This window comes from Sphingobacterium pedocola, assembly GCF_015209965.1.
GTDB lineage: Bacteria > Bacteroidota > Bacteroidia > Sphingobacteriales > Sphingobacteriaceae > Sphingobacterium > Sphingobacterium pedocola.
Genome location: NZ_MU158691.1, coordinates 363,166 through 420,836, shown reverse-complemented (window position 1 = coordinate 420,836; position 57,671 = coordinate 363,166). Strand labels below are relative to the sequence as shown.

52 protein-coding genes and 2 tRNA genes (1 of these 54 running past the window's edge) are annotated in these 57,671 nt (G+C 40.1%); 20 read left to right on the top strand and 34 right to left on the bottom strand.

From position 1 onward, the window contains the following. Together C4F40_RS17720 and C4F40_RS17715 are read right to left on the bottom strand one after the other, a co-directional pair. Nucleotides 1–716: the 5' portion of a putative sugar nucleotidyl transferase gene (locus C4F40_RS17720; protein WP_231390128.1), read on the bottom strand. 502 nt of this gene lie to the left of the window's left edge; only the first 716 of its 1,218 coding nucleotides appear in the window; its start codon is at nt 714–716; the stop codon falls past the left edge of the window. A 73-nt stretch (nt 717–789) separates the two neighbouring features. Next, on the bottom strand, nt 790–1,038 hold the full coding sequence (locus C4F40_RS17715; RefSeq protein ID WP_136821761.1) for a type B 50S ribosomal protein L31: 249 nt from the start codon (nt 1,036–1,038) through the stop codon (nt 790–792). Between the two features lie 246 nt (nt 1,039–1,284). On the opposite strand from C4F40_RS17715, the gene lysS reads away from it, so the two are divergent. Beyond that, on the top strand, nt 1,285–3,003 hold the full coding sequence (gene lysS, locus C4F40_RS17710; RefSeq protein ID WP_196940745.1) for a lysine--tRNA ligase: 1,719 nt from the start codon (nt 1,285–1,287) through the stop codon (nt 3,001–3,003). A 55-nt stretch (nt 3,004–3,058) separates the two neighbouring features. On the opposite strand, the gene C4F40_RS17705 is transcribed toward lysS, so the two are convergent. Beyond that, nucleotides 3,059–3,559: a lipocalin-like domain-containing protein gene (locus tag C4F40_RS17705; protein ID WP_196940744.1), complete on the bottom strand. Its 501-nt coding sequence runs from the start codon at nt 3,557–3,559 to the stop codon at nt 3,059–3,061. Nucleotides 3,560–3,676: 117 nt separating this feature from the next. Here C4F40_RS17705 and C4F40_RS17700 point away from each other — a divergent pair, with 117 nt between their 5' ends. Both C4F40_RS17700 and C4F40_RS17695 read left to right on the top strand, forming a co-directional pair. Beyond that, nucleotides 3,677–4,567, top strand: a complete 891-nt coding sequence (locus C4F40_RS17700) for a cupin-like domain-containing protein (protein WP_196940743.1) — start codon at nt 3,677–3,679, stop codon at nt 4,565–4,567. A gap of 1 nt (nt 4,568) precedes the next feature. Continuing rightward, nucleotides 4,569–4,940 carry a YchJ family protein gene (locus tag C4F40_RS17695; RefSeq protein ID WP_231390117.1) on the top strand — a complete coding sequence of 124 codons (372 nt, stop codon included), beginning with the start codon at nt 4,569–4,571 and terminating at the stop codon, nt 4,938–4,940. 296 nt (nt 4,941–5,236) lie between these two features. Here C4F40_RS17695 and C4F40_RS17690 read toward each other — a convergent pair whose 3' ends face one another. The 3 genes from C4F40_RS17690 to C4F40_RS17680 form a co-directional block, all read right to left on the bottom strand. Continuing rightward, nucleotides 5,237–7,147: an amidophosphoribosyltransferase gene (locus C4F40_RS17690; protein ID WP_196940742.1), complete on the bottom strand. Its 1,911-nt coding sequence runs from the start codon at nt 7,145–7,147 to the stop codon at nt 5,237–5,239. A 157-nt stretch (nt 7,148–7,304) separates the two neighbouring features. Beyond that, nucleotides 7,305–8,624, bottom strand: a complete 1,320-nt coding sequence (locus C4F40_RS17685; protein WP_196940741.1) for an ammonium transporter — start codon at nt 8,622–8,624, stop codon at nt 7,305–7,307. Nucleotides 8,625–8,873: 249 nt separating this feature from the next. Then, the gene (locus C4F40_RS17680; RefSeq protein ID WP_196940740.1) at nt 8,874–9,206 is read right to left on the bottom strand and encodes a Rieske (2Fe-2S) protein; all 333 of its coding nucleotides are present in this window, start codon (nt 9,204–9,206) and stop codon (nt 8,874–8,876) included. A gap of 355 nt (nt 9,207–9,561) precedes the next feature. Between C4F40_RS17680 and C4F40_RS17675 the strand changes: the two genes are divergently transcribed. Further along, nucleotides 9,562–10,527, top strand: a complete 966-nt coding sequence (locus C4F40_RS17675) for a helix-turn-helix transcriptional regulator (protein WP_196940739.1) — start codon at nt 9,562–9,564, stop codon at nt 10,525–10,527. 98 nt (nt 10,528–10,625) lie between these two features. Beyond that, nucleotides 10,626–11,183, top strand: coding sequence for a GNAT family N-acetyltransferase (locus tag C4F40_RS17670; RefSeq protein WP_196940738.1), 558 nt, complete (start codon nt 10,626–10,628; stop codon nt 11,181–11,183). A gap of 26 nt (nt 11,184–11,209) precedes the next feature. On the opposite strand, the gene C4F40_RS17665 is transcribed toward C4F40_RS17670, so the two are convergent. From C4F40_RS17665 to rpe, 3 genes are all read right to left on the bottom strand, one after another. Next, on the bottom strand, nt 11,210–11,677 hold the full coding sequence (locus C4F40_RS17665; RefSeq protein ID WP_196940737.1) for a DinB family protein: 468 nt from the start codon (nt 11,675–11,677) through the stop codon (nt 11,210–11,212). Between the two features lie 157 nt (nt 11,678–11,834). Continuing rightward, nucleotides 11,835–14,102 (bottom strand): aconitate hydratase, encoded by a 2,268-nt coding sequence (locus C4F40_RS17660; protein ID WP_196940736.1) that lies wholly within the window; start codon nt 14,100–14,102, stop codon nt 11,835–11,837. A gap of 273 nt (nt 14,103–14,375) precedes the next feature. After that, nucleotides 14,376–15,056 carry a ribulose-phosphate 3-epimerase gene (rpe, locus tag C4F40_RS17655; protein ID WP_196940735.1) on the bottom strand — a complete coding sequence of 227 codons (681 nt, stop codon included), beginning with the start codon at nt 15,054–15,056 and terminating at the stop codon, nt 14,376–14,378. Nucleotides 15,057–15,711: 655 nt separating this feature from the next. On the opposite strand from rpe, the gene C4F40_RS17650 reads away from it, so the two are divergent. Beyond that, nucleotides 15,712–17,847 (top strand): HD family phosphohydrolase, encoded by a 2,136-nt coding sequence (locus C4F40_RS17650; protein WP_196940734.1) that lies wholly within the window; start codon nt 15,712–15,714, stop codon nt 17,845–17,847. Between the two features lie 111 nt (nt 17,848–17,958). Further along, nucleotides 17,959–18,048 (top strand) — tRNA-Ser (locus tag C4F40_RS17645). 176 nt (nt 18,049–18,224) lie between these two features. Here C4F40_RS17645 and C4F40_RS17640 read toward each other — a convergent pair. From C4F40_RS17640 to C4F40_RS17600, 9 genes are all read right to left on the bottom strand, one after another. Then, nucleotides 18,225–19,208, bottom strand: a complete 984-nt coding sequence (locus C4F40_RS17640; protein ID WP_196937955.1) for an ISAon1 family transposase — start codon at nt 19,206–19,208, stop codon at nt 18,225–18,227. Further along, the gene (locus C4F40_RS17635) at nt 19,201–19,554 is read right to left on the bottom strand and encodes an ISAon1 family transposase N-terminal region protein (RefSeq protein WP_196937956.1); all 354 of its coding nucleotides are present in this window, start codon (nt 19,552–19,554) and stop codon (nt 19,201–19,203) included. Before C4F40_RS17635 ends, C4F40_RS17640 begins: the two co-directional genes overlap by 8 nt. 275 nt (nt 19,555–19,829) lie before the next feature. Then, entirely contained in the window at nt 19,830–20,705 is an 876-nt protein-coding gene (locus C4F40_RS17630) for a lysophospholipid acyltransferase family protein (RefSeq protein ID WP_196940733.1), read from the bottom strand. Between the two features lie 160 nt (nt 20,706–20,865). Then, the gene (locus tag C4F40_RS17625) at nt 20,866–21,786 is read right to left on the bottom strand and encodes a DUF6268 family outer membrane beta-barrel protein (RefSeq protein ID WP_196940732.1); all 921 of its coding nucleotides are present in this window, start codon (nt 21,784–21,786) and stop codon (nt 20,866–20,868) included. Between the two features lie 221 nt (nt 21,787–22,007). Continuing rightward, entirely contained in the window at nt 22,008–22,628 is a 621-nt protein-coding gene (locus C4F40_RS17620) for a porin family protein (RefSeq protein WP_196940731.1), read from the bottom strand. A 137-nt stretch (nt 22,629–22,765) separates the two neighbouring features. Beyond that, nucleotides 22,766–23,521 (bottom strand): LytR/AlgR family response regulator transcription factor, encoded by a 756-nt coding sequence (locus tag C4F40_RS17615; protein WP_196940730.1) that lies wholly within the window; start codon nt 23,519–23,521, stop codon nt 22,766–22,768. Between the two features lie 77 nt (nt 23,522–23,598). Continuing rightward, nucleotides 23,599–24,606: a sensor histidine kinase gene (locus C4F40_RS17610; protein ID WP_231390115.1), complete on the bottom strand. Its 1,008-nt coding sequence runs from the start codon at nt 24,604–24,606 to the stop codon at nt 23,599–23,601. 193 nt (nt 24,607–24,799) lie between these two features. After that, entirely contained in the window at nt 24,800–25,582 is a 783-nt protein-coding gene (locus tag C4F40_RS17605; protein WP_231390114.1) for a TIGR03915 family putative DNA repair protein, read from the bottom strand. A 1-nt stretch (nt 25,583) separates the two neighbouring features. After that, on the bottom strand, nt 25,584–26,837 hold the full coding sequence (locus C4F40_RS17600) for a putative DNA modification/repair radical SAM protein (RefSeq protein ID WP_196940729.1): 1,254 nt from the start codon (nt 26,835–26,837) through the stop codon (nt 25,584–25,586). A 140-nt stretch (nt 26,838–26,977) separates the two neighbouring features. Between C4F40_RS17600 and ku the strand changes: the two genes are divergently transcribed. Further along, the gene (gene ku, locus C4F40_RS17595) at nt 26,978–27,736 is read left to right on the top strand and encodes a non-homologous end joining protein Ku (protein ID WP_196940728.1); all 759 of its coding nucleotides are present in this window, start codon (nt 26,978–26,980) and stop codon (nt 27,734–27,736) included. Here the strand turns inward: ku and ligD are convergent. Continuing rightward, a complete protein-coding gene (gene ligD, locus C4F40_RS17590) occupies nt 27,733–30,231 on the bottom strand; it encodes a DNA ligase D (protein ID WP_196940727.1) in 2,499 nt (832 codons plus the stop codon). The two genes, ku and ligD, sit on opposite strands and share 4 nt — an antisense overlap. Nucleotides 30,232–30,257: 26 nt before the next feature. Beyond that, nucleotides 30,258–32,384: a catalase gene (locus C4F40_RS17585; protein ID WP_196940726.1), complete on the bottom strand. Its 2,127-nt coding sequence runs from the start codon at nt 32,382–32,384 to the stop codon at nt 30,258–30,260. Between the two features lie 376 nt (nt 32,385–32,760). On the opposite strand from C4F40_RS17585, the gene rpsF reads away from it, so the two are divergent. The 6 genes from rpsF to C4F40_RS17555 all read left to right on the top strand — a co-directional run bounded on the left by rpsF (nt 32,761) and on the right by C4F40_RS17555 (nt 35,516). Further along, the gene (gene rpsF / locus C4F40_RS17580) at nt 32,761–33,129 is read left to right on the top strand and encodes a 30S ribosomal protein S6 (RefSeq protein ID WP_196940725.1); all 369 of its coding nucleotides are present in this window, start codon (nt 32,761–32,763) and stop codon (nt 33,127–33,129) included. Next, nucleotides 33,129–33,392 carry a 30S ribosomal protein S18 gene (gene rpsR, locus C4F40_RS17575; RefSeq protein WP_093096199.1) on the top strand — a complete coding sequence of 88 codons (264 nt, stop codon included), beginning with the start codon at nt 33,129–33,131 and terminating at the stop codon, nt 33,390–33,392. The genes rpsF and rpsR overlap by 1 nt, the downstream gene beginning before the upstream one ends. A 13-nt stretch (nt 33,393–33,405) precedes the next feature. Then, a complete protein-coding gene (gene rplI, locus C4F40_RS17570; protein ID WP_196940724.1) occupies nt 33,406–33,849 on the top strand; it encodes a 50S ribosomal protein L9 in 444 nt (147 codons plus the stop codon). A 163-nt stretch (nt 33,850–34,012) separates the two neighbouring features. After that, nucleotides 34,013–34,321: a hypothetical protein gene (locus C4F40_RS17565; protein ID WP_196940723.1), complete on the top strand. Its 309-nt coding sequence runs from the start codon at nt 34,013–34,015 to the stop codon at nt 34,319–34,321. 398 nt (nt 34,322–34,719) lie between these two features. Continuing rightward, a tRNA-Lys gene (locus tag C4F40_RS17560) sits at nt 34,720–34,792 on the top strand. A 157-nt stretch (nt 34,793–34,949) separates the two neighbouring features. Further along, on the top strand, nt 34,950–35,516 hold the full coding sequence (locus tag C4F40_RS17555) for a porin family protein (RefSeq protein WP_196940722.1): 567 nt from the start codon (nt 34,950–34,952) through the stop codon (nt 35,514–35,516). Nucleotides 35,517–35,554: 38 nt separating this feature from the next. Here C4F40_RS17555 and C4F40_RS17550 read toward each other — a convergent pair whose 3' ends face one another. Next, complete coding sequence (locus C4F40_RS17550) at nt 35,555–36,058, bottom strand: DinB family protein (RefSeq protein WP_196940721.1); 504 nt, start codon at nt 36,056–36,058, stop codon at nt 35,555–35,557. Between the two features lie 231 nt (nt 36,059–36,289). Between C4F40_RS17550 and C4F40_RS17545 the strand changes: the two genes are divergently transcribed. After that, nucleotides 36,290–36,760, top strand: a complete 471-nt coding sequence (locus C4F40_RS17545; RefSeq protein ID WP_196940720.1) for a response regulator — start codon at nt 36,290–36,292, stop codon at nt 36,758–36,760. 20 nt (nt 36,761–36,780) lie between these two features. Here C4F40_RS17545 and C4F40_RS17540 read toward each other — a convergent pair whose 3' ends face one another. From C4F40_RS17540 to C4F40_RS17525, 4 genes are all read right to left on the bottom strand, one after another. Beyond that, on the bottom strand, nt 36,781–37,854 hold the full coding sequence (locus C4F40_RS17540) for an ATP-binding response regulator (protein WP_231390113.1): 1,074 nt from the start codon (nt 37,852–37,854) through the stop codon (nt 36,781–36,783). A 91-nt stretch (nt 37,855–37,945) separates the two neighbouring features. Beyond that, nucleotides 37,946–40,096 carry a sensor histidine kinase gene (locus tag C4F40_RS17535; RefSeq protein ID WP_196940718.1) on the bottom strand — a complete coding sequence of 717 codons (2,151 nt, stop codon included), beginning with the start codon at nt 40,094–40,096 and terminating at the stop codon, nt 37,946–37,948. 10 nt (nt 40,097–40,106) lie between these two features. Further along, nucleotides 40,107–40,874 carry a methyltransferase domain-containing protein gene (locus C4F40_RS17530; RefSeq protein ID WP_196940717.1) on the bottom strand — a complete coding sequence of 256 codons (768 nt, stop codon included), beginning with the start codon at nt 40,872–40,874 and terminating at the stop codon, nt 40,107–40,109. Next, nucleotides 40,871–41,683: a hypothetical protein gene (locus C4F40_RS17525; protein ID WP_196940716.1), complete on the bottom strand. Its 813-nt coding sequence runs from the start codon at nt 41,681–41,683 to the stop codon at nt 40,871–40,873. The genes C4F40_RS17530 and C4F40_RS17525 overlap by 4 nt, the downstream gene beginning before the upstream one ends. Before the next feature lie 259 nt (nt 41,684–41,942). Here C4F40_RS17525 and C4F40_RS17520 point away from each other — a divergent pair, with 259 nt between their 5' ends. The 4 genes from C4F40_RS17520 (at nt 41,943) to C4F40_RS17505 (ending at nt 45,690) form a co-directional block, all read left to right on the top strand. Then, nucleotides 41,943–43,049, top strand: a complete 1,107-nt coding sequence (locus tag C4F40_RS17520; protein WP_196940715.1) for a glycoside hydrolase family 88/105 protein — start codon at nt 41,943–41,945, stop codon at nt 43,047–43,049. Between the two features lie 171 nt (nt 43,050–43,220). Then, nucleotides 43,221–43,736, top strand: coding sequence for a DUF421 domain-containing protein (locus C4F40_RS17515; RefSeq protein ID WP_196940714.1), 516 nt, complete (start codon nt 43,221–43,223; stop codon nt 43,734–43,736). Nucleotides 43,737–43,759: 23 nt separating this feature from the next. Continuing rightward, the gene (locus C4F40_RS17510; RefSeq protein WP_196940713.1) at nt 43,760–44,077 is read left to right on the top strand and encodes a hypothetical protein; all 318 of its coding nucleotides are present in this window, start codon (nt 43,760–43,762) and stop codon (nt 44,075–44,077) included. Nucleotides 44,078–44,373: 296 nt separating this feature from the next. After that, nucleotides 44,374–45,690, top strand: coding sequence for a S41 family peptidase (locus tag C4F40_RS17505; RefSeq protein WP_231390112.1), 1,317 nt, complete (start codon nt 44,374–44,376; stop codon nt 45,688–45,690). A gap of 69 nt (nt 45,691–45,759) precedes the next feature. Here the strand turns inward: C4F40_RS17505 and C4F40_RS17500 are convergent, their stop codons facing one another. The 9 genes from C4F40_RS17500 to C4F40_RS17460 all read right to left on the bottom strand — a co-directional run bounded on the left by C4F40_RS17500 (nt 45,760) and on the right by C4F40_RS17460 (nt 56,654). Further along, nucleotides 45,760–46,059 carry a hypothetical protein gene (locus C4F40_RS17500; RefSeq protein ID WP_136821131.1) on the bottom strand — a complete coding sequence of 100 codons (300 nt, stop codon included), beginning with the start codon at nt 46,057–46,059 and terminating at the stop codon, nt 45,760–45,762. 65 nt (nt 46,060–46,124) lie between these two features. Then, on the bottom strand, nt 46,125–46,886 hold the full coding sequence (locus tag C4F40_RS17495) for a hypothetical protein (protein WP_196940711.1): 762 nt from the start codon (nt 46,884–46,886) through the stop codon (nt 46,125–46,127). 128 nt (nt 46,887–47,014) lie between these two features. Then, entirely contained in the window at nt 47,015–48,391 is a 1,377-nt protein-coding gene (locus C4F40_RS17490; RefSeq protein ID WP_196940710.1) for a hypothetical protein, read from the bottom strand. A 206-nt stretch (nt 48,392–48,597) separates the two neighbouring features. Then, a complete protein-coding gene (locus C4F40_RS17485) occupies nt 48,598–51,900 on the bottom strand; it encodes a TonB-dependent receptor domain-containing protein (protein ID WP_231390111.1) in 3,303 nt (1,100 codons plus the stop codon). A gap of 174 nt (nt 51,901–52,074) precedes the next feature. Next, entirely contained in the window at nt 52,075–53,046 is a 972-nt protein-coding gene (locus C4F40_RS17480; protein WP_196940708.1) for a FecR family protein, read from the bottom strand. 136 nt (nt 53,047–53,182) lie between these two features. Further along, nucleotides 53,183–53,800: an RNA polymerase sigma factor gene (locus C4F40_RS17475; protein WP_196940707.1), complete on the bottom strand. Its 618-nt coding sequence runs from the start codon at nt 53,798–53,800 to the stop codon at nt 53,183–53,185. Nucleotides 53,801–53,908: 108 nt separating this feature from the next. Next, nucleotides 53,909–54,655, bottom strand: a complete 747-nt coding sequence (locus tag C4F40_RS17470; protein WP_196940706.1) for a hypothetical protein — start codon at nt 54,653–54,655, stop codon at nt 53,909–53,911. Then, nucleotides 54,648–55,514 carry a ZIP family metal transporter gene (locus tag C4F40_RS17465; RefSeq protein WP_196940705.1) on the bottom strand — a complete coding sequence of 289 codons (867 nt, stop codon included), beginning with the start codon at nt 55,512–55,514 and terminating at the stop codon, nt 54,648–54,650. Before C4F40_RS17465 ends, C4F40_RS17470 begins: the two co-directional genes overlap by 8 nt. A 429-nt stretch (nt 55,515–55,943) precedes the next feature. After that, entirely contained in the window at nt 55,944–56,654 is a 711-nt protein-coding gene (locus C4F40_RS17460) for a hypothetical protein (RefSeq protein ID WP_196940704.1), read from the bottom strand. 416 nt (nt 56,655–57,070) lie between these two features. Here C4F40_RS17460 and C4F40_RS17455 point away from each other — a divergent pair, with 416 nt between their 5' ends. Continuing rightward, the gene (locus C4F40_RS17455) at nt 57,071–57,661 is read left to right on the top strand and encodes an RNA polymerase sigma factor (protein ID WP_196940703.1); all 591 of its coding nucleotides are present in this window, start codon (nt 57,071–57,073) and stop codon (nt 57,659–57,661) included. The last annotated feature ends 10 nt before the right edge of the window (nt 57,662–57,671 follow it).

The window sequence follows — 57,671 nt, the reverse complement described above, 5'->3', positions numbered from 1 at the left end:
ACTGTACTATTGTCTCCAATTGTAACATTCGGATATATTCTTGCACCAGATTTAACCCTGCTATTTCGACAGATTGCCACTGGGCCTTTAATGGTAACGTTACTTTCCACTACCACACCAGCAGCAATATAAATGGGCCCAGAAGACGAATCTAAGTACGCATGCTGTACATCCGCCCCTTTTTCAATATAGAGCTGGTCACCAACAATTTGATTCCAACCGCCTTCAGTCTCGAATTTTTCCGAGATCCTAATATACTCCAGATCAAAAACAATCTGATTCGCGTTAAATATAAATACATCTTCCGGATAGAGAAGTCTTTCTAATTTTTTATCAAAAGAAACCACACTTCCCCGGCTTCCTCGCAAATCAACAAATTGCGTAAACTCCTGCACATACGTTGCTATCCATTCATCGTTTTGATCCAATAAAGATTCGCCGATTTTCAGGTCAAGTAGCGCATCTATAAGATCTGCATTCGGCAATATATTAGCACTCAATACCAGAACCTCAGCCGGAGCAGTAATTTCCAAAGGAAATTTTTCCATTAAGGAATCTATAGTCCAATGACTTACCGAACAGTTCAAAATAACCCTCCACTTATCTTCCAATGTATGAATTCCAACCCGCAAATTACCAACCGGTCGAGTGGCTACCAACGGAAGTAAATGCCGTCTACTATCTATACGGTCGAATAAAACGAGTTGAGAAAACATATCCATAAAAATACAAAAAATCCCGATAAGAGACTTATCGGGACTTTGATATACTGAAATATAATCTAAGTGATTATTTTTTGTTGTAACGTGTACGGAACTTATCGATACGTCCAGCTGTATCTACTAACTTCATTTTACCTGTATAAAACGGGTGTGAAGTATGAGAAATCTCTAATTTCACCAATGGATATTCATTACCATCTTCCCAAGTAATTGATTCTTTTGTGTCTACACAAGATTTAGTTACGAAAGCATAGTCATTCGACATATCTTTAAAAACAACTAATCTGTAGTTTGATGGATGCAAATCTTTTTTCATTTTATCTTATGATTACTATATATTCAACAATTGAGGTGCAAAGATAATCAATTGTAAATACAAAAGCAAAATAATATTTAACTTATTACTTTTTAACTATCAAAATTTTAACACCTATTTTTCAAGCAACATTACTTCTCAAAGATAAGCAGAATTTCAGAATTAAAGTAGCATTGAAGAATAAAAATACCTCAATTGTCACTAGTTTTTTCTACTTTTGCCTGATTATTCGAAAAATACAAAATCATGAGTATTGCATTATCCGAACAGGAACAACAACGCAGACAAAACCTTCAAGGCATCATCGATTTAGGGATCAACCCTTTTCCGGCTGATGAATTTGAAATAAATGCTACTGCCGAAGATATATTAGAAAACTACGAAAGAGACAAACTTAACTATAAGAGCATACGAATTGCGGGTCGAATTATGAGCCGTCGCATTATGGGAAGTGCTTCTTTCATGGAGCTTCAGGATGCTACGGGCCGAGTCCAAGCCTATGTTAAGCGCGACGACATTTGTCCGGAAGAAGATAAAACTTTCTACAACACAGTGTTCAAAAAATTATTGGACATCGGAGACATTGTTGGTGTGGAAGGATTTGTATTTACCACACAAACAGGCGAAATCTCTATTCACGTAAACAAGTTAAGTATCCTGACCAAATCGTTACGCCCCTTACCCATTGTCAAAGAAGCAGAAGGCAAAACATTTGATGCATTCACCGACCCAGAGCAACGTTATCGTATGCGGTATGTTGACTTTATCGTAAACCCACAAAATCGCGATATTTTTGTAAAACGCACGAGATTATTCAACGCCATGCGTGAATTCTTTAATAGTGCAGGCTACATGGAAGTAGAAACACCCGTTCTACAATCTATCCCTGGCGGTGCTGCTGCCCGCCCGTTTAGCACGCACCATAACGCACTAGACATTCCGCTATATTTACGTATAGCTAATGAACTGTACCTAAAACGTCTTATTGTCGGTGGATTCGAAGGTGTGTATGAGTTCTCAAAAAACTTCCGCAATGAAGGCATGGACAGAACCCATAATCCCGAGTTTACAGTAATGGAAATCTACGTAGCCTACAAAGATTATAACTGGATGATGAACTTCACAGAGCGCCTCCTAGAGCATTGTGCGCTTGCTGTAAACGGAACGACCAAGGCCAAGTTTGGAGACCACGATATTGACTTCAAAGCTCCCTATAGAAGAGTCACAATGGCGCAGTCTATTCAAGAGTTTACCGGTTTTGACATCATCGGTAAGTCGGAAGATGAAATCCGTGAAGCGGCAAAAAACATGGGCATCGCAGTAAACGACACCATGGGCAAAGGAAAATTGATCGACGAGATTTTTGGCGAGAAATGTGAAGGCAACTACATCCAGCCCACCTACATTACAGATTACCCTATCGAGATGTCTCCACTTACGAAGAAACATCGCGATAATCCAGAACTTACAGAACGCTTCGAACTGATGATATGTGGCAAGGAAGTTGCAAACGCCTATTCTGAATTAAATGACCCCATAGATCAACGGGAGCGTTTTGAAGATCAATTACGCCTATCCGAAAAAGGAGATGACGAAGCGATGTTTATTGATCAAGACTTTTTACGGGCGCTTGAATATGGTATGCCCCCTACTTCGGGTTTAGGAATCGGTATGGACCGGCTGATTATGTTCTTAACAAATAATCCATCCATCCAAGAAGTATTATTCTTCCCACAAATGCGACCGGAAAAAACAGTCAAAGTGGCTTCTAATGAAGATTACATCAGTCAGGGAATTCCCCAACAATGGATTCCAGTACTTCAGAAAATGGGTTTTACAACCATTGAACTATTGAAGGAAGCCAATCCGAATAAAGTCTTTAACGATTTGGGCGGAATGCGCAAGAAGATGAAACTTGACCTTCAGATGCCAACTAAGGATGAAGTTATCCAGTGGTTTAACTAAACTAAAAAGGTTCGAAAATTATTCGAACCTTTTTAGTTTAATATCCACAAATACTTTATGCAGAAATAGATATGTCCTCGACGTCTTTCAGCACCTCTTCTGCCACCTCTTTTTCTACTTTCTGCCAAGTAATATATGAATGTACCAGTCGACCATCCGACAAAATAGGATCCAATGATTTCTGATATAAAATATCTCCTTCAAAATCAATTTTCCGCAATTGTTTTCCGCCTTCCCAATTTGGGAACAACGAAGTCTGAATGGTATACAAAACGCTTGCTGTTTTATTATCGACAGTATATTTACCACTAAAAGCAATATAGCCACGCATTCTTTTTTGTAACTCGGTTTCTGTTGCATGCATACGATCTCCAGAAACATATTTTTGCTCTTGAGTGCCAGAAATCTGAACAGACATATGACCATCCGGCGCATAAATCAATAAGCCCTTTGGAGATTTCCCCATTGGAAAACCCGAATCTCCACCATCTAAAGGGAGTTCTATATAAGATAATAAACGCCACGTCCCTACAAGTTCATTTTTTAGTGATGCCATATGCTATTATTTTTATTGATAACGCTAAAATAGACCAATTAGTTTGTCACAAAATCGTGGTATTGTCATTTTTCTTTATTAAAAATTTAGTATCTTTAGAAAAAGGCTGTGACTGTTATGATTTTATCACCTATAGATACTATATCGCATATTTCCAAAGAAAGTTTTATTGAAAACTATTTCAAACCTCAAAAACCAGTTTTGATTAAGGGACTTGCAAAACAGTGGAAAGACTTTGATAAATGGAATCTCGATTACATTTATCAAAAAGTAGGCGACCAAGAAGTAGGATTGTACAACAATAAACCAGCAGATCCAAATAAGGCTACAGACGAACCGGTTATCAAGATGAAGTTCAAGGATTACATCAACCTTATTCGGTCAACACCTTCCGACCTTCGGATATTCTTTTATATCATAACAGATCATCTCCCTGAACTATTAAAAAATTTCACGTACCCCGATTTAGGTTTCAAATATTTCAAACGTATTCCTACTCTTTTTTTTGGCGGTAGCGAAGCACGCGTATTGATGCACTATGACATTGATTTAGGCGATCTCTTACATTTTCAATTTGAAGGCAGGAAACGGGTGGTACTTTTTGCACCCGATCAAGCCCCTTTCTTATACAAAGTCCCTCTTTCAGTACACACCGTATATAATATTGACTATGAAAACCCAGATTACGAAAAATTTCCAGCACTTCAATATGCCGAAGGCTACGAAATTTTCATGGAACACGGAGACGCGTTATTTATGCCAAGCGGATATTGGCATTTCAACCGCTATTTAGAAGCTGGATTTTCTATATCGTTACGGTCTTTTCCCACGCACCCATCTCGTTTACTAAATATGCTTAATGAGGTTTTTGTTATTCGCTATACTGATAAAATCATGCGTAAGCTTTTTAAAAAGAAATGGGTAGATCATAAACAACGTAAAGCATTTAGGAGAAGTCAAAAAGCACTTCAAAACCGCCTTAGTACACTTTCAACGTCTAATAATTAATATGAAATGCCCTTGCGGAAACGAGCAGGATTTCAAATCATGCTGTGAACTAATACACCGCGACATTTCCAAAGCTGAAACCGCTGAAAAATTGATGCGCGCTCGATACGCGGCTTTTGCAGTAGGCAACATTGATTTTCTCTACGATACCTTTCATCCTACAACACGGCGGTTACAGCATAAAAAAGAAATTGAATCCTGGGCAAAGCAAAACAAGTGGATGCAGCTTGAGATTCTAAATTCGACGCGCAGTTCTGTCGAATTTAAAGCCCATTACTTAGACCAAAACCTCGATGCACAAGTGCATCATGAAAAATCAAAATTTAAACAAATCCAACATATCTGGTATTACGTAGGTATGTTAATAAATTAACTGTTAACATAAACTTAATTTTATATTCACGCATACCTAATAGGAGACACGTACATTTGAATAAACAAAAAACATCATGTTATGATAAAAGATTTAGAATTAACATCATTAGAAATCTTCTTAGAGAAGGCCGAATTGCTTTACGATGGAGATGATTACGTCGTATTAGAGGACTAAAACGACCACTTACTTAAACACACTTGTTTAAGTAATTAAATTTGAAACAATTATAATTCATACATATAAAAAAGGCTAACCTTATCTAAGGTTAGCCTTTTCTTATAGAAATATATTAGTTAACTGCTAAAATACGCACGTACGTTTTTACCTTCCATCCAGTTCATAAAAGCTTTGTTAACCACCTTATTACCTCCAGGAGTTGGGTAATCACCAGAAAAATACCAATCACCTTTATGGTTAGGACAAGCGATATGTAGATTATCCAAAGTCTGGAAAATAACTTCTAATTCTGCTTTCAGATCGTGCGGTCTTACAATAGCAGCGATTTCTTTAGAAATTTCTTCATCCGTAAACGGTTCATAAATCGCCTTAACATAATTTTCCACTTCATCTTTCGGTTTGGTAATAGACGCCAAACATTTTTGGTACACCTCCTCAATAATATGAGGCATCCCTTTTTGTTTCAATAAAGATATTGCCGCTTCAAACGCTACAAACTCTCCCATACGAGACATATCAATACCATAACAATCTGGATACCGTATTTGCGGAGCAGAAGAAACAACAACTATTTTTTTCGGATTAAGACGATCTAAGATCGTCAAGATCGATTGCTTTAAAGTTGTCCCCCTAACGATCGAGTCGTCTATAGCTACAATTGTATCTTCATGATCCTTAACGATTCCATAGGTGGTGTCATACACATGCTGAACCATATCTTGCCGGTCTGCATCTTGTGTAATGAATGTACGTAACTTTGCATCTTTTACATTTAGTTTTTCAAAACGAGGATGTAAATTTAAAATCTCTTCCAGTTCTTGATCAGAAATTTTATCGTCACGTTTTAAGAGTGCATTTTTTTGAAAATCGCGGACATATTGGTTTATTCCCTCCATCATTCCATAATACGATACTTCTGCTGTATTTGGGATGAAAGAAAAAACAGTATTGTTTATATTTTTATCAATAGCATCCAAGACTTGTGGACACAGTAAATGTCCCAATGCTTTCCGCTCCTTGTAAATATCCGCATCTGAACCGCGAGAAAAATAAATGCGTTCAAAAGAACAGGATTTTTGCTCTGCGGGTTGTCTAAACATCTCCTCTGTTACGGTGCCATCCTTTTTCGCGATTAGCGCGTGCCCCGGCTTGATCTCTTTAACCGCATGAAGAGGAATATTAAGAGCAGTCTGAATGACTGGTCTTTCCGAAGCCACGACTAAAATTTCATCATCTTGATAATAAAAAGCCGGACGAATACCCGCCGGATCGCGCATTACAAATGCATCCCCATGACCAAATATTCCCGCAATTGTATACCCGCCGTCCCATGTCTTTGCAGAACGGGTTAGTATTTTGGCGACATCCAGATTCTTCCCGATCTGCGCACTGATCTCTATATTAGAATATCCCTCTTCTTTAAACTGATCAAAAAGCTCTTGATTCTCGTCATCTAGAAAATGGCCGATTTTTTCCAATACGGTGATGGTGTCCGCTTGTTCTTTCGGATGCTGTCCCAGGTCGTATAGTTGTTGCAGAAGCTCATCAACATTCGTCATATTAAAATTGCCCGCCACTACTAGGTTACGCGTCATCCAATTATTTTGACGTAAAAAAGGATGGCAGCTTTCGATGCTATTCTTACCGTGGGTGCCATAGCGTAAATGCCCCAGCAAAACTTCCCCCGTGAAACTAACATTATCTTTTAACCATTGAGTATCCTTTGATTCCTCTGGATAAGCTTTATTTACAGCAGCAAATTTTTTCTGAACGTATTCAAAGATATCCGCCACCGCAGTTGATCCCATTGCCCTATATCTACTGATATAGCGATGGCCCGGTTTTACGTCAAACTTAATGGTTGCGATTCCCGCTCCGTCCTGACCACGATTATGTTGTTTCTCCATAAGAAGATACAATTTATTAATTCCGTAATAGGGCGTACCATATTTTTCTTGATAATAAGACAGGGGCTTTAATAGTCGAATAAGTGCAATACCACACTCGTGTTTTATAGCGTCGCTCATAGCTTGAATTGATGCTGCAAAGGTAATAATATTTTAAAGATTATCCACACAGGAAAAAGTATCTATTTACGAGATATGACATTCCGTACATAAAAAACAAAACCACGGTTTCAGGAGAAACCGTGGTAATAATTCAGGTAAAAATTGAGGGAATATTTTAAAGTTTTTCTCCGTGTTGCGACAAATCTAAACCAATTTCTTCTTCTTCATCTGTAACACGTAACGGTGTAACCGTATCCGTAAGCTTCAATAAGATAAAGGCCATTACTAATGTAAAAACAGTAGCTCCAATTAAACCAATTACGTGCGCTACAAATAACGACGTTTCCCCAAAAAACAGACCGTTTGACTCAACAGCTGAATTTATCGATTGATGCGCAAAAACTCCTGTAAGCAACATACCTACCATACCTCCTACACCGTGGCTTGGAAACACGTCCAGTGTATCATCCAATTTCGATTTTGTTCTCCAATCGATCACCAAACGGCTAACAATTGCCGCTACCGCCCCGATGACCAACGAGTGCGGCACCGTAACAAACCCTGCTGCCGGTGTAATAGCGACCAAACCTACTACAACTCCTATACACACTCCCATCGCCGACGGCTTAACTCCTCTTGCCGCATCAAAAAAGATATACGTGAGGGCTGCTGCTCCCGAGGCGGTAGACGTAGTTGCCAATGCAGTAGCAGCCAACTGTGAAGCTCCAAATGCAGACCCTGCATTGAAACCAAACCAGCCGAACCATAGCATACCGGTACCCAATAATACATATGTTATACGTGCAGGCGTATGTTCTTTAAAATCTTTACCTTGTTTGAGGTATATCGCCGAGGCCAATGCGGTAAGACCTGCCGACATATGCACTACCGTACCGCCTGCAAAATCCAATACACCCATTTTAAATAGGATACCATCAGGATGCCATGTAGCATGTGCTAACGGCGCGTAAATAAACACAAAAAACAATCCGATAAATAAAACATACGAAGTAAACTTAATACGTTCCGCAAATGCCCCAGTAATTAAAGCCGGCGTGATAATTGCAAACTTTAGCTGATACATCGCAAACAACGTAAACGGAATGGTAGGCGCTCCCCCCCAGGGTTGCCCATCTAAAACTCCGTTAAACATAAAATAGGTTGTCGGATCTCCAATAATCCCCCCCACCGAACTTCCAAAAACCAATGAGAATCCAAATACTACCCAAATTACGGCTACTACAGCCATGCATATAAAACTTTGCAACATGGTTGAAATAACGTTTTTCTTCTTGACCATACCTCCATAGAAGTAGGCTAAACCTGGCGTCATTATCAAAACTAAAGCCGTTGAAGCTAACATCCAAGCCACATCAGCACCATTATATTCATATTCTGTTCCGTCGCTAGGCAAAGAAGGATTAAAAAAAGCCAAAACAACAATAAAAAACATCAATAAAATTGGTAAAAATGATTTTTTCCCTGATAAACTCATAACATATTATAATTATTTGAAGCAAAAATACATTTTTATTGATAAAATAAAACAAAACACCTAGTTTTTTTTTGATTATTTTAAAAAAAATAATCAGTACTTAATAAAATACTAGAAGCACAAATCACAATATTAAAAAGTTACCCTCAAAACACACCTCTCAACCAGAGTACATCATTATTACCCCTTTAGTTACACGTAAACTTTGAAAAGAACGAAAAATAAATACAACCAACATCAAATAAACCTTCATCCAAAAATTCTAGACCATATATTTTCCTTCAGACCGACATAAAGTATATCATCAACTTCTTTGAGTGGATAAATTTGAATATAATTACCCTGTCCTATTGCTCCCCTTCCGTCTATCAAATTAAATCGGTGTCTATGATAAGGGCAAACCACTTCTTTTCCTTCACACCAACCATTTTCCAGACTCGCTCCTGCATGTGGGCATTTTTTTGAGAATGCAACCCACTGGTCTTCATTCCAAACCAAACAAAACGACTTCTCGGGCAACTCGACAAGCCGGATTTCAGATGTTTTCGAAAGATAGTGACGGGGTATTTCAATCCATTTCATATGTAAATAGTATGTTTGTCAGTTCCTCTACAGCGAGATAAATATTTCATTGGAAACCATTTCGATAAAAATTTATCATGCCAGTAACAATTAAATATTATCTTTAAACTTAGATAATATACGTTGCATCCACAAACCGAACATCATGAGTTCATTCATACCGACAAAGACAGACAACAGTACAAAGACAGATACAAATTACTGATCACAACAGCTTTAACATGCATAAACAGTGCTATTTTCAGTATAGCGGGATACAAATTTAAAAGACGATGAGCTCCGGGCCCACCTGCCGGCACACATTTAACCAGTGGATTAGGATTATTAAGAATAAAACATACAAAACAACTAGAAAGTGTCTAAAGATTTAAAAAAAAGGTTTGACAGAATAGTAGAAATCCTCATACAATTACAATCCAAGCGTATCGTTAAAGCGAAAGAGCTTTCAGATCGGTTTGAAGTGAGTCTCCGCACGATATACCGAGATATAAAAAGTCTGGAGCAGGCGGGGGTACCCATTATTGGCGAAGCAGGTACGGGTTACAGCCTAGTTGAAGGATACAGACTTCCTCCCGTAATATTTACCAAAGAAGAAGCAATGAGTTTCGTTGCTGCTGAAAAACTGACGCAAAAATTTTTGGATAAATCCATTAGTGACCATTTTATTGCGGCTATGTACAAGGTAAAAGCGGTATTAAAAATTAATGACAAAGATATCGTAGCCGCGATAGAGAATCAGATTGTCATGAATAAGAGCAATTATGATATTTTCAATCATGAAGTCCCTCATGCATTTACCACCTTTTTCGAAAGTATCGCAGACCGGAAACAAATCAAATTATGCTACAGGGGCGTCTCCGATGATCTACCACAAACCCGCATTATTGAACCTATAGGCCTGTTTCATGAAAGCGGTTTTTGGTATATCGCTGCTTATTGTTTAAAACGAGAAGCCTATCGCCAATTTAGAGCCGACCGCATACATGCAATAACGCTAACTTCCGTGAATTACTCCAAAGAACATATCTCCATCGGAGATTTTTTAGCGGGCCGAACCGAATATATTCAGCGAACACATGTTCGAATTGCAGTAGACAAAGACATTTCCGGGTATCTACAATGGGAACGTAGCTTTTACGGGTTCATATCTCAAGAAGACAGAACCACGCACGTAGAAATGACATTTGAAACCCGAAATATCGACGTGTTTGCAAGATGGTATATGATGTTTGCAGATAAAGCCATCATTATAGAACCAGATATATTAAAAGAAACTGTACGTACACTTATCAGCAAGAGTTTAAAAAAAATTAATACCTAGCAACAAACACCTGGCAGAAACGTTGATATGTTGGATAGTTGATCTTTCTATCATCGTAAAATCCATAATTAACATATACATCAACTAATTCATAGCATATGATCATTATTGATGAAAACATTCATTTAATACCAAGCAGTGTATCACATGCCAAAGCTTTGTTTGAAGCAGTACATTGTAGTAGAGTACATTTATCCAGCTTTTTGCCTTGGGCACAAAACATGAAAGATATTGGCGACCTGTCAAACTACCTAGCAAAATGCAATATGCTTATCGAAGAAGGAACAGAAATTAGCTATGAAATCATCCTCAGCAACCAAATTGTAGGAAGAATAGGCCTCCATCATATCGACAGACACAATCAACATGCCTCTATAGGTTATTGGCTTACAGAGTCAGCACAGGGCCGAGGAATAATCATTCGAGCCTGTAGACATTTGATCGACTATGCATTTAACACGCTCCATTTAAATCGAATAGAAATATTAGCTGCAAGAGAAAATTTTAAAAGTCAAGCTGTCCCACAAAAGCTGGGCTTTTTCAAAGAAGGGGTATTACGACAGGTCGAAAAAGTAAACAACAAGCTGCTTGACCTGGTGGTATACGCTGTATTAAAAGAAGATTGGGATAAAATGAATAACCAAAAACACCGCTAAGTAATTTAGCGGTGTTTTTTTGATTATTACCTATCCCAGAAAAAGGGAGGTTCGATATTTAAAGCTCTCAGATAGACAAATCCCTGTGCCCGGTGATGAATCTCATTATCAATAAAATATTGGATATTTTGAATAACGGGAAATGCATATTCACCAAATAAATTAAAATTTTCGTGAAAACGCTCTTCCGATATCTGACTGTACAATTCGTTAATCCGAGGAGTCTCCAAATCCCATTTCGCCAACAATTCTTCCTTTGCATTTAAGGGAAGATTATGGTTGTAACCGTCGGTCGAATTATTTACGATCCCCTCAAGTCCCGGCCCCGCTATAGATAATAGCTCTTTTACCAATTCGGAAAATGTACGCATTCCTCCTATGGAAAAAGAAAATAATTCCTGTTCCGGAAACTTCTCAATAGTCTTGCGAGTTAGCGTACGATGGCCTTGCCAATGATTTAACAACTCTTCTTTTGAAATGATTGCTTTGTTCATATTCTTTTATAATTTAATTGTATCGTTATTGATAGATCAAAGGTACAGCCTGTATTGACAGCCTCTTGTCAGTAGCGATTTCATTATCAAAAAATAAGCACAAAAAATCCCCATCTTTTCAGAATGGGGATTCATTTTAATTTTATAAACCTAACGTTTAATTAGCTTGGTTTCTACGAATGATGTTTAATGCACCGCCAGCTTTAAACCATTCAATTTGCTGCGCATTATATGTATGATTTACTAAAATTTCTTCTGACGAACCATCAGCATGATGCAATACAATCGTTAAAGGTTTGTTTGGTGTAAATTCTGTCAAACCAACGATATCGACCGTGTCATTTTCCTGAATTTTATCATAATCATCTTTGTTCACGAAAGTCAATCCCAACATACCTTGTTTTTTCAAGTTTGTTTCGTGGATACGTGCAAAAGATTTTACCAACACCGCACGAACACCTAGATGACGTGGTTCCATTGCAGCGTGCTCACGTGAAGACCCCTCACCATAATTTTCGTCACCTACTACGATTGAACCGATATCAGCCGCTTTATAAGCGCGCTGAGTAGCAGGTACAGGACCGTACTCACCTGTTAGTTGGTTTTTAACAAAATCTGTTTTATCGTTGTAATAGTTTACTGCACCGATCAACATGTTGTTGGATATATTATCCAAATGTCCACGATATTTCAACCAAGGACCGGCCATAGAGATATGGTCTGTAGTACATTTACCTTTCGCTTTGATCAATAATTTCAAACCTTTTAAATCCGTGCCTTCCCAAGCAGCAAATGGCTCTAACAATTGAAGGCGATCAGAGGTAGGAGATACATCAACAGTTACCGATACACCATCAGCAGCCGGAGCTTGGTATCCTGCATCTTCCACAGCGAATCCTTTTGCTGGCAATTCATCACCAGTAGGTGGATCCAATTTAACCTGTTCGCCATTTTTATTCGTCAATGTATCCGTTACAGGATTAAATCCTAGATCACCTGAGATGGCAATAGCAGCAACCATTTCGGGCGAAGTTACGAAAGCATATGTATTTGGGTTGCCATCAGCACGTTTTGCAAAGTTACGGTTGAAAGAGTGAACGATTGTGTTCTTCTCTTGTTTATCCGCACCTGCGCGATCCCACATACCGATACATGGGCCACAAGCATTTGTAAAGATTGTAGCATTTAGATCTTCGAACGTTTTTAATAAACCATCACGATCTGCTGTATAGCGCACTTGTTCAGAACCCGGGTTAATACCGAATTCAGCTTGTGTTACCAACCCTTTTTCAATGGCTTGTTTAGCAATTGAAGCCGCGCGAGACAAATCTTCGTAAGAAGAATTAGTACACGAACCAATAAGCCCCCATTCCACTTTTGTAGGCCATCCATTTTTAGAAGCCTCCTCACGCATACGTGAAATTGGTGTATATAAATCCGGTGTGAATGGACCGTTCAAAGAAGGTTCTAATTCTGATAAATTAATTTCGATTACTTGATCAAAATATGTTTCTGGATCGGCATACACCGCTGCGTCAGCAGTTAGGTGTTGCTTGATCGCATTGGCTGCATCAGCTACATCGGCGCGATCTGTAGAACGCAGGTAGCGCTCCATAGATTCATCGTAACCGAATGTTGACGTTGTAGCTCCGATCTCAGCGCCCATGTTACATATCGTACCTTTACCCGTACAAGATAACGATTCCGCACCCTCTCCAAAGTACTCAACGATGCATCCGGTGCCACCTTTTACGGTAAGTAAACCAGCCACCCTTAAAATCACATCTTTAGGAGCAGCCCAACCGCTCAATTTACCGGTAAGTTTTACGCCTATTAATTTTGGAAATTTAAGTTCCCAAGGCAATCCCGCCATCACATCGCATGCATCTGCACCACCCACTCCGATAGCGAGCATACCTAAACCCCCAGCATTCACTGTATGTGAGTCTGTACCGATCATCAAGCCACCCGGAAACGCATAGTTTTCCAACACAACTTGATGGATAATACCGGCTCCCGGTTTCCAGAAACCAATACCATATTTATTTGATACCGAACTTAAAAAGTTGAATACTTCCGAACTCTCTTGTTTAGCCCGCGTTAAATCCTGCTCTGCGCCATCACGAGCTTGAATCAAGTGATCACAGTGAACAGTTGACGGAACAGCCGCTTGCGGACGTCCCGCTTGCATAAACTGCAGTAAAGCCATTTGAGCCGTCGCATCCTGCATCGCTACGCGATCCGGAGCAAAATCCACATAGGATTTACCACGCTCATAAGCTTCAGAAGCATTACCATTCCAAAGGTGGGCATACAAAATTTTCTCCGAAAGTGTCAATGGTTTACCTACAATCTCACGAGCTGTATTGATGCGCTCATCGTATTGAGAATAAACCTTTTTGATCATGTCTATATCAAAAGCCATTTATATAAAATTTTTAATTTACTAAGTTTAACGACTTACTGAATAAGCCATCGATTTAATCTTCACACAAAAGTACAAAAAATCAAAGTTTTAACGCAATTAAATACCGTTTTGACTCAATTTGGAAAAATTCTAAACAAGACATTGGGTAAACTATAAAATACTAAAATTCAAATACTTAATAACAACTAAATTAAAGCAAATATGCCTTGTTAAAGCGAAGTTATAGAAAACAGATGTCTAAAAACCTCATTAGCGTAACATGTGCATCAACTAAATAAGTTGCAGATTCGCATCGATCGCTTTGAGTTCTTTTATGGTATCTAATGGGGCACTCGAATTAAATACAAAGGAGCCAGCTACCAGTACATCAGCACCAGCGCGGATTAATTTCGCCGCATTCGCTATCGTCACCCCACCATCTATTTCGATCCGCAGGTTATCATTAACTCCGGCAGCCAACGTACGCAGTTCCCTAATTTTTGTATACGTATTTTCTATAAACTTCTGCCCGCCAAATCCAGGATTAACAGACATCAAACACACCAAATCAATATCCCCGATTACATCTTTCAATAGCTGCACGGACGTATGCGGATTTAGTGCAACTCCGGCTTTACAGTCTAATTCTTTTATCCCGGCAAGGGTACGATGCAAATGCGTACATGCCTCATAGTGCACAGTGATAATCTCTGCTCCATTCTCTTTACACGTCTTCAGATAACGATCAGGATCGACGATCATCAAATGTACGTCCAGTGGTTTTGTAGCATGTTTTGAAATAGCTTGCATCACAGGAAATCCAAAAGAAATATTAGGAACGAAAACGCCATCCATTATATCGATATGAAACCAGTCTGCTTCGCTTTCGTTGACCATCTGAATATCCTTACTCAGGTTTGCGAAGTCTGCCGCTAATACAGATGGAGCAATAAGGTGTTTTATAGTTGACATAAGTCTTTATTTTTTTACAAAGATAAGGATATTCCACTTTTCTTTAGAAGACAACTTCTCATTATATCGCACGATCTAATCCTTGCCAGTTTCTCACGACATCGGCATAGATAGTAAACTAAGACTTTATATAAAGTAAACATATAAATTCATTATCAATGCTATGAAACTATAGGTTAAAAGAAGTTTCGAAAGTTCCCACTACCTAAGCAACAGTCCTTTTAACACCTCTTAAGGAGAATAATTCGTTTTAAGAACATGCAAACCATGAAATTAATTTGATTTTGGCCTATAATGCAGGAATGTGAAAGTTATAATTCTATTTTTTAAAATCCTCCCTTCATTTATCTGGGCAGGTTTTTTGTAAATATATTATATATATAAATCCAGTTATAAGTTGATTTTAAATTGATTATAAAAGTAAAAAAAACTGATATAATCAAAATCTATATCTTAATTTAGGTATTATCTTCCTTCTTTCTGCAGTAAATTAATTAAATCATACCATGCTATTTCGGCCTGTATTAGGAAATCGCTCCGTCTAGTTAATCCAACAATGTGTATTTCAATGGCGTCCAAGAGCACACTGTCGGTTTGTGAATACAGCGCATTTTATCTAAGTTTGTTTAAGAACTATTTACATTGCTTTTTTATAGTGGCTAAGCTTAAAATAAATTACATAAACTCGAAACTACAGAACAATTCTACCGTCTTAAAATACGGTATGGTTATTCTTACGGTTTTACTGATTTGTATCTTCCTACCCAAGCAACCTCGTTTCCGATATGAGTTTCAAAAAGGGAAGGCATGGAATCATGAAAACCTTATTTCTCCTTATAACTTTGCTATTCTAAAAACCAAGGAAGAGCTCGACAGGGATAAACAGCAAATCTTAAAAACCGTTCAACCGGTATACAATTTACAGGTATCGATCAGTAAAGAACAGATCGATCAGTTTGTTACTGATATTGCCGAAAAATGGCAAGCATCACAGCTGGATACGATTGAAACGCTCGATATCGAAGATTATAAAGATTCTGGTTTAGCGCTTCTCAATTATATTTACAATAGAGGTATAATTTCACTTAATAATCGGTATCAAACGAAAGGAAAGGACTCAGATAAAGTAGACCCCACGGAATCGAATTATAATTTCACGTTGATGAATGATAATGTAGCACAGCAAAAGAATACGGCTGATTGCTTCACTATTGAAATGGCCAATAACTACATCCAACAAACATTGGCCAAGAGCAGGAAAATAACACATAAAACCTGGCTTACGGAGGTTTTGAAAAATTATGTCACAGTCAACCTGATCTACAACGAAACCCTTACCGATAAAATTGAACAAACTGCTTTGGCAAACATTTCTACGACAAGAGGAATGGTTCAAAAAGGAGAACTGATAACCGAAAAAGATAAAATCATCAATGGCGAAACCTATCAAAAATTAGAGTCCCTGAAGAAGGTTTTCGAAGACGAAGCCAAAATAAGTGGGAATCAAAATTATGTAATACTTGGCCAATTTTTAATTGTAGGATTAGCCATGAGTCTACTCATGGTATTTCTATTCTTTTTCCGTCGGCAGATATATAATAACAACCGACTGCTTTTAATCGTTTACATTGTAATTATATCTATGCTGGGCGTACTCTCTTGGGCAATAAAAATCCAGATCCCCAGCCTCTATTACATCCCCTATTGTGGAGTACCTATTATATTTCGCATCCTATTCGATACCCGGGTAGCGCTTAACATCCATTTATTGATGGTATTGGTTGCAGCCCTTTTTGTACCAAATAGTTATGACTTTGTTTTCTTACAGATCATGGCAGGATTGGTAGCCATCTACAGTATCAAAACTATGGTAAAACGGGAGCAATTCCTGATTTCCAGCGGCTTAATCCTTGCCACCTATATCATTGCTTACATTGGTTTGGTACTTACACGCAACGGTTCTTTTCAAAATATATATTGGAACGAGCTAATTCCATTTATCGTAAGTGTAGGGCTCACGCTGTTGGCCTATCCCCTTATTTATGCATTTGAAAAACTTTTTGGCATTGTTTCGGATCTTACATTGATGGAGTTAACAAATAGTAATTCCAAGTTGTTGCGAGAACTATCACTGAAAGCACCCGGCACATTCCAGCATTCCTTGCAGGTAGCAAATCTGGCCGAAGCGGCTATTTATAAGATCGGAGGCAATCCGCTACTTATTCGTGCGGGAGCATTATACCATGATATAGGTAAGATGAGCAACCCCCTATATTTCATTGAGAATCAAAAAACCGGCGCCAACCCACACGAAGAGTTGACCCCAGAACAAAGTGCTCAAATTATTATATCACATGTTTTGAAAGGAATAGAAATTGCACGTCGCAATCAACTACCTGAAGTAGTTATTGATTTTATAAGAACACATCACGGCACGACCCGGGTAGATTATTTTTACAATATGTTTATCAAAAATAATCCCGAAAAATTAGTCGACGAAACGATATTCCATTATCCCGGTCCGATTCCGTTTTCAAAAGAAACTGCGGTATTGATGATGGCAGACTCTGTTGAAGCCGCGTCAAGAGCATTAAAAGAACCTACACAACAGTCCATCAGCAAATTAGTTGACAAGATCGTTGAACATAAATTAATGCAAAAGCAATTTGCTAAATCAAACATTACCATGAAAGATATCGGCGATGTATCTGAAATTTTCAAATCGATGTTGATGAGCATACATCACGTACGCATTGACTATGATTTGAGTAAGAAGAAAGAATCAGGTTAAAATAAATTGATTGTCAGAAGGTTAATTTAAACGGTCATTTTTTTATTAAAAAAACGGTATTTTGACTTTGCAGAATGAAAATTTTGATTTATGTTTGCACTGTCGAAACCCGGAGAGGTGCCTGAGTGGCCGAAAGGAACAGTTTGCTAAACTGTCGTACTGGAAACGGTACCGCGGGTTCGAATCCCGCCCTCTCCGCCAAGACAAAATAAAGCCCAGCTGCAAAGCTGGGTTTTGTTGTTCATGGACTTTTGCAAGCCCGCTTGGACAAAAGGACTTAACAACAAAATCCTGAACGGAGTGAAGGGCTTTATTTTGGATTGAAGCCCCCCCCCCTCTACGGGGGATCATACCGAAAGTTTGGGGGGTAATCCTTTTTAAGCATATAATTTCATTACCCTATAAAGAAAGAATTGGGTATCTCTAACCCCACGGAAGATACTTCTGAATGCTTTTAGTTTAGCATTAAAGGATTCTGCAGAAGCGTTTGTACTTTTGTTATCGAAGTAATGTAGGATATAGGGATGATGGGCAGCGATAGATCTGGCCACGCTTTCAAAAGATGCTATTCCTGAAGCTTCTACCTGATTATGCCATAGACCAAGTTTGGTAAAAGCGACTTTCTTGTCTTTGCATTTCTGGAAGATATCTCCCAATGCTATTCCCAGATCATGTGCTTTTTTGAGAAGAGGGAATCGTAGAAATAAGAGTTCTGCCCGGTGCTTTTGACTCTCGGTCCATCTTGTGGGATGCTTGAATAACAGATATCTAGACCTTGCCAACAATTGTTTAAGGGTATCACCGTTGGATAGCACTCCAGGGTCATAAGGAATACCGCATTTACGTGCCTGGGCAATCTTTTTACTTTCCTCATCTAACACCTGCCAGCGGTATCTGATACGAAGTTCCTGAACAGCATCATAAGCAAGTTTTTGTACATGAAACCGATCGATAACCCTTCGAGCATTCCGAAAACACCTACGGATAGCTTTTGCCATATTGGGAGCCATATCCATCGTTACTTCTTTAACTTTGTTTCTTAGCCTGAGTGGAATACGCTCTAATACGGTGATAATATCTTCTGCCTTTGTTCCTCTAATGGTGGCTAGAATAGTCCCCTTTTTGCCTTTGGAGGCTTTGCTGGTGACGATAGTATAAAGTTCGCCATTGCTAAAACTGGTTTCATCAATACTGAGCTGTGGGGATATATTGCCAGGAAATACAGTCCAGTACTCCGCATGAGGTTTTTGGTCCCAATCATGAAAGTCGCTCAAGTGATTCTTATACTGATCTTGAAGTTGTTTGCCATCCAGCTGAAACAGAAGCCCAAGAAGATGGGCACTGATCGGATAGTTATCCAAATATTCCCTTTAAAAAAAGCCCGAATTCCGTAGTCATTCGAGCACCTTCACGAACCAGGTTCCAATCCCGGGTAATGATTTTCCGGGTATCTGACACCGTCCAACGCCTGCGTTTAATGTGAAGAGTAACTTTCTGACCCCGAATCGGAAAGTCTTTAATCTCTGAAACAGGCATAAAGCCCTTGGATGCTAGTTTAGTGTTTTCATATCCTGAAGGAGCAATATTTTTTTCATCCAAATGGATGTGAAGTTCTTTGTCCTTCTGGACAACTTCCATGATATCGAAATAATCTAACAGCCCTTCGGGCATTAATAAGGCCAATAGTCTACGTTCAGCGTCTTGCAAGGTAATATGTTTTAAGACTGCTAAACTAAGAATTTATTTATCTCTCCCCAAAGATTCAGCTTGATCCTCTACGGGATCATGAAATAATCCCGCCCTCTCCGCCGAGACAAAATAAAGCCCAGCTGCAAAGCTGGGTTTTGTTGTTCATGGGCTTTTGCAAGCCCGCTTGGACAAAAGGACTTAACAACAAAATCCTGAACGGAGTGAAGAGCTTTATTTTGGATTGAAGTCTAATAGCCGACGGATGAGAATCCGCAGGGCTCGAACACCTTATTTCATCCTTTCCATCGTTTGTGTGTCCATAGCCATCCGTATGGCTCCTCCTTGATATTTTCTGTTAATAGGTCAATGTACTTATGAGTGATTTCGCCATCGTTCATAGATTTTGCGTCAGCACATAAGGGCATGCACTTTATTTTGTAACTCCCTTTCGAGAGCTGCGTAATATGTAGGTAAACAACTGCCGCCCCGCTTATGTGTGCTAATTTTTCTACGCCCGAAAAGACATAAGTCTGCTGATTTAGCAACTCGAATTTGTATTTATCTTCCTTTATCCGGGGACATTGATCAGCTAGGAATAAATAGAGGGCAGAAGATGCTCTTCGCGTCAGCATATGACGTACAACTGCGCTGTCAGGTATTAACCGCATACCAAAACGAGACCGGAGTTTAATCATAAACCTGTTTATGATTACCGATCTGAGGGGTTTGTAAACGGCATATATATCATGGCGCATTTTATATGGCATAAAATTCAGCATCTCCCAATTGCCACAATGTCCCAAACATGCGATAACATTTCGCCCAGAGTCTATATACTGATCTATTAATTCCAGATTTTCAACTCTTATTTTCTTATCAAGGATTTCCGCCGGAACAGAAACCCCTTTAATAATTTCAGCAAAATAGGAGGCAAAGCACGCGTAGAACTTTTTTACAATTGCATAAATTTCCCCGTACCGTTTATCAGGAAAGGAACGCGAAATATTTTGAATTACTACAGTTCTTCTGTACCCAATAATGTAATATGTAAAAAAACAAGTAACGGAAGCCATCGTATACAGAAAAGTCATGGGCAGCAGACTTAGCACATAGGCAACAGCATAAACACTTCTATATGCAACAGTTTGTAAGGTTTGCTTCATTTTCATCTAATTATTTTTATTGATCTCTAGTCTCTTTTAATGGCATCAATGAGATCGGTTTGCTTCACAACTGCCTTCGGCGGTCGCTAAATTTTCAATGGTTGATGATAACTCCGTATAATGTTACCCCGTATATCAATGCTATTTACATCTCAATTTGAGCCACTTAGAATTTCATTTTCAAACCAACTGATGCGTATGGAGAAATAGAGAAATAATAATCATTGTCACCTGCAAATACCCCCTTTAAAGTTCTATCGCTGTAAGAAGCAGGGCGGTACAGGTTTAGCCCCGCCATAGCAGTCATCAATAATCCTTTTTCACCAAGCTTTATTTCAGGACGGAACCCTGTGACAATATATTGGTGAGAGAATATCACATCTTTTCCGTCCTTTTCCAACAGTGCAACCTGTCCATTCATTTCAAGGGCATACGATAGTTTGAACTTGTCATTGAAATCATAGCCCGCCGACACTTCCAAACCCTCTACCAGCTCGATATTTACGTCAAATTTCCCTTGGGTCTTCCACTTAACGTAAACGGCGGGAAATAGCATCGGATAACCTAAAGAGCTGTTTATGGCCACACCACCGCCAATATCCAGATTAGGATTCAAATGGCGGATAAAAACTGCACCTCCGCTTGCAAGCACGTTTTTGAAACCTATTTTAGAAAAATCGACAGAAGGCGTAAACACCCCTATCCCGACGCTTGCCCTCATCGACCACTTGTCGTTCAACGGACGCAGATGGTAAACGCCCAATTGTAAATTCATGATTTCAGATACCATGTGTTCCGAGAAGTTTTGGTTTTTCAAGGAAACGTAGGATCCGCCAAAACCAACACCCCAAGCAGTCGGGCGATTGTTCTCATTCGTTTTCAGAAATAACGGAATACTGACCGCTCCTTGGTAAACCATGGCGGAACCTCTGTCGTCACCAATTTTTTCTCTTGGTTTCTCGCCCGGCGGCAGATAGTAGTAGCCGGAATTTCCAATGTACTCTGTCTTGAAAGACACCTGTTGCGCTTCTACCTCCAGACATGGCAGCGTTACCAATGCTGTTAAGAATAATGATATTAACTTCATGTGATTTTTTTTTAGCTTATTCGTTGTTTTGAGCAAAAGAATAAGAAATGAAGCAAAGCAGAAAGCAATAAGCTGCAGACTTCAGAATTAGCAGGATGAAACGTAGCATAAACCGGATGGAATAAATTCAATAGAAGCCATTGCGTGCGGAATTCAGACATCAGGCTTTTTGCATGAGCATAAACTCCGGTACGCAATCTGTTTTAATGGCTTCTTAAAATTTAGAATTTATATGCAATTCCGATAGATGCACCATGGCTTTTCATCGAACCTCCCTTGGCTTTATGCAGATCTGCAAGCCCAAATTGATAACTTGCATTTATTTGCCAATTCTTATCGAAGTCGTAACCAATAATACCTCCGACACCATAATCAAAACGGTTCATGGCAGGCTTTCCTATCTCGCCATTCTTTCCGAACAGGTTTACACCATCAGATTTAGCACTGATTCCATAGCCGATATAAGGACCTGCTCCTATAAAGGCTTTTCCGCCACCTAGCTCGCCTTGGACAATACCATAAACAGGCATCTCTACGCCGAAAGACTTAAATTTGTAGGATGATTGATCCGTCTTGGATTCCAACGTCGAGGTCTTATAATACACATCAATACCAGATTGCAGGGCAAAAGTTGTACTTAGGTCATATTTTATGAAACCGCCCACCGAACCGCCGAAGTTCATTTTACTTTTGAAGCCGTTCATATCACCCCCTAAGCGGTAATTGGATAGGTTTGTTCCAACTTTGAAGCCAAATGATACAGGCTTGTCCTGTGCCCATAATTGAGTGGAAAAAATTAATGCTCCTACTGCAAAAAGAAATGTTACTACGTTTTTTTTCATTGTTCTAAAATTTAATACTTGTTTTTAATTAGAACAAAAGAACGATGAACGAGGCAATACCAAAAGCGATAAAGGATAGGCTTCAGAATTTACGGAATGAACTGCAGCATTCAAGGAATTGAATTTTCTGTACCAAGCTATCCCATGATCCCATCCATCCATTTCAGGAAGTCCGGAACACGCACACGGCTTACCAAAACTTCATGAGGACATTCGGGTAAAAAGGAAAGTTTCAGCCGGCTATTGAAGTATTTGGCAACATTTTCAATTGCTTTTACATTCCCGATGCAATTACGAGATACACGGAAAAACAAACGGCTATCAAGCTGCTGTTCTAACTGGTCTAAGGTATAATTAATGATATAGCGCCTATCGTTGCACGTATGAAGGAAGACAACTCCGTCTTCGCTGTAAAAATGAGCAATATCCGTGGTTTCAATATAGTGATAATTTTCCCCTTTCGATATTAGGAAACGGTTTTTTGCTTTAACAGGTAGCATCTGCTCGAAACGCTTGGGGTCTGTTATGGAGGTGTGGTTATGAAAGATATTTTCAAATTTAGTTAATGCCACCTCTAACTCATTTTCATCGAAAGGTTTTAACAGGTAATCGATACTGTTCAGCTTAAACGCCTTGATAGCATGCTCATCATAAGCGGTAGTAAATATAACAGGCGTGATAACCTCTACGTGATTAAATATCTCAAAGCAGTTGCCATCTGCCAGACGGATATCCATAAGAATTAAATCCACGACAGATTCTTTCAGAAATTTGATGGTATCTGTGACTGTTTTAGTTTGCTTCTCCAACAAATAACCGGGGCGCAATTTCGTCATCATACGCTTCAGTTCTTCATATGCGAACCGCTCATCTTCTACTATCAGGTAGTTCATATGTAAATAGTTTGTTCGTTAAAGACCATATGGAATATCCAGATTATGTGTATTCGTGTTTGGCAATCATGGATATTTCATAACTGGATATAAGGGATTTTTACAATAAATAGATCTCCGGTATGCGTAACGATGACATCTTTGGCATACAGCTTATATTGCTTGGTAATGTATTTAAGTCCGATTCCGCCTTTATCTACGCCGCTAGCTGGTTGAATGTTATTCTCAATCGTAATAAAATCGTTATCAATCGTGAGTTTTATTGCCAGTAGCGATTCTTCGGTCGCGATATTGTGCTTAAAGGCATTTTCGATAAGCAATTGGAGGGTAAGCGGAATAATTTTGTTCTTTTCGCAGTCGGCTATCTTGTTTACGGTAAAAGTGAAGGAGTTTTCAAACCTCATTCGCATAAGGAAAATATACGAATCCAGGGCGTCTAATTCTTCTGCTACCGAAACAACCGGCTGCCGGGTAAGTGAAAGTACGTACCGATAGGTCTTTGAGAGGGCTTTTGTGAATTTATTGGCATTATCCGGATTTATATATATCAATGAGGAAAGTACATTCAGCGAATTGAAGAGGAAGTGCGGGTTTATCTGCGACCTCAAGGTTTCGTGTTGGAATAACAGCACCTTACGTTTCGCTTTTTCAGAATCGGCTATTGCTTTTTGTTCCGACTGGAAATAATAGATTAACTCAAATACCAGCAAAATGGGAATATTGGTGGTCATGGCAAAGGCAAATTTAACAAGGAAAGTGGGCATGCCTTCCCGGGGGATAAGAAATACATGATAGATCATGTAATTAAATATCCATAATATTACCAAACATATGAGGGTGATGCCGATCAGGCCTGCTACTATACGATAAAATATGTTTTTTGAATAAGGTAAATACTTATTTAAAAATAGTAATAACCCATAATCAGCTATGCACATCGTAAAGATTACGATATAATGGGCTGATAACTGGATATGAAAATTATTCCATAAATCTTCTTTCATTAGAATAATACTGAAAAGCATCTGGCACAAAGCATATATCAGTGTGGAGAAGAAAAAGATAAACAGTTTTTTTATATTCATTTCTTTTATCTGTGCCATTTTTCAAAAGTAAAATTTCCTACTAAGATTTATTAGAAATCTACTGTTTTTTCTGATGAACTTCATTTTTTAGTCGATGAACTTAACAGATGGTGCTCGCTGTCTGTTATATGATTTTCAAAGTTCGCAGACTTTTAAGGGTTCATGTAACTTGCTTCCGCTGCTTAGTATTCAATTATCCTCCCATTTCAATTTTCTCATTCAAATACTTCCAATATCGTTTTGGCACATGCTGTATATGCAGTTTAAGGTTTTTACGCTCCCTAATATTGACCGATTTGAAATATTGATTCCACAATGTACTGTATAGTATTTCCGACTCATGTCCCGCTAAGGAAATCGATTTTTGATCCAACCTATTTTCTGTCCCAAACTCAATTTCTTGCACTTCACCACCATCATAAAATAGCCCATACTTACGCTTTACATCATATATTATCCATTTCTGATCGGCATATCGATCTTTGAAGTGTTTGCTTATTAACGGCAGCACATTAAAATCAGGCTCCGCAATTGCAAAATAAACACCATCTTTCAGCAATTGAAAACGTATAAAAGCCTTCATTCGATGCCGTTCCCTAGACACAGATTTCACGATCTTCTTTACTTCCAGCACATCCGCATGTGCATAGTTTTTAGAAGCCTGCTCTTTTACACCCAGATAATATTGTACAGTTCGCAAAATCAGCAGCTCCCTACCCTCTTTTTCAGAAAGAAAGACATGATATAGTTCCAGATACCCCTTTTTGCCAACGCTAGTAATGATCCCTTTTGTAACACGGGCAGATTTGATATCCTCCGTTACAACGTGAATTAAAGCCGAGGTGAATAAAAGAGACTGAATCGCATTATTTTCCGTTACTATAGCACTAATACTGTATTTGTAAGCATATACATCGAATATTAGCGACAGCAAGCCTTTCCAGGTTCCGTCATAACACAATGCCTGTTGTCCCACGTTAAAAAAGATTTAATTGCGTACTCACCGCTTTGACATACTTGCTCGAAGATCCGCTTAAGATAAAATGCTTTATTCTTTCCGACTGTTGGTCTGCATACCGTTGTATATATCCGTGGCAGGAAATGAAATACTTTGCCTTATTCATGGCGATTCCCAATTTCTGTAGATGTTCCAGCCGTAACTTTTCAAAGTTACGTGCTGCAAGAATCTTTTTTGCAGATCGTACGCCTACACCGGGAATGCGTAGAATCATCTCATAAGGAGCCCGATTCACATCAACCGGAAATCTATCCATGTTGCGCAGTGCCCAGCTTAATTTGGGATCTATATCCAGATCCAGCAACGGATTCATATCATTTACAATTTCATCCGCTTCAAACCCATAAAACCGCAGCAACCAATCCGTTTGATACAAACGATTTTCCCTTACCAAGGGTACTTCCGTACCAATAGCAGGTAACCTTAAATCGTTAGAAATAGGCACATAACCCGAGTAATACACCCGTTTCATTTTATAATGGGTATAAAAATACTGTGCTGCATGTACAATCTGCAAATCACTTTCTTTAGCAGCTCCAATAATCATTTGCGTACTCTGGCCGGCAGGTGCAAATTTGGGTGTACTTTTAATGATTTTCTTTTCCTCTTTAGTCTGTAGTATCCTATTGCTGATATATTTTATGGGATGGATCATCTCCCGATGGTTTTTCTCCGGTGCCAGCAACTTCAATCCCGCTTCCGTGGGGATTTCCAGATTAATACTCAGTCGATCCGCGTAAAGACCGGCTTCAAAAATCAACTCTTCCGAAGCTCCGGGAATGGTTTTCAAGTGGATATAGCCATTAAAATTATGCTCCTTGCGAAGTTTTTTAGCGATCCTAACCAATCGCTCCATCGTAAAATCCGCATTTTGGAAGATACCTGAACTTAAAAACAAACCTTCAATATAGTTCCGTCGATAAAAGTTAATCGTAAGATCCACCACCTCCTGCACGGTAAAAGCAGCTCGCTTTACATCATTGGAACGACGCGACACACAATACGCGCAATCAAATATGCAATGATTCGTCAACAGGATTTTTAGTAGGGATACACAGCGTCCATCTTCCGTATACGTATGACATATACCGGCTCCCGTATTTCCCAACCCTTTATCCTTATTTTTCCGATCACTCCCGCTCGAGCTACAACTTACATCATATTTGGCAGCATCCGCCAAAATTGAAAGCTTCTCTTGAATACGACTTCCCATTTATTTTTAATATTTCGATAAAAATACTAAAATAATTAGCAAATAAAAACTTTATTTCGCGAATGCTTTCCTGCAAAAGTTGCGCATTATCAAACTTTTCAGTCCTCTTTTGGTTATCTAATAAAAATGTAGACATAAATATGAGAGCAATTTGGACAGGAGCTATAGGGTTTGGTTTGGTTAATATCCCTATAAAGATATACAGCGCCATTCAGAATAGTCAGCTGGATTTTGACATGCTGGATCGCAAAGACCAATCAAATATTCGCTACAAAAGAGTAAACGAGAAAACGGGTAAAGAAGTGGAATGGGAAAATATCGTCAAGGGTTATATGCTCAAAGATAAATACGTGGTATTAGAAGAACCCGATTTCGAAGATGCCATGCCCGATAAAAACAAAATGATCAATCTACAGACCTTTGTTAAGGAAGCCGATATAGACAGTATTTATTTCGACACCCCCTACTATATGGAGCCACAGAAAGGAGGTGAAAAAGCCTATTCTTTATTATTTAAAGCACTGGAAAAAAGTAAGGCCGTAGGCTTAAGTACGTTCGTGATGCGTACGATGGAAAATCTTGCAATCGTACGCCCGCACAATGGCATCTTACTATTAAATAAACTTCGCTTTGAAGAAGAAATCAGACCTACAGCAGATTTAAAAGTCACGAATCAGCGTATTGTAAAACAAGAAATGGACATGGCTTTACAACTCATCAAGCAGAACAGTTCGGACTTTGATATTTCTGGTTATAAAAACGAGTACAGTAAGGCCTTATTGAAAATTATAAAACAAAAGGCGCAAGGAAAACGTGCTACCATTCGTAAGATTAATGTAGACAAAGAAAACACGAAAGCCTCCGAATTATTAGCTAAGTTGAAGGCAAGTTTAGCTTAGAACTTTTCCAGTGCCTTCTTCAGATTTATTTTTTCGCTGAAGATATCCGCCCAAGGATCCTGGATCGTGGAAACACGTTTCGAGACCGTATCCATCGTAAACTGTTGGATTTCCAAGTTACCATCAACCTCGTTCCATGCTAAAGGTGTCGACACCGTAGCTCCAGGCTTTGGACGCACAGAATAAGGCGCAGCAATGGTCTGGCCCTTCTTATTTTGCATATAATCCAAATAGATTTTATTCTTGCGTTTAGATGGAGAACGTTCCAGACTTGTTGTTCCATCGTGTCTTTCATGAATGAGTTCCGCTACCATCTGAATAAACCCGCGGGTCAGTTCATAATCGTATTGACCACCCAGGTAAATGTAAATATGAAGCCCTGTCGAGCCAGAGGTTTTGATATAACTATCCACCCCCGCATAATCCAGAATTTCATGCGCTGTTAACGCGACTGATACCACCTCCTCAAAATCAACGCCATTCGGATCGATATCGAGCACTGCAAAATCAGGTTTTTGCTTACGCCGGTACGTTGATAGCCATGGATTAATTTCGATGGACCCCATATTAGCCATCCATAGCAAAGTAACCTCATTGTTGCATATCAGGTAATTAACCGTATCTCCGCTACGCTCGGATGTGAGCGGTACAGTTTTAAGCCAGGATGGAATAGATTCCGTGTCCATATCTTTTTGAAAGAAACCAGATTCTAAAATACCGTTCGGAAAGCGGTTTAAGGAGATGGGCTTATCTTTTAGATACGGTAATATTAGGGGAGCCATGGATTCATAGTAGTCAAGCATTTCCCCCTTTGTAATGCCCTCATCCGGCCAATACATTTTTTTTTGATTAGTCAATTTCAGTTTTATCCGGCCATACGTCACTTCGCGTTCGTTTAGCATATCTTTAACGGGTATTACCCGTTTTATTTCTGCAATAGGTTTATCATCCCGCAACGATTTAAACACCGGATGACGCATATGCTGATCCCGTGTCCATTCGGAAAACGAGATTTCGGCAATCAATTTAGGTTTTATCCAGGTTACCTTGCGCTCATTTGCAATGGCTATCTTTTTATCAAACGGCTTCTTTGTCTCCGGCACTTTCTTAATCGCGTCAAATATCTCCTGAAGACGCTGTTCATTAAACCCCGTGCCTACATTCCCCACGTATACCAGCCCCTCATCACCTTGCACCGCAAGCACGAGTGCTCCAAAAGCTGAACGGGAGCCCTCTGGTTTGGTATACCCTACAATAATCGCTTCCTGAGATTGCTGAAACTTGATTTTTCGCCAAAAAGAAGTACGTTTTCCCGAAAGATATTTACTGCTCGTTTCTTTTGCCAATATTCCTTCCCATCCTTCTTCGCCGGCTTTTTTAACCGATTTTTCAAATGTAAAATCAATAGATTCTACCAGGCGTAGCTGCGGATGTTTATATTTAGTAAGCAACATCTTTACCAGATCCCTACGTTCGGACAATTCAAAATCCCGCAAATCATTTCCATCCAAGGCAAGCACATCAAATACATAATAATACAACTGATATTTAGCCGGAAGCGGTTCGCCATGCTGCAGCAGTTGAAAAGCACTATTCTTTTTATGATCTTCTATAACCAGTTCACCATCCAGAACCAGCTGGCGATCCACATTCTCCAGCACAGTTACAATCGACGGAAACTGTTTATTAAAACTCACGCCATTACGTGATATCAGGTTTACTTTTTTCTTATTAATTTCGGCTATCGCTCGGAAACCGTCCAATTTACGTTCAAACAACCATTCCCCTTCATCGGGGATAGTTTCGGACAAGGTAGCCAGCATCGGCGAAGTAATTTTCGAATCCGACGAACTTTCCTCTTTAGATCGTACCGCACCTTTACCTGCTTTAGTGTTTACTATTTTTTCAGCTTTGCTCCCCTTGTTATTTCTCTTATAATCCACACCATGCTTTTTTATCTTTTCATCCACCAAATCTTCTGCACTAAAGTCGTTCTCTACAGCATACCTATCCCGATGTTTGATAAGAAGCCAGGCGTTGTCTTCCGAGCCTTTTATTTTTACTACAGCAAACTCACCTTTCAGGATCTTACCCTTCAATACAACTTTTACGCTTCCCTTTTCCAGCTCTTGCAATAATCCCTTTTCACCGTCTTTTTTATTGACCGGTTCATAGCTGCCTTCATCAAAGATGGAAACACTGCCGTATCCGTAATTTCCCTTCGGTATATCACCTTCGAAGCCACCGTAACTGATTGGATGATCCTCGACCATTACGGCCAATCGTTTATCCTCGGGATTTAAAGATGGTCCTTTTGGCACCGCCCAACTCTTAAGTACGCCATCCATCTCCAATCTAAAATCGTAGTGAAGACGTGAGGCATGGTGTCGCTGTACCACGAAACGTAATTTTGCCGTTGATTTCTTTGTTGTGCCTTTGGGCTCCGAGGTCTTACTAAAATCTCTTTTTGTATTGTATTTCTCAAGCGCTGCCATATGCGAAAAACAAGCTCCTATCTTAACTATACAGGTATCTTTCGGGATTCTTCACGTTCCCATACCCGGTGTCCTTTCATCACCATTATAAAATCGGAAGCCAAGTTGTTTTCAGACTCCAAGATAACACCGGCATCTTTTTCCTTATCCTTTAAATAGGAACCCGCTATCAATTGTTCCGCACCTTTCGCAAAAGCCAATGCTTTACAGTGCCTGTATCCTTCATTGATAAACTGGAAGTAGTCCGGTTCCTGCTGCAGTTTAGCAACAGATTCACCTTCTGGCGTATAAAAAGCGTCATAACATACCGACGCTTCAGTTAAATACGTAAACTGTATAGGTTCCTCCCCGCCTTCCTTAAATTTAACTCTGCCCATATGCGTTGAAATCAGTACTGCTTCAGCGCCCTCTTTTTCCAATTCCAGCTTCATCTTATCGATAGACACCTTACTTACCCCATCAGCCACCAAAAATGCAACTTTACGCGTTTCAATGGTGCCTTCTCCAGATTTTACGGCCATACTAAGCGCAGCGGATTGTTCCACCTCCGGTTTATTCGGTTGGATCGGATATTCAGGATGATTATTTTTGGCAAATTGAATAGTCAATGAATCCAGTTGAGCTGGAGGTGTCAATCCAAGATTTGCGCCCACTTTTTGCGCTAATTTTTTGTCGATCTGATTCAAAATTGCCAGTTCACGCCTACGCACATCTTCCGATTTCACTTTTGAGAGCTCAAAGCTATAAGCGCTGATGATGTGATTTTGCTCCGCTTCGGTTTGCGAATTAAAAAATAATCTAGCCTGTGTGAAATGGTCAGCGAAAGACGTCGATCTACCCCTTATTTTCTTCGCATCGATCTTTTCGCTGTGAGATTCAAATCCTTTTTCACCTCTTAGCATCGCGTGGTACGGGCAGCCATTACCCAAACTGTTTGGAAAGTAACTGACATTTCCTTTCAGAATATCCATTCGCCCAAATCCATCTTTCTGATTATTATGCTTACCGTTTACAGATTTATTGATGGGCAGCTCATGAAAATTTGGTCCGCCTAGTCGGTAATTCTGCGTATCTGCATAGGAAAACACACGGCCCTGCAGCAAAGGATCATTTGAAAAATCTATTCCAGGGACAAGACGCCCCGGATCAAAAGCAATCTGTTCAGTCTCAGCAAAAAAGTTCTCCGGATTGCGATTCAAAGTCATTGTACCGATAATTTTAACCGGTATAAGCTCTTCAGGAACGATTTTAGTCGGATCGAGTATATCAAAAGAAAACTTGAGCTCATCTTCTTCCGGAATAAGTTGTACGCCTAAATCCCATTGTGGAAAATTACCCTTATCGATATTTTCCCAGAGATCACGACGGTGAAAATCGGCATCATAGCCCGATATCTTCTGTGCTTCTTGCCAAGCGACCTGATGAACACCTAATTTTGGCTTCCAATGAAATTTAACAAACGTTGCTTTACCTTCCTCGTTAATAAACTTGAATGTATGTACACCAAATCCTTCCATCATTCTCAATGAGCGCGGGATCGCACGATCCGACATCGTCCACATAACCATATGTGCTGCTTCAGGCATGAGGGATATAAAATCCCAGAACGTATCGTGGGCAGAGGCTGCCTGGGGCATTTCATTATTTGGCTCCGGTTTTACCGCGTGCACCAAATCCGGAAAATTCATAGCATCCTGTATAAAAAATACCGGAATATTATTACCTACTAAATCGTAGTTACCCTCTTCGGTGTAAAATTTAACAGAAAAACCACGTACATCCCGTGCAAGATCTGTGCTACCCTTAAAACCTGCGACCGTAGAAAATCGTAAAAACAAAGGAGTAATGGTTCCTTTTTTCAAAAAACCGGCTTTTGTATATTGTGAAATATCCTCCGTTGCTTCAAATATACCATGTGCCCCCGAACCTCTGGCATGCACCACACGTTCGGGGATGCGTTCCCGATCAAAATGGGCCATTTTATCCAGCATAACAAAATCTTCCAATAGAGAAGGTCCTCTCTCTCCAGCTTTAAGCGTATTGTTATTGTCATGGATGGCTACCCCATCATTAGTTGTTAGTAATTTATCCGAGTTGTCGATCAAATGATTATCGATCTGTTTGGTTTTATTGTTTGACGGATTCTTTTTCATAAATGAAGTTTATGTACGGTATCTAAAGTTAAATGATATTAAAACTACTATACTCTCAAAAACAACCATATATACGATTTGTTTTCCTTCATGTTGGCAAGTGAAAATAATATAATAAAATAAATTTGCATAGTGTTAGAAATACACTTATCTTTGCATCATCATAATTTAGGTTTATAATTGGTTAGTAAAGGTTTTCATTCTCCCCGTTTGAAAACCTTTCTTTTTTTTCTCAAAGTACAAGCAACTTTTTTCAAACAGGATTCAATCTATATAAAAATCAATTCAGTCTGCTTATTTCTGAAATTTTTTTTTACCTTTGCACTTCCGTCTATAATAGACGGAACAACTTTAAATTAAAATAATTATTTAAACAATGCAACAGTACGAATCTGTCATCATTCTTACCCCGTTGCTTTCTGACGATGCTGCGAAAGAAACAATCGCAAAATTCAAAAGTATCCTAACAGAAGGCGGAGCCGAAATTATCGCAGAAGATAATTGGGGTTTGAGAAAATTAGCGTATCCAATCGAGAAAAAAACGACTGGATTTTATCACTTAACTGAATTCAAGGCTCCGGGTGAATTAATCAAAAAATTAGAGCTTGAATACAAGCGTGACGAACGCGTAATGCGCTTCTTAACGATTTCTCTAGACAAGCATGCAATTGCTTATAGTGAGAAAAAGCGCAGTGGTGCATTCAACAAAAAAGCAGAAACTAAAACTGAGGAGGTAGCAAACTAATGGCAAACGAAAACATCCAATACGTGACTGCTCCTAAAGTAGAGGACAACCGTAAAAAATATTGTCGTTTCAAAAAGAACGGTATCAAGTATATCGACTACAAAGACGCAAACTTCTTATTAAAGTTTGTAAATGATCAAGGTAAAATTTTACCGCGTCGTTTAACTGGAACATCATTGAAATTTCAACGTAAAGTAGCTCAGGCCGTGAAACGTGCGCGTATCATCGGACTTATGCCTTACGTAACTGATTCATTAAAATAAGGAGGATACGATAATGGAAGTTATATTAAAACAAGATGTTAAACACCTTGGCGAGAAAGACGATATCGTAGTAGTAAAACCGGGTTACGGTCGCAACTACCTTATTCCTCAAGGATTTGCTACATTAGCAACATCATCAGCAAAAAAGGTGTTAGCTGAGAACATCAAGCAAGCTCAGTTCAAACAAGATAAAATCAAAAAAGATGCTACAGAGTTAGCTGCCAAATTAGAGAGCATTAAACTTTCTATCGGTGCTAAAGCGGGTGAATCTGGAAAAATCTTTGGTAAAGTAAACAGCATCCAAATTGCAGATGCGTTGAAAGCTCAAGGTTATGAAGTAGATCGCCGTCGTATTACGTTCGAAGAAGAGCCTAAAACTCTTGGCGAATACGTAGCAAACTTAAACTTACACAAAGAAGTGAAAGTTCAAGTTCCTTTCGAAGTAGTAGGCGAATAATTCTATTAGCCTTAACATTATTAAAAAAGGAGACAACGTAAGTTGTCTCCTTTTTTAATAAAACTAATACTTGTAAAAAAACCACAAGTTAGCTAAGTTTGTAGAATAACGAGTTTGTCCATCCCTAGCGGGCGGGCGGGCTGACGACAATAATTATATACATATGAAACCAAAAACCATTATAGTAGCTGTATTGCTAGCAATCGTAGCAATCGTTTTATTTAACAATAAAGAAGAAAGTTCATTTTGGTTTTTTGGCGATATCCGTACATCCAAGTTATTGATCATTGGTGTATTTTTTTTAATAGGCGTAATTACAGGCGGGATAATCTTCCGTCGTAAAAAGGCACATCCGAAAGAATACGGGGTAACAAATCCCCACACACACGTCTCACCGACTCCACTGGAGGATCACCCGTATTCCCCATCCAACCTATCAGATGAAGATAGAGAATATATAAGAAAAGATTAAAACACAAAAGGAAGCCTACACTTAAGCATTTACCAATGCCCTACTAAATAGCAGCAGCCCTGGCTGCCAACGCTCCAATGCCTAATGCGTTATATCCTAATAAGTTTAATAATCTTCTCCAGATAGTTTAAAATTTCATTAATAACCAATTAAATATGATACCATTTTGCTATCTCAACAATTCTAAATGTCCAAATCCATGTTATTTTTTTTTGTTGTTAAGCGTTAAGCACCGTGTCATTGTTTTACAACGCTGCAAAACTTAAAATTTAACCTTTTTAAAATGAGAAAGTTCAGTCTATCCGTTCAAAAAAAGTGAATTTTTATTTGCACATAAAAGGAAAATCCCTACCTTTGCATCACTTCAAACAATGAAGGATAATTCACCACAGAATTAGGATTCCGTAGCTCAGCTGGTAGAGCAATACACTTTTAATGTATGGGTCCTGGGTTCGAATCCCAGCGGGATCACAAGAAAGCTCAATCGAAAGATTGGGCTTTTTTTGTGCCCGCAAGATTCGAACAGAAGGGCTGGGATGAGAACAAGGGTAAATCCGGAATCCATTGTCATAGTATCAAAAGTAATCGTATAACATTCAATCTCAAACGTCATCAAAAAATGAAAACAATGAAAAAACAAGCAAGGTACGGATCTATGATTTTAGCTTTATGCCTTGGTTTACACCTCAATGCTAATGCACAGGACGTGGAATACGGTGTAAAAGCCGGCGTTCTATACAATATGCCAAGCTATGGCAACAAAGCGGTAAGTAATTCTGACGCGAAGTTTGGTATGCAGGCAGGAGTCTTCGCCCGTACTTCTGACAGGCTTTATCTCCAAGGAGAATTAACATTCTCTATGTTTAAATCGACGTACACCCTGCAGCAAAAACACTATGATCCGACATTCTATGAATTGAATGTACCCATTCAATTGGGTTATAAAATAGTCGAGATCGACCAAATGAGTTTAAGAGCTTCGTTAGGGTCTCAGATAAACTACAATTTAAAAAAGAACGACGCTGCCAATAATAAAAATTTCAATACGCTTACCTATGATGGTATCCTTAATATCGGAACTGATATCAATCGGTTTACGGTAGATCTTAGATACAATCAGTCTGTCAACAAAACAAGCAAGGAACTTGATAGCCGAAATCGAATAGTCGGACTATCCATTGGGTATAAGTTTTAAAGGCAATCATTTTTATAACACACCTCCGCGATCCGGACTTAGCCCTTTTTAGAATCTTCATATGTAGGGCCATACAAACCTGGAACCCTATTTCCCGTAGCACGCAGGTAAACAATCATTTCACCACGGTGGTGATAAATATGATTAAAAAGGAAACCGCGCGCCACTATTCCTCTCGGCATGGGGCCCAGAATAATCCGTTCCCCAGCCTTCATGGTCCAATTGTCTTGCAATCGCTCCTCAGTGAGCGATTGCAATGCAGTCCTGGCTTTTTCAACATTGCTTTCAAAAAGCGCCAAGGTAGCGTTGATATCATTCGTATCACCCCGTTCAAGATGATCGGCAGCTAGATCGTAAACATCTTTCGTGAATGCACCTACATACCAATAATAAATCGTGGCAATATGCTGTGCGAGCTCACCCATTGTCCAGGAAACTTCAGAAGGTTTATAACCGAGATCTTTTTCAGGAATTGCATTCAATAGTTTACGCGTACTGTTTACTTCATGTTCGAATTCTTGTATTAAGTATTGCAGTATCATATCATTTTTTTATTAAAGATAACAAAGATCAACGATACTTCGTTTGCGATTCCAAGTTAACTACATTAAGGAGTTAACGAACGAAAACTCATAGAAGATTATTTACGTATAGGTATGGAAATGAGATAAAAAAGGATAAGCTGGCTGAACGACTATTTGAATGTAAAAGACTTTTGCTAACTTCGCTAATTATCTCTCTTTTATTTGCGACATCTAAGAAAAAAGAAACTAATGGAAAATAAAAACACCAAGATTACCGTATTATATGTTGATGACGAAGAGAATAATCTAGTTTCTTTTAAAGCGACATTTCGGCTAAAATATAAAGTATATACAGCTATAAGCGGTTCCGAAGCCATAGATATTGTAAAGGAAAACCGTATTGAGATTATTATAACAGATCAACGGATGCCTGAAATGACCGGCGTAGAATTTCTGGAAGAGGTAATTAAGATTGATACCGAACCAATGCGTATTCTCCTCACCGGTTATGCCGATATGGGGGCAGTGATCGATGCGGTAAACAAAGGGAAAATTTTTCATTACCTTAATAAACCTTGGAGCGAAGAAGAGCTGGATGAAACGATACAGCGTGCATATGAAGTCTATGCGAAACGAAAAAAACTATTGGAGACCTATTCAAAATTAGAACTATCGAATGAGCAATTGGAATTTTTGCTTCGGCAAAAATTACTTTCTTAGTATTGTATATGGCGTATAAATTATTTACTCGGGATGACAAGTTTAAAAGTTGTTCCTTTCGCAAGTTGTGATTTTACATCGATCGTACCCTGTAATTTTTGTAAGGCACTCTGGACATTGTAGAGTCCGAATCCCATACCTTTTGCTTGGTCACTCCCTCTAAAGAACAATTTAAATATATCATCGATATGATCAGAAGAAATACCTATTCCGGTATCAGCGACCTCTATTGTAGCACTGCCGTTTACAACGGTAACCGACAAATTAACCTTTTGATCCTCATGTCCCTTTTGCTGATATTTAAAAGCATTAGATAGTAGATTATGCAAAATTAGTTCGAGAATAGCCTTATCGCTCTTAAACGTTTCAATCTGATACACATTGATGTCAAATGTTACATTATTATTCCGCATATACATCTTATAAAACTGTCTTATATTTTCAAAAAGCACATGAAAATCTATATCAGACATCATTAATTCACCTCTCCGTAACAAATAATAATCACGTAAGCTGTCGATATAAGCATCTAGTTTAACGAGCGAACCCTCCATCAGCTGTAGTAGTTCGTGAACACCTTCAATCTTATCAAAATCCAATGCAATCCTAACGGCCGATAAGACTCCGGTAAGCGGATCTCGAAGATCATGACTCACACTATAGGCAAATTTATCCAATTCATCATAAGCCTTTTGTAACTCCTTGTTCTTTATGTCCAACATTGAACTGGTTATATAAAACTTGTCGGCTTCTTCAATAGATGAAATAATTTCTTCTTCCAACCAAGGTTTGCGAACAAATCTAAATATATGTCCCTTGTTCACTGCATCCACTACAGTTTCCATATCTGCGTATGCCGTCAATAAGATACGGATAGGTCTTGGAAAATCTTTCTTGATCCGATTCAAAAAATCAACTCCAAGTTCATCTGGCATTCGCTGGTCACAAAAGACAACCCGAATATCCGGATTAGCGACAAGTATCTCCAGCGCTTCATCCGTACTTGACGCGGTATGAATTACATAGCGATATCTGAAATTAGCTTTAAAGCCAATAAGATTGTTTACCTCATCATCAATATATAATATTTTCACCTCTTTCTGCATGGCTTACGAACAGGATAATTAACTTTTATGTCGAATGACGAATTTACTGATTTTTAACAACATAAAAACCTATCTTCTCTTAAATATTTTGTTGGATCGGAATGATCAATGTAAAAACCGTACCTTCTCCCACTTCAGATTTAATAAGAATCTTGCCATTGTGCTTAGCAATAGTATTATAGGCTATTGACATTCCCAATCCCGTACCTTCTCCAACGTCTTTTGTTGTAAAAAATGGTTCAAAAACTTTGTCACGAATATCGTGCGGAATACCGATCCCGTTATCGGCTATGCGTACATAAATAAATGATTCATCCTCATATATACCCGTTTCAATACTTAGTTTCCCGCCCTTTCTAGTTTCAAATTTCTTATTAACAGCATACACTGCGTTAGTCAAAACATTCAGAAACACCTGATTAAGTTTACCAGCATGGCACTCAACTTTTGGCAAATTGCCATAACTCTTTTCGACCTGAACACTATCTTTCACTAAACTACTCAGAATCACCATCGTAGACTCCAGTCCTTCATTAATATCGGTAAATTTCAGTGTATCTTCATCCACACGCGAAAAGATACGTAAACTCTTGACAATCTCAGCCGTCCTATGCGCACCATCGTGCAGGCCTTTGAGCAAAAAATCAACCTCTGTCCTGAGATAAGCTATATCCATTTCCTCTTTGTAGACATTTATGTGCGCCTGCTTTTCACTTAAAGACAAGCCATCGGCCAGCGCTACCCGTTCTACCTCCTCCAACGTGTCCCAAATCATCTGAATATCACGTTTCAGCGGTGCAACGTTAGATGTTACAAAGTTTATCGGATTATTGATTTCATGGGCAACACCTGCCGTAAGTTGTCCTAAAGATGCCATCTTCTCTGCTTCGACCAGTTGTGACTGTGTCTCCTTTAAATGGGTTAATGTAGTTTTTAGCGATTCATTGGAGCCTGTCAACTCCCGGGTTCGCTCCTCCACCTTTTGTTCCAATATGATGTTCTGCTCACGTATTAGGCGTTCATTTTCGAGTGAAATGGCTAATTCTCGCGCTTGCGACACTTCCTTCTCTTCTTTTAGCATATTGATACTATAAGCCAAACCAAAAGAGAGCAATGCCATTTCAATGACTGATGCTATCTGTACAGCATTACTTGTGAAATCGTTATATTCCAATATTCCGTAATCTTTTAAAAGAAAAACAACTGAGCCGAGAAGGAGTATTGTCCAACCAAACACAAAGTATCTCGCAGGTTTATACCCATTTATCATGACACGGTATGAGACATATAATACAAAAAGGGAAGCAATGCCCGTAGTCAACTGCATGCAGAGAAATGCTGTTTGCTTCCAATTAAACCAAGCCATCAGCGACGTGGCAATAAAGAAAACAATGAACACCTTAAATACCCATCTCAAACTGTTTGCATTCTTTCTCAATTGAAGAAATGCATCAGCGAATAAAAGCGCAGCTAGGCCAGATAAACTTCCAAACAGTATCGGCCCTGTTGTCGCAAAATTCGGCCAATTCGGCCATAAATACTGAAAACTATACCCTTCTATGCCCATTTGTGTAATTCCCGCAAAAACAACGTATAGGACATAATACAGATATCCTCTTTCTTTAACTGAAAAGAATAAAAAAAGATTGTAAATCGCCATGATCAATACAATACCCATGTAAATACCACTAACGAGGTTATCTTTATTCGCTTGCAACATCACAGCAAGTTTGCTACTTATATGTATGGGCACGATAATTTGCTCTGTACTTTTGACGCGGAGGTAAAAGACTTGGGTCGTATGCGCCGGCATATGAATATCAAAGACATAATTAGGAATCTGGTACGGTCTTTTTGAAAAAACCTGATGCTCTCCAAGCTTAATAGATTTATAACCACCCGACACATCAGGCAAAAATAGTTCAACTTCGTCCAGTAGTGGATATGCTATTTCGAGCAAGACATTAATATCCTCGTTTTCATTCGTAATCGGCAAACGAAGCCATTTATCAGTGTTGGATGTCCCCAAATTAGGCACATCACTATCCAAGAGAATAAAATCTTTGGATGAAGACACATCAGAAAACGATGCGCCCTCGGGCCCCGAATAAAGCGATAGACTTTTCCCAACAGAGAGCCGTTGGATAGGCCCGTTAATAATTACTTCTGCATAGGTTTGTAAGTTCCCGGCAAAAACAAAAAAACATAACAGGATCAAGCACAATCTCATGTCGGTGATGTTACTTGATTGCTTTCGCGAGAACTAAATTCATTGAACACGTAAAATAGCCCCCCTCATCCGCACGTTCCAAAGAACTTGTAAAATCAGCAGCCTCTTCATCACTTAGTATCTCCTTTTCGACCATCTCTGCAATTATTCGATTCAAAAAAAGATACCGATTAGCTTCTTCCTTCGAGCGAACAACCATACAATACGTTTCTAATCGAATTTCCTGAAAACCATTTGACGCCAGATCCTTCGTCAGTTTATTACCTGCCCAACCGTTGTTCACTTTTTGATCCGTAAGGTAATCCCGAAGTCTTTGTTCCAATTCAACGTGTCCACTATACAGATTAAGGCTATTCCAGATTGTTTCCACAATAACCACTGGATGACCCGGGCGCAAAACACGATACACTTCCTGAAACATCGTAGCGGGTTGGGATAAATGCTGTACCACACGTTCCATACGCACACCCGCGATCCCATTATCTTCAAAGTCAAGCTTATACACTTCTCCACTTATAAAATTGATGTTTGTCCTCGCGCCAGTTGCTATCCTTGCCTGTTCAATCATTAGGGGATCATGATCAATTCCTACAACACGCACCACATCCCCTAACATATCAGCGATAAGTATAGCGTCCATGCCGGTTCCACAACCTAAATCGACTACAACACCTTCTTTGGTATTGGAAAACGGTGCATAAGAATGAACTTTCAACTGTTTGAGGAAATCGCCGGTATCTGTCAAATAACCGGCACCATAGTGTTTAGCATCTGTCATAATATATTTAGATTGCGTACATCCGATGAAAGATCATCTAATGTACTATACTTCAAGTTATCAATAATTTCTTTAAGATTCCACCGATCAAGATGCGGAATATCTATCTGATAGTGAATTTCAATTTCTTTGTTTCGTAGCGTCTCTATGCGGACGATATTAGAATTTCCGCGAAGGGATAAGATCGCTTCTTTATTCTCGTCATCAGCCTCGGTCAATGTGTCCAGATTTTTCATAATCATCACCGTTGCTAATAAATCAAGCTTCGGATAATAAAAGGTACCATCATTTCCGACGCTCCTATCAATTCGGTATCCAACACTTTCCGCCAACTTTACGGTGTAAGGGGCACACAACGCAAATAATGATTTAATACCTATTTGCGAACTGATTGCGGCACCAGCTCTGGTCAAAAAAATACTACCAATTCCATAACCGGCGATTTCACGAGAGTTCCATAAACCACAGCCTTCGCCCGTCCCTTCCTTTGCGTATTTATGAACCAACTCATACACATCTGGATCCATGTGTCCGGTTGCCTCTTCTATCGGAAGAGGTTCGCTTCCCCCCGACACGTGTATACGCACCCCTCCATATACCTTCTCACCATCCAACGACTCCACGATCAACACAAAAGCCGCAGGATTATACATCCAATCATTTTTGGATGATGTAACCTTTTTTACACCTATTGCTGTTAAGACGTGCGCATGCCCCTCTATAAAACGTTCACAAGCTTTAGGATCATCGATCGCACGAAAGGCCCTTAACCTTACCACCGGGCGTCCGTCTTTAAATATTAATGCCACGTTAATGTTTATAAAATACTTGATTGAAACACAAAACTAATCAATAAAAACCGAAGGTTTCAACTATTGAAGTAAATAAAAGCCATCGTTTACCCTTGAAATAGTCGAAAGATTCTAGCGTATGATGCGTATTGATACAATTTGAAAATTTTTTGAACAAAAAGCACACTATTTTTCAATATGCATTCCTCAACTTTGCCTATACCATTATAACATATAGGAAATGCATACCAATCGTAAAATCAGTATACAAAAAAATATGATACATAAAAAACTAATTACACTTCTGCTCCTTATTCCATTTCAATTCGTGCTTGCACAGAAAAGTGAATTGACGAATTTCCCGAAAGGATATACCCCCGAAGAAGTCGGGAAACTGATCGCATACCGCTTTGAAGATGCAAAGCATGCGCTCCATGCCGGCAAATGGATCAGTTATCCCGAAACATTTTACTGGAGCGGCGCCCTTAAATTTGCGGCACTTACAAAAGACAAAAAGTTCATTAAAGTTCTACAAAATAAATTTGAACCCCTATTTACTACCGAGAAAGCGCTGCTGCCCATTAAGAATCATGTTGATTTAAATATGTTTGGCAGCCTACCTTTAGCATTCTACCAAGTCACCAAAGAAAAAAGATACTATGACTTGGGTATGCCTTATGCCGATACACAGTGGGAAGTACCCGGTAATGCAAAACCCGAAGAAAAAGAATGGGCAAATAAAGGATACACCTGGCAAACACGCCTTTGGATCGATGACATGTACATGATTACCATCGTGCAGACACAAGCCTATAAAGTAACCAAGGATATCAAATATCTAGATCGGGCCGCGAAAGAAATGGTACTTTATCTAGATGAGTTACAGCGCCCGAATGGGCTTTTCTATCATGCTCCTGATGTTCCCTTCTACTGGTTAAGAGGTAACGGTTGGATGGCTGCAGGGGTGACAGAATTACTTCGCTATTTACCCAAAAACCATAAAGACCGCTCCCGTATCATGGAAGGCTACCACACCATGATGAAAAGTCTCAAAAAATATCAGACAGAAAGCGGCATGTGGAACCAATTGATCGATGAAGCTGATTCCTGGGCCGAAACATCCGGTTCGGCTATGTTTGCCTATGCCTTTATCACAGGGGTTAAACAAGGATGGCTAGACGCCAACGAATATGGTCCAGCGGCACGTAAAGCCTGGATGGCTTTAGTTCCTTACGTCAATGACAAAGGTGCGGTTTCGGAAGTTTGTGTCGGAACGAATAAAAAGAACGACAAACAATACTATTATGACCGCCCACGCAGAACCGGCGACTACCATGGCCAAGCGCCCTATCTTTGGTGCGTCAATGCCCTTCTGGAAAAGTAAGCAACAATATCGACTACATCTCCTCAACCGTTCATAAGTGTAAAGCTCAATCGAAAGATTGGGCTTTTTTATAGAACTTTAACACCACATCCGCACGCTATGGCTACTGCCTTGTAAACATATCATGTCTGTACTTGTTAGTTATATGCACCTATTAAGAAAAAAACAGATATGGAAGATCTATTTTTCAGCGATGGCAAGCACTTGACAAAAGTGATAATAGCGACCATCATCTCTTATTTTGCCCTTATGTTCATTATCCGACTTATGGGCAAACGTACCCTGGCCAAGATGAATGCTTTTGATTTTGTGGTTACGGTCACATTGGGGTCTACCTTATCATCAATGCTACTTAACAAAGTCCCGGTAGTAGATGGAGCTGTGGCAGTACTATTGATTATCTCGTTGCAATATCTTATCGCCTACCTCGCACAACGATCCGAAAAGATCGAAAAAGTCGTAAACCATAGTCCCACGTTGCTATATTACAATGGTAAATTTATGGAGGAAGCAATGAAAAGGGAGCGTATTACCGAAGGAGAGATCCTTGCCGAGATACGCAGCTACCGGTTAGAACAGGTAAGTGATGTGCGGGCAGTGGTCATGGAAATCAACGGTACGTTTAGCGTGATAAAAAAAGAAAGTGGCTTTCCGCCTACCACGCTAGACGAGTTTAAGGAACAATAAAAAAACTGTATCTTTGTCGTAATATGGCATACACAAAAGAGCGAAAAAAGCTGGAGAAGCTGGCAGAAAAAATTACAAGCCTCCAGAACTATGATGATAAAAGTTTGGCGATCATTTCAGACATATACGAACAGTACTCACATACTGTACGGATCCTAAAAAACAAAGCGCCAGAAATGTTCAATGAACTTTATCTGAACGAATTGCAACAGGTTAAAGAGCACAAAAGATTACTTAAAGTAGGTGAAGAGGAAGACCGTCAGATAAATTTCACCAACTATAAAGAAGCGCTCTTGGATGCTTTAACAAAAACCATTCAAGCCGGGGAAGATACGGTATAAGATCGCAGAAGCTTACATATTAGTTTTATAAAAATAGCTCTTCGTAATACAAGAGCTATTTTTTTCTGAAAGTGTCTATTCTCAAAGGCCATCAAGAACTTTCATGCCTGTTGGTGATTCAATGGATCACGAAAGTTTTGTTACCTCTACTTCGTTAACCTTTGTCTAAGAATCACTGTAAACGGTCTTCAAAAACTTCACATACGATTAACGGTAAATTTACACCCGTTTCGTACCTTATCCAAATGAAATTCAGAACGTTACCACACAGTTCAGTTCTCTTTTTTTGCATCTGCATGGGGATTTCCTGCGCCAAAGACGAACCCAGTTTCCCTATCGGATCGGATGGTGCAGTCAATACATGGATTAGGGAGCAAATGGAATGGTATTATTACTGGTCTTCCTCCCTCCCATCGCGCCAAAATCTAGATCTGGCGCCTACAGCCTATTTTCAGTCGTTATTAGTAAAAGAAGACCGGTTCTCGGCTATTATGCAAACCCGACAAGCCGAAACATATGGTAATACCTTATTGAACACCTTCGGTATCGATTTTCTTCAGGTTGAGCGCCCTACAGGATCAATATCTTTACTAAGCCATATAGTTCCCGGAAGTGAAGGCGCGAAACTGGCGCTTCAGCGTGGTGATACGGTACATAGCATCAACGGGACACCACTTCTTACTGCCGACCTACCGGTCTTGACACAGCAGGCACTTAAAAATCCCAGCTTAGCACTTACTTTGGCCGATGGTTCTACCTATACGCTTCCCGCATCTTACATCTCTCAGCCTGTGGTGTACCCGTACCACAATTTTCTACTGGATGCAGATCAAAAGATCGCCTACCTGTTCTTAAGTACATTTGATTTTTCGGGCGCGTACGAATTGCTAAAAGTGGTCGGTGATATGCGTAGCAGCGGTGTTCGGGATCTGATCTTAGACCTCCGTTACAACAGCGGAGGAAGTGTGGCGTTCGCCGCTTTCACGGCTTTGGCCCTCGCAGATGTAAGTCCTACCGATATTTTTGCAAACTACAAAGGCAATCGCCATCTGAATCAATTACAGGAAACCTTTGGCGAAACACTGGGTCGGCAACCCGATGGCTACAGTTTCTCCGGCAGTGCCATACGCGAGAGTGGACTCGGACTTAGCCGTCTTGTAGTTTTGGGGACTGGTCATACTGCTTCTGCTGCCGAGATGTTGATTAACAACCTGAAACCCTATATCAGCGTAATCCATATTGGCGAAGGCACCTACGGCAAGGATATGGCGAGTACGACCTTGACAAGCCCTGCATCCGTTATCGGATCCGAAGCGAGCTGGCATATCTTGCCTTTGGTGTACAAAATATACAATGCAAATAACGAGGGAGAATATAGCAAGGGCCTTTTACCGCAGCGATCCGTCGTGGAGTATGCTACTTTACCTTTATACCCATTTGGAGACAAACGGGATGCACTAATTGCCGATGCGTTAACGTTTTTGGGCAGTAAGAGAACACTTCGCCTGCAGCGTATGTCCGACCTTCCGACAGCATTACCTACAGCAGCTACTTTGCAGTTTCAGTCTGCTCCTTATGAAGCCAAGCCTATCGAGATTGATTTTAAAAATTAGCTTACAAAAAAGAAAGTGTGTCTCATGTTTGTCAAAGGCAAACATGAGACACACTTTCTTTAGCCCCCCCTATCCAGCTGTAAGAAGAGAAGTTGACTCGAAATCGTTTGTGCTGTATCGAGCAGCTTTACGCTTTTCGCGCAGTGCCGGCACCAGAATTTCAGCACGAAGTTCTTTGTTTAGCTCATCATATCCGGCAATACATTCTCTTAATGAATCGATTAGCGACTCATATTCCTGGTATTTTTCGCGTAGCGCAGATAAGCCATTTGCAGCAGCTTCGCTGGAAGTATCACCTGCCTTCAGAAATGCAATTTGCGCAAACTTCGCACAAAGAATATCGTGATCTTTCTTACTGATGCCTTTCATAGGTAGTTATTATATATCGACCTCGTGCCAACCTAAACACAAAAGATCGAAAAGATGTCTAAATTTTAATTCTCAAATAAATTAGGAAGTATAGGTAGTCCTACCCATGCCTCTGCCGAAGATATAACTAAATCGTCGCTGGAAAGCATCAAATCCTCTGGAATATAGCTGGTGAAAATAGACGCATTGCTTGATCCCGCAACAAAAATGAGATAAACTTCTTTTCCATCTACTTTTAGTGGACTTTTGTCTTCATTTAAGACCTTGGCGCGCGCTCTGTATATATTGTTAGTTTCCGGACTTTCCACTACTTTCAATTTTGAATATTCTTCGCCAAAACTACTTTCAACGTTGTATACGGTATCGCTGTGTTCAGCATATATATTCATAAACAAATCCCAATCTATCCCCAATTCCTGTTGAAACACCAGATGAATAGGCTTGCTTTCGTCAGAAATCTTATCAGAAAAATTAGCCAAACGAACTTGTATTGTTCCCTCGATTTTTCCCATTGTATCTTGCGGATTTGTCAACAATTGATCCTGAAAATAGTATAACGTTTGCTCCCCTACAATTTCATATCCCTTTTCGAACACTTTTTCTCCCGTAGATCTGTTGACGAGCGAAATGTTTACGTTTCCTGCCGGTATGTGCGGAAGATTAACCGCGATATCGTTGCAATACACTATCAGATTTGGGTCAAGACCAGAAATGCTTAGTCTAGCAAATTCTTGGAACGAAGACAGTTTCTCTCCTTTTTCACAGGATGAAAGCATAAAAAAAGAGGCAATAAAAGCTACTATATATTGATTGGTAGATATTCTCATGTATTTTTTCGATTTAAACGATTCTTGATCAATTAAATATAGTTATCTGCCATTTTAATGTAGTGGCAGATAAGCTATATTCATTTTATCAAAGAGCGAAACTACTATCTAGAGACAGCAATTCTAAATTAATAAGTTTTTGGACTAAACTGTGTCCACCCTTGCGTCCACGCCGCCACACCTGGTTGGAAAGCACCTTTATAAGTGGTTGTTCCATTACCATAAGCTGGTGAAGAAGCCGTTGGTCTTAAAATCAGCGGATTGTACGATGTTGTACCAGAAGCTGCAGTCTGGTAGAATGGATTAGCAGTAGGAGATCCTAGCAATAAGTAGCTGTTTGCAGTAGCTGCAGTACTTGTTTGATTACCTGTATAATTAGCAGGTGTAGGTGTACCTGTAATTGCTGTTGTATAGCCATGTACCACATTATCGCTAAAAGTACTTCCAGCAGCAGTGATACTTTCAAAGGATACACCTGTTCCATAACCTGCAATAATAGAATTGGTAATATTCATTGCCGTTGCTCTTCTCCAACGGTTACCAAATTTCAATTTGGTAGCAGCAGTCGTTGAGTTATTAATACCCAAGAACGTGAAGTTCTTTAACGTGGGCTGAGTTTTTGGGCTTGCCGCAGAACCTGTACCGTCATTATCCGACTCTAAACCATTGGAATCTGAAGAACCGCCAGAAGTACTGTTTGTTGAATTCGGATCTTTTAACGACAACGCATACTCGATCGTGCCCGTGTAACCAAAGTCAAAATCGAAGTCATCATCGTCAGTTGACAAGGCAACTAAGTGATCCGCATTAACTGTTCCTCCAAAAAATTCAAAAGCGTCATCACGACCCCAAGAAACCTGAATGTGAGACAAAACAGTACCACTACCAACACCACCTAATGTTAAGCCGTTGATTTCATTATCAGGTGTCAAATTAAAACCTGCAAATTCAATACGAACGTACTTCAAAATACCTGAATCGTCTGCACTAATATTTCCGCCATACGTTACATCCACACCTATTGGCTGCGGTATACCTTCTATTACCGGAGGTGTTGTACGGTTTGTAGGGGCTTGACCTAAAAGTACCAGACCACCGAAATCACCTGCAGCACGTCCAGTTGCCTTAGGCGACGTAAACACAATCGGTTCTGCAGCAGTACCTTCTGCATCAATCTTAGCTGTTTTAGGCACAACAAGAACACCACCTATATTAACAGTCGCGCCTCCATTCGTATAGGGCTTTAACGTTCCAGTTGTAAGGTAAGTACCTTCTTGAATTTCTAATGTTTGGCCTGGTCTTACAAACGAAATACCGTCGATCAACCAAACGGTATCCTTTGACAAAAAGTTTTGGGTAATTAAACCGTCCACATCTACTGGAAGGTGTTTCTGAGGCTTACTCGGTAAACCTGCGTTAAAATCACCTGTTGGTGTAACAGTGTCTTTGTTACATGAAGCCAATGCGATAGCGCATACGGAGGCTAGTGTTAAAAAATTTTTCATTTTTAATTAGTATTTAATTAACTTTGCCGTCACAAATCCTTTAATGACTATGCTACTCGCCGGGACAGCATTTCGATGAGTAGTATAGTTTTTGTCAACCGTTGGTTTCTTTTTTCGTGTTAATTTCCAGATTGTGCTAATGGACAATGCTCGGAATCCTTTTATTTTTACCAACCGCTTAACGAACTGCCTCGCGCAGTTATATTTTAAAAATTATATTTTAACGTCAATACAAATCGTCTTCCTTCTCTTCTTCTGTACGTAATGATATCGCCCTTTTCCGGCTCATATTTTAAATCCCCCACCACTTTATAGCCGCCAATTTCGTCATCCACGGTGGGCACCTGTTCATAGGTATCTTCCGAATTTCGGTAGTAAAAGGCCCACTCGTTCAACAAATTAGCTATGTTGAAGGCGACTTCGGCCTTTCTGTTCAGAAAGCGCCCGTACAGCTGCAAATCCAATTGCTTGGGCAACACTTCAAATTCAGTGTGTCTAACATCTGCGGAACTGATAAACGTTCTGTAACCTATTGCATTATAATTCATTGTAATTCCCGCGTAGTCCCCCCAGTATCCAGCGCCTGCATTCAATAACCAGGGCGACTGCCCGATCAACGGCCGATCTTGCATCGGACGTCTTTTACTAATAATTCCCGGAGGAGTTGTACTGTACCTTGGAAAAGACATCGCTTCTACCTGTGAGGTCATTAATGTACCGTTAGCATATAGGAACGTCTCTGCTAGCCACGACCGGTCACCCAAGAAGTTAAGAGATTTCCTAATCTCGGCTTCCAACCCGTAATTTACTGCAGAATGCTGATTTTGGTAGTTATACCTATACCCTGAATTTACAGCATCATCTTGCGCCAATTCAATGGGCTTGTCGAGGTACTTATAGAAGCCCGAAACCGACAGCACTTCACCCGCCGACGGATACCATTCCAAGCGCAGATCCACGTTATCAATGGTAGTTGACTTTAGGTTTCTACCCGCAATCAACCCATCCAGATCATTATCGTACATTTCGAATAAAGATGTCTCCCGTAAATCAGGACGTATTACCGTTTTTCCGTACGAGGCACGCACATTAAATTTAGACGTCACACTGTAAATCGCATTAAGCGAGGGCAACAATTTCCAACCTTTTTCTGCTGGCTCTATATCGTCACTGTAGTACGCAGGTATCCCGTCCGGAAACAGCCGATTTAAAAATACGTCTTGCTGGTTGCGCAAGTTAAAAAACTCCGCACGCAAGCCATATATAAGCCGAAGCTTACTGTTTAATAGCTTTTGATCGGCCATCGCGTACAAGGCATGCGAAGCTAATTTTCCATCGAACACCGTACCGTTGTAATAATTCGCATAATAATAGGCTTCGTTAACCCCGACTCCTATATGCTCGGGTGCAAGCACAACATCATATGGTTTTTCGATCTGACTTTCCGAGTGCGTATAGGGAATAAGCCGTGTCGCTGAAAGCCCTCTTTGTCGCTGGTAACCGGCATAGCCTATCTTTAGCAAGGTGCTAATAGCGCTTTCCGCGCCAAGGGTATGTGTGAACGCAGCCTGCCAATAGTAATCGGTTTCATCAACCTCAGACCACATCCTGGAATCTTCCCCTATCACATCGTTTGCAAGAGCACCTAATGTCATGATATTCGGTGTCTGAAAATAATGGGTATCGCCGATAATTGTCGTTAAAAGGTACTTCAATTTCCGCTGATCGATTATCTGCTGACCGATGCGATTCATGGTACCGCTAAGCTGCAAACGAAAGTCTGCCGGTAATAAGTATTCCGCATCCAATTTATGCTGCCACAAGGTCAAGAGCTCCGGTTGTTGAAATTCTTCTTTAAAGCCAACCTGCGTAACATCCGAATAAGGCAAGCGATACGCTTCATTGTAATTATCGTGATATACACGCGAATACAAGTTTTTCAACGACAACTTCAGTTTTGGATTTTGGTACCCGATATTGGCTACCGCGCTTAGTGCACTCATCGACCGGTACGACTTACCGGCCCCGTTCTGTCCAAAACCTGTACTATCAATATAATTTGCCTTGGAATGATCCTGACCACGAACATTATTGAAGTCCAATATATTCTGTTCATTACGAAAACTCGTACTGGCCACAAACCCTAGGCGCTGATCGCCGGGCAGCTCGTATACGCGTCCCAGCGAAAGACGGTAATTTTGGTAAGGTAGCGCCTTGTACTTGTATTTTGTGAGTGCGTCGACGTTGAATCGCCGACTCTGACCCGCTGCGTCCAAGTCGCTGTACTTCGGCCCGTTCGGATTACCGGGATCCAATGGCATATTACCTGTCACGTCCGTCCCAGGAGGCGGTATTTCCTTTTGTCTAGCTTCGTTGTGCCAATACCAGTTTAGGATATTCTCCGGCAATTTATTTTTCTCCTGCGGGAAGGTAAAAAACTCATGGGTAGAACCTTGGCCCAACCGGTAAAAGTCCTTTCCGGTCGACTGCGCATTTCCTCCCGTTCCTAGTTGGATACTGGTAAAGTTTTGTTCGGGAATATCCAATGTATTGACTGATACCTGTCCACCGGAAAATTCCGCTGACATATCCGGCGTAGCCGTTTTGTTTACCACCACGCTGCTTACCACCTCTGTAGGAATCACATCAAACGAGAAATTGCGCTTGTTCATCGACGAACTCGGAATAGTGATTCCGTCTAGCATAGCCTGATTATAACGATCCGACATCCCACGTACAATCACATATTTATTATCCATGGTGGTCACGCCGCTGATTCGCTTAATGGATCCGGCCATATTAATGTCTGGCGTACGTGCTATCTGCTCGGCGGAGATCCCGTCCGTAACCGAAGCGGCATTTTTCTGCGCAGCATACAGTCCAGCCACAGATGCTTTCTTAAACGTAGTCGTTACTACCACATCTTCTAGCCGTTCGCTGCTTATTTCCATCGCGACATCTAATGCAGCACGCTGCCCAGCGGCTACTTTGATGGCCTGTACACGTTGGGTTTTGTAGGATATATAACTAACCTCCACTACGTAAGTGCCGGCGGGCAACTCCATATTATAGGTACCATCTATACCGGTTTGCACGGTCTTATTGCCTAATACCTTAACGCTGGCCCCTATCAAAGGCAAACCGCGTTCGTCGTATACGGTACCGCTAATGCGCCCCGGGCGCTGTGGCACTGTCTTCTCTAGGATAATATAGGCACCGGTTTCACGAAAGCCCAGATCGGTGCCGTTAAAAATATAAGTAAGTACATCCCGGATCGGCTTACTCACGAAGCGTCTGGAGTTTATTTTTCGGTTGTCCAGGTTGTATTTGGCAGCGTCGTAAGCAATCAGTATATTCTTCGCTTCCAAGGATTTAACAGCCTCGGCTATACTGCCGTCGTGCACGTCGAGGGTCACTTTCTTGTGTAAAAGCTGTGCGTTGACCGACGAGGCAATTAAGACCTCTGTGAAGCACAGGACAACGATTACACCAAGCATCAAAGTTCGCATAAGAGAATAGAGATAGTATGGGTTAAAATGCATAAATTTGTATTGTGTATAATATTAGTGTTAATGGTAAATGATACGATGTTGTCACATTAGAGTGGATGTATACCATCCACTCGCAGAGAAGGGTTATCGATGGCGGTCGATAACTCTTCTTATTTAGGAGACAAGTGGTGGTTAATAAAGGATCACTGTATTCCCCTCCTTTCTAATTTTATTTTGGTGAATAGACTGTATGGCGCGTAACGCCTCGTCAACCGATACGTATTTTATGATTGGCATGCTGTATTGCTGGCGAGCTATCTGGGCATTACCTGCCTGAAGGATAATGCCATAGGTGTTATTGATGGCCAAGGCAAGCTCATCGAAATCGGCATCTTGCAACACCACTTTACCACTGGTCCATGAAGGACTGTATCCGCGGTCAAACTCTTCCGTTAAGCTGTTGGCGTGTTCTTTTTCAAAACGGATACGCTGTCCTTTTTCCAATGTACCCAGCATGTGTTGCCCACGCTGTACCTGCACACGCCCTGTAAACACCGAAATCACCTGTTCGGGCATTTCATCATACGTCCGTATATTAAACGACGTACCCAAAACAGTCGTCTGTAAGACGCCGGCCTGTACGATGAATGCGCGGCTGCTATCTTTGGCAACATCGAAGAAAGCTTCACCGGAAAGCAGTTCTATCGTTCGCGTTGTGCGGCCGTATTGGTTTTCGTCGAATCGGAGCTGACTACGTGCATTTAAGGTGATCGTCGATCCATCGGGGAGATCAACGCGCTTGCGCTCGCCCACTTCGGTGGTAATGGTACGATATACAGGCGCGATGGCCACAGCCACTTCCTGCTGATATTCTTGCGGTGTATTCCAGTAGAACAAGCCGATACCTGCGAGCAGAAGAGCTGCCGCGCCTGCCAACCAACGCCGAAAAACAAGGCCTGATTTCCGTTGTACCGGAGCGGTGTCTTCAATGGCGTCGAGCACCTTCCGCCAAGATTGATGGCGTCGTGCTTCGTTATTCACTTCGGGCAATTGGATTCGATTGTCCAAGCTTTCATACCAGTTATCAAACAAGTTTTTTTCTCGTTCACCAACCTCCTCTTGCTGATACCGATCCGTTAAGAATCGAAATAATTTACTTTTCACGTTTTACTTTACTTATTGCTTTTATAAGTATGTCAGAAAAAACGTTAAAAGGTACTTTCAGAAATTGTTACGATTAGGTTAAATGATCGTTAAGTTCATTAATCTTAAAAACTGCGTCAAAAAGGGGAGATTGCGGTTAGTATGCTAATAAAAGTGTAATCGACTGCGCTGCCAATACAGTCAAGGTACTGTAGGAATCGGAATTATTAACCAGCAGAGCTTGCTGCAAACGTTTACTTCCTACGCTTATATTATTCTTTACCGTTTGCTCGGATAGTCCTAACCGTGCTGCGATATCGCGGATGCTGAGCTTGTCCCACTTGAGTAATATGGCTTGCTTCATATTGGTCGGCATGCTGTCGAGCTCACGATCCAATAGGCGCTCCAATGCATGGTATGTCTCGAGTTCATCCGGATTTTGTTGCACATACTGATGGAGATCCGTTGCCCATAAATCAAGCAACTGCGGCTTTATTTTGTTGGAGTTAAAGAAGTCGATGATTTTATATTTGAGTATACCGTATAGGTAGGCAGGCAGATTCATCGTAGCATCCAGTCGCTCACGTTGTTCCCAAAACTGTATAAAGAGCTCCTGCACTAAATCTTCTGCTTGCTGTTCATTCCGAACACGCCGTAGCGCGTGCTTATACAGATCGTCCCAGTAAATACGGTAGATCGCGCCAAAAGCATCTTTGTCGTTTCGCTCTCTGATGGCTACCAGCCAACCCCGATGTAGTGTTACAACTTGGGACATAAATTTGTTTAATCAACCAAAGATACCTTCCCTATGTTAAATGAATATTAAATATGTAATATCAATTATTGGTTTTGGGGCATCCCCATATTGTGGGTACTATTTTTATTATTTTTTCTCAAACCTACCGCGCGTTTCAAACATCCGATCTTGCTGATCTTTCACCTGTAGCACGACTTCATACCTACCTTCTGGTACTTCGGCTACTTTTATATGTTCATGGAAATTGTATTCTAATTTGCCCACCATGCTTGCCTTGTCGAATGGATACTCCCTACTCCAGGAATCTCCAATTATGCTAATCGTAACCGATTTGATCGTTTTGGCTGCGCTCAGCTGGCTTTCCAGATGCAGATCGGTACCGTCGGCGTTAATGCCTACCTCGAGTTCGGATGCAAGTGGTATCGAGCTATCCACTGATATATCAAAATCAACAGCTGATTCGACCTCGGCCAAATCCGAATATATAACCTTCATTTTCAACTGGTAAGCCCCTACATTAGCATCCATTGGAATAGGAATAGCCTCTTTAAAATCTGCTGATTTCTGTCCCGCAAGTCCGTCTCGATACCGCTGTGAAAAATTCCAGCCCGATCCCGATTTCGGCGAAATAGCCAGTTCAATTTCTTTAATGTCTTTATTACCCTTCACTTTCGCTGTTAGAGGCATAGTTATTCCTGCAAAGCCCTTCGGGTCGCTATCCGTACCCACTTTTAGATCCGTGATCGCTGTATCGTTGGCACTATTACAGCTGTAGAGTACACCAAGTCCGATAAAGAGCAATACAATACAAGTAATGTATTTACACGCTGCGGGTAACAGGTAGTCTTTAGAAAATTTGATAATGTTATTCATGATTGTGTCCGTTATGGGTTTCATCCTTTTCCTCGTGCTCATGTCCATGATGACTGTGGTCGTGGTCATGATCGTCATGGCTGTGACCGTGGCCATGTTCATGTTCGCCATGCTGATGATGACTATGATCGTGGCCGTCAAAAAACAGATTTCCAACCGCAAGTAAGAGCCCGATAAATACAGCCAACATTTTTCGCCTGTTAAACGTATGGTGGTTTGCCGAGCCCGATTCAAATAAGATGGTCGTCGAGACATGCAGAAAAATACCGATCACCACCGCCATGATCTTATCGTAATAGAGGTGGATGTCGCCAATACTTCCCTCGCTGATTCCTTTACTGGCCAAAAATCCTAGAGGCGTCATGAAGGCAAAAATCAACAAGCAGATGGCTATTTTCCCTTTCGACAAGTTGGTCGCGATCAACAAGCTGCCCAACGCAAATGCTGCCGGTATATGGTGAATCGAAATACCAAACACCAATTGGGATTGCTTACCGGAAGCCAATGGCATACCTTCCAAAAATGCATGCAGACATAGACTTATCATAATGGCCAAAGGAAATGCACTGTGATTTCCATGGTGTACATGACCGTGTTCAATCCCTTGTGAGAAATGTTCCAATACCAACTGAAAGATAAAGCCCCCCAAAATATACAGGCCTATCGTCGATCCGGCGGCTTCGTTTCCTTGATAAACATGAGGAATGAGATGGAGTACAGTAATTCCGAATAGATACGCACCACTAAAAGAGAGAATAAGCTTAAGGAGCGAGGTACTGTCTCTCTTGACGAAAAAAACCGATAAACCACTCAATAAAGCGGGTAGAAATAAAATTAGAATAATAAGTAAGGGATGCATGAGCATAGTTTTTAATATAATAACATTGTATCTTAATGTTGCCTCTCACGAAACCGCTGCAACAAAGTTGCAAATGTAAAATAATATTTAGTATTCTCCTAATATATTATCAACATGCTACAACAATTACATCTTGCGTGGATCCATTTCCGCAGAACTTTTAGGTAAATCGTGCTTCTATCCTCACTCCCCCAACGATGTATTCATCTCTGCGGTGGAAAATGCCCTCATAGCAATAATGAGCGTATTCAGCACTTTTAATCGAAGCCGGGTAGACCTACGTGCGGCTTTAATAATACTGCAAGATCTTCCGTCTGTATACCCGATAATAAGAAAATTACGGCCTAACGCTGAATATGGATCTATAATTACAAAATTTTAAGAAGGTTGCTATCAATATAAAATAGCAACCCTATAGTAATTAGAAAATTAGTGATCGTGGCCGTGCTCAGCGTGAATCTCAAATTTCAATTCAAGAACGTTCTCACCGGCAAATAGTGTTGCATAATTATCTTTGTTCCAATCTGTACGCGTAACCGTAGCTTTCAATCCTTCATTTAGTTTTCTCACTACATACTTCACCTGTTTCGTCGGGCCCTCGTTATCGTGACCAATTGTAAAATAGCTCAAAATTCCTGTGGTCTCGAATTGACCCTTTACTTCGGTTCCGTCGCCATATTTTAAGTCGCGTGGTTGGAAAATAGCGCCGCTCTCATCATCCGTGTCCGGATTTAGTATAAAATTACCGCCGACTAAAAAAGCCTTGTAATTATCAGCAACTGCTTTGCTGGCAACAAAGTCGTTCTGTACTTCTTTTCCATTATAATCCCATGCCTTCAGTTCGATTTTATACACCGCATCGGCTTCAAGATGCAAATGCCCGCCAGACGTAGCATCGCCATTTTCATCAAACTTAATCGTCATGGCCTCCCCCTCTACACCTTCGGCAAGACCGTGGAAATGGTCGCCATGCGCGTGAACCGCCTCACCACTCACCTCTGTCAATATGAGTTCCGAGCGTTCAATGCCTTCTTTTATTGGATCAGTATCATCATCCTTGTTACAAGATGAAAGCGAAAATACCGTAAATCCAACCAACGCGAATGCGACTAAAAATTTGTTTTGTTTTTGTGTAATCATGATAAATTTATGTTAATGCAATAATGTTGCAAACATACAAATTGATAATTTTAAATGCAATTAAATTGCATTTAAAATACACATAAATAGAAAGGTTCCCCTGTAATGACTCCATAAACGAAAAAACGCGGTACTATGATAATACCGCGTTTGACATATTAATAGCTTTGTTCAGAAAATCATTCCATTGGGGACTGCTGCATTTGGTCTTTTTTTTGATGTATAGTTCGTTCTCTACGACCATTACGATTACCAAAATAGGCTTAACCAGTACGATACCTCACCTACAAAAATTAACACGATCTCAGGAAGCGCCTATGTCGTCTGAAAGACATGATACGATCCGGTATTTGCAAATTTTTAAAAAATAAGATAGATTTACAAAAAATTAATCATTTGGTAACAAAGTAGTAGCCGTGCGAGAGAGAGGTACCTATAGCGATGATGTACAGTTAGTTTTGCGGATTAATGCAGGTGACCACCGGGCTTTTGAGGAATTATTTAGTCGTTATAAAGAAGTCCTCTACCGCCACGCATATCGGATGATTCCCGATGTGGAGATCTGCAACGACATTATACAAGATGTATTCCTGACCATCTGGACCAAGCATAAGACCTGGCATATCAAAACCTCTGCAATTTCATACCTTTATCAGGCGGTACGCAATAAGGTACTTGATCACATCAGCCACGAAAAAGTAATTGACAAATATTTAGGCGAATTGACCGATTTCGAGCGAAACGGACAGTGTTACACCGAAGAATCGGTACTCGAACGCGAACTTTTAGCCCTGATCGAAGAAAATAAGTCTAATCTACCCGCTCGTACGCGCGAAATTTTCGAAATGAACCGCGAACAGCAACTAAGCTACCGCGAAATCGGCGAAAAACTATCTATTTCGGAGACAACTGCAAAGAAACAGGTACATAATGCACTCCGTTACCTCCGTACAAAGCTTACTACACTCCTATTTTCCATTCTTTTTTTACTTTTTTCATTTTTATAGTACTCCCTTT

Excerpts from the sequence above, each read along its gene's own strand:
- C4F40_RS17715 (WP_136821761.1), bottom strand. The coding sequence starts at position 1,038 with ATGAAAAAAGATTTGCATCCATCAAACTACAGATTAGTTGTTTTTAAA.
- lysS (WP_196940745.1), top strand. The coding sequence starts at position 1,285 with ATGAGTATTGCATTATCCGAACAGGAACAACAACGCAGACAAAACCTT.
- C4F40_RS17705 (WP_196940744.1), bottom strand. The coding sequence starts at position 3,559 with ATGGCATCACTAAAAAATGAACTTGTAGGGACGTGGCGTTTATTATCT.
- C4F40_RS17700 (WP_196940743.1), top strand. The coding sequence starts at position 3,677 with ATGATTTTATCACCTATAGATACTATATCGCATATTTCCAAAGAAAGT.
- C4F40_RS17695 (WP_231390117.1), top strand. The coding sequence starts at position 4,569 with ATGAAATGCCCTTGCGGAAACGAGCAGGATTTCAAATCATGCTGTGAA.
- C4F40_RS17690 (WP_196940742.1), bottom strand. The coding sequence starts at position 7,147 with ATGAGCGACGCTATAAAACACGAGTGTGGTATTGCACTTATTCGACTA.
- C4F40_RS17685 (WP_196940741.1), bottom strand. The coding sequence starts at position 8,624 with ATGAGTTTATCAGGGAAAAAATCATTTTTACCAATTTTATTGATGTTT.
- C4F40_RS17680 (WP_196940740.1), bottom strand. The coding sequence starts at position 9,206 with ATGAAATGGATTGAAATACCCCGTCACTATCTTTCGAAAACATCTGAA.
- C4F40_RS17670 (WP_196940738.1), top strand. The coding sequence starts at position 10,626 with ATGATCATTATTGATGAAAACATTCATTTAATACCAAGCAGTGTATCA.
- C4F40_RS17665 (WP_196940737.1), bottom strand. The coding sequence starts at position 11,677 with ATGAACAAAGCAATCATTTCAAAAGAAGAGTTGTTAAATCATTGGCAA.
- C4F40_RS17660 (WP_196940736.1), bottom strand. The coding sequence starts at position 14,102 with ATGGCTTTTGATATAGACATGATCAAAAAGGTTTATTCTCAATACGAT.
- rpe (WP_196940735.1), bottom strand. The coding sequence starts at position 15,056 with ATGTCAACTATAAAACACCTTATTGCTCCATCTGTATTAGCGGCAGAC.
- C4F40_RS17630 (WP_196940733.1), bottom strand. The coding sequence starts at position 20,705 with ATGAAAATGAAGCAAACCTTACAAACTGTTGCATATAGAAGTGTTTAT.
- C4F40_RS17625 (WP_196940732.1), bottom strand. The coding sequence starts at position 21,786 with ATGAAGTTAATATCATTATTCTTAACAGCATTGGTAACGCTGCCATGT.
- C4F40_RS17620 (WP_196940731.1), bottom strand. The coding sequence starts at position 22,628 with ATGAAAAAAAACGTAGTAACATTTCTTTTTGCAGTAGGAGCATTAATT.
- C4F40_RS17615 (WP_196940730.1), bottom strand. The coding sequence starts at position 23,521 with ATGAACTACCTGATAGTAGAAGATGAGCGGTTCGCATATGAAGAACTG.
- C4F40_RS17610 (WP_231390115.1), bottom strand. The coding sequence starts at position 24,606 with ATGAATATAAAAAAACTGTTTATCTTTTTCTTCTCCACACTGATATAT.
- C4F40_RS17600 (WP_196940729.1), bottom strand. The coding sequence starts at position 26,837 with ATGGGAAGTCGTATTCAAGAGAAGCTTTCAATTTTGGCGGATGCTGCC.
- ku (WP_196940728.1), top strand. The coding sequence starts at position 26,978 with ATGAGAGCAATTTGGACAGGAGCTATAGGGTTTGGTTTGGTTAATATC.
- ligD (WP_196940727.1), bottom strand. The coding sequence starts at position 30,231 with ATGGCAGCGCTTGAGAAATACAATACAAAAAGAGATTTTAGTAAGACC.
- C4F40_RS17585 (WP_196940726.1), bottom strand. The coding sequence starts at position 32,384 with ATGAAAAAGAATCCGTCAAACAATAAAACCAAACAGATCGATAATCAT.
- rpsF (WP_196940725.1), top strand. The coding sequence starts at position 32,761 with ATGCAACAGTACGAATCTGTCATCATTCTTACCCCGTTGCTTTCTGAC.
- rpsR (WP_093096199.1), top strand. The coding sequence starts at position 33,129 with ATGGCAAACGAAAACATCCAATACGTGACTGCTCCTAAAGTAGAGGAC.
- rplI (WP_196940724.1), top strand. The coding sequence starts at position 33,406 with ATGGAAGTTATATTAAAACAAGATGTTAAACACCTTGGCGAGAAAGAC.
- C4F40_RS17565 (WP_196940723.1), top strand. The coding sequence starts at position 34,013 with ATGAAACCAAAAACCATTATAGTAGCTGTATTGCTAGCAATCGTAGCA.
- C4F40_RS17555 (WP_196940722.1), top strand. The coding sequence starts at position 34,950 with ATGAAAAAACAAGCAAGGTACGGATCTATGATTTTAGCTTTATGCCTT.
- C4F40_RS17550 (WP_196940721.1), bottom strand. The coding sequence starts at position 36,058 with ATGATACTGCAATACTTAATACAAGAATTCGAACATGAAGTAAACAGT.
- C4F40_RS17545 (WP_196940720.1), top strand. The coding sequence starts at position 36,290 with ATGGAAAATAAAAACACCAAGATTACCGTATTATATGTTGATGACGAA.
- C4F40_RS17535 (WP_196940718.1), bottom strand. The coding sequence starts at position 40,096 with ATGAGATTGTGCTTGATCCTGTTATGTTTTTTTGTTTTTGCCGGGAAC.
- C4F40_RS17530 (WP_196940717.1), bottom strand. The coding sequence starts at position 40,874 with ATGACAGATGCTAAACACTATGGTGCCGGTTATTTGACAGATACCGGC.
- C4F40_RS17520 (WP_196940715.1), top strand. The coding sequence starts at position 41,943 with ATGATACATAAAAAACTAATTACACTTCTGCTCCTTATTCCATTTCAA.
- C4F40_RS17515 (WP_196940714.1), top strand. The coding sequence starts at position 43,221 with ATGGAAGATCTATTTTTCAGCGATGGCAAGCACTTGACAAAAGTGATA.
- C4F40_RS17510 (WP_196940713.1), top strand. The coding sequence starts at position 43,760 with ATGGCATACACAAAAGAGCGAAAAAAGCTGGAGAAGCTGGCAGAAAAA.
- C4F40_RS17505 (WP_231390112.1), top strand. The coding sequence starts at position 44,374 with ATGGGGATTTCCTGCGCCAAAGACGAACCCAGTTTCCCTATCGGATCG.
- C4F40_RS17500 (WP_136821131.1), bottom strand. The coding sequence starts at position 46,059 with ATGAAAGGCATCAGTAAGAAAGATCACGATATTCTTTGTGCGAAGTTT.
- C4F40_RS17495 (WP_196940711.1), bottom strand. The coding sequence starts at position 46,886 with ATGAGAATATCTACCAATCAATATATAGTAGCTTTTATTGCCTCTTTT.
- C4F40_RS17490 (WP_196940710.1), bottom strand. The coding sequence starts at position 48,391 with ATGAAAAATTTTTTAACACTAGCCTCCGTATGCGCTATCGCATTGGCT.
- C4F40_RS17485 (WP_231390111.1), bottom strand. The coding sequence starts at position 51,900 with ATGCGAACTTTGATGCTTGGTGTAATCGTTGTCCTGTGCTTCACAGAG.
- C4F40_RS17475 (WP_196940707.1), bottom strand. The coding sequence starts at position 53,800 with ATGTCCCAAGTTGTAACACTACATCGGGGTTGGCTGGTAGCCATCAGA.
- C4F40_RS17470 (WP_196940706.1), bottom strand. The coding sequence starts at position 54,655 with ATGAATAACATTATCAAATTTTCTAAAGACTACCTGTTACCCGCAGCG.
- C4F40_RS17465 (WP_196940705.1), bottom strand. The coding sequence starts at position 55,514 with ATGCATCCCTTACTTATTATTCTAATTTTATTTCTACCCGCTTTATTG.
- C4F40_RS17460 (WP_196940704.1), bottom strand. The coding sequence starts at position 56,654 with ATGATTACACAAAAACAAAACAAATTTTTAGTCGCATTCGCGTTGGTT.